The 56949-nt window shown below is 55.8% G+C and carries 55 protein-coding genes (1 of these 55 running past the window's edge); 33 read left to right on the top strand and 22 right to left on the bottom strand.

Features of this window, described 5'->3' with window-relative positions; genetic code table 11:
- Both URZ40_RS02140 and URZ40_RS02135 read left to right on the top strand, forming a co-directional pair.
- Positions 1-2050, top strand: partial view of a DUF2339 domain-containing protein gene (locus tag URZ40_RS02140; RefSeq protein WP_320719687.1) — the 3' portion only. The gene continues 572 nt to the left of window position 1, outside the view; only the last 2050 of its 2622 coding nucleotides appear in the window; its start codon lies off the left edge, out of view; it ends in the stop codon at positions 2048-2050.
- Positions 2047-3432: a DUF3999 domain-containing protein gene (locus URZ40_RS02135; protein ID WP_320719686.1), complete on the top strand. Its 1386-nt coding sequence runs from the start codon at positions 2047-2049 to the stop codon at positions 3430-3432. Before URZ40_RS02140 ends, URZ40_RS02135 begins: the two co-directional genes overlap by 4 nt.
- Before the next feature lie 43 nt (positions 3433-3475).
- On the opposite strand, the gene URZ40_RS02130 is transcribed toward URZ40_RS02135, so the two are convergent.
- Both URZ40_RS02130 and acpH read right to left on the bottom strand, forming a co-directional pair.
- On the bottom strand, positions 3476-4078 hold the full coding sequence (locus URZ40_RS02130) for a peroxiredoxin C (RefSeq protein ID WP_003859113.1): 603 nt from the start codon (positions 4076-4078) through the stop codon (positions 3476-3478).
- A 127-nt stretch (positions 4079-4205) separates the two neighbouring features.
- A complete protein-coding gene (gene acpH, locus URZ40_RS02125; RefSeq protein ID WP_116341640.1) occupies positions 4206-4787 on the bottom strand; it encodes an ACP phosphodiesterase in 582 nt (193 codons plus the stop codon).
- Positions 4788-4879: 92 nt separating this feature from the next.
- Between acpH and queA the strand changes: the two genes are divergently transcribed.
- From queA to URZ40_RS02090, 7 genes are all read left to right on the top strand, one after another.
- The gene (gene queA, locus URZ40_RS02120; protein WP_163330415.1) at positions 4880-5950 is read left to right on the top strand and encodes a tRNA preQ1(34) S-adenosylmethionine ribosyltransferase-isomerase QueA; all 1071 of its coding nucleotides are present in this window, start codon (positions 4880-4882) and stop codon (positions 5948-5950) included.
- Positions 5951-6003: 53 nt separating this feature from the next.
- A complete protein-coding gene (gene tgt, locus URZ40_RS02115; protein ID WP_045259930.1) occupies positions 6004-7131 on the top strand; it encodes a tRNA guanosine(34) transglycosylase Tgt in 1128 nt (375 codons plus the stop codon).
- Positions 7132-7153: 22 nt separating this feature from the next.
- Positions 7154-7486: a preprotein translocase subunit YajC gene (yajC, locus tag URZ40_RS02110; protein ID WP_000007630.1), complete on the top strand. Its 333-nt coding sequence runs from the start codon at positions 7154-7156 to the stop codon at positions 7484-7486.
- A 27-nt stretch (positions 7487-7513) separates the two neighbouring features.
- Complete coding sequence (secD, locus tag URZ40_RS02105; RefSeq protein ID WP_071888278.1) at positions 7514-9361, top strand: protein translocase subunit SecD; 1848 nt, start codon at positions 7514-7516, stop codon at positions 9359-9361.
- 10 nt (positions 9362-9371) lie between these two features.
- A complete protein-coding gene (gene secF, locus URZ40_RS02100; RefSeq protein WP_028012143.1) occupies positions 9372-10343 on the top strand; it encodes a protein translocase subunit SecF in 972 nt (323 codons plus the stop codon).
- Between the two features lie 142 nt (positions 10344-10485).
- A complete protein-coding gene (locus URZ40_RS02095) occupies positions 10486-10851 on the top strand; it encodes a VOC family protein (RefSeq protein ID WP_008503341.1) in 366 nt (121 codons plus the stop codon).
- Between the two features lie 14 nt (positions 10852-10865).
- Positions 10866-11546, top strand: a complete 681-nt coding sequence (locus URZ40_RS02090) for a YafY family protein (RefSeq protein WP_320719685.1) — start codon at positions 10866-10868, stop codon at positions 11544-11546.
- Positions 11547-11666: 120 nt separating this feature from the next.
- On the opposite strand, the gene URZ40_RS02085 is transcribed toward URZ40_RS02090, so the two are convergent.
- Together URZ40_RS02085 and URZ40_RS02080 are read right to left on the bottom strand one after the other, a co-directional pair.
- Positions 11667-12545, bottom strand: coding sequence for a nucleoside-specific channel-forming protein Tsx (locus URZ40_RS02085; protein ID WP_116341805.1), 879 nt, complete (start codon positions 12543-12545; stop codon positions 11667-11669).
- A 270-nt stretch (positions 12546-12815) separates the two neighbouring features.
- Positions 12816-13355 carry a DUF3251 domain-containing protein gene (locus tag URZ40_RS02080; RefSeq protein ID WP_116341803.1) on the bottom strand — a complete coding sequence of 180 codons (540 nt, stop codon included), beginning with the start codon at positions 13353-13355 and terminating at the stop codon, positions 12816-12818.
- A gap of 153 nt (positions 13356-13508) precedes the next feature.
- Between URZ40_RS02080 and nrdR the strand changes: the two genes are divergently transcribed.
- The 5 genes from nrdR (at position 13509) to thiL (ending at position 17114) form a co-directional block, all read left to right on the top strand.
- A complete protein-coding gene (nrdR, locus tag URZ40_RS02075; protein ID WP_008503337.1) occupies positions 13509-13958 on the top strand; it encodes a transcriptional regulator NrdR in 450 nt (149 codons plus the stop codon).
- Between the two features lie 4 nt (positions 13959-13962).
- Positions 13963-15066 carry a bifunctional diaminohydroxyphosphoribosylaminopyrimidine deaminase/5-amino-6-(5-phosphoribosylamino)uracil reductase RibD gene (gene ribD / locus URZ40_RS02070; protein ID WP_320719684.1) on the top strand — a complete coding sequence of 368 codons (1104 nt, stop codon included), beginning with the start codon at positions 13963-13965 and terminating at the stop codon, positions 15064-15066.
- 87 nt (positions 15067-15153) lie between these two features.
- Positions 15154-15624: a 6,7-dimethyl-8-ribityllumazine synthase gene (gene ribE / locus URZ40_RS02065; protein WP_006176874.1), complete on the top strand. Its 471-nt coding sequence runs from the start codon at positions 15154-15156 to the stop codon at positions 15622-15624.
- 21 nt (positions 15625-15645) lie between these two features.
- Positions 15646-16065 (top strand): transcription antitermination factor NusB, encoded by a 420-nt coding sequence (gene nusB / locus URZ40_RS02060; RefSeq protein ID WP_006809908.1) that lies wholly within the window; start codon positions 15646-15648, stop codon positions 16063-16065.
- A gap of 77 nt (positions 16066-16142) precedes the next feature.
- A complete protein-coding gene (thiL, locus tag URZ40_RS02055) occupies positions 16143-17114 on the top strand; it encodes a thiamine-phosphate kinase (RefSeq protein WP_316380335.1) in 972 nt (323 codons plus the stop codon).
- Positions 17115-17187: 73 nt separating this feature from the next.
- Here the strand turns inward: thiL and URZ40_RS02050 are convergent, their stop codons facing one another.
- The 4 genes from URZ40_RS02050 to xseB all read right to left on the bottom strand — a co-directional run bounded on the left by URZ40_RS02050 (position 17188) and on the right by xseB (position 21256).
- Positions 17188-18162, bottom strand: coding sequence for an aldo/keto reductase (locus URZ40_RS02050; protein WP_192983445.1), 975 nt, complete (start codon positions 18160-18162; stop codon positions 17188-17190).
- Between the two features lie 64 nt (positions 18163-18226).
- Entirely contained in the window at positions 18227-20089 is a 1863-nt protein-coding gene (gene dxs, locus URZ40_RS02045) for a 1-deoxy-D-xylulose-5-phosphate synthase (RefSeq protein WP_116341627.1), read from the bottom strand.
- A 24-nt stretch (positions 20090-20113) separates the two neighbouring features.
- Positions 20114-21013 (bottom strand): (2E,6E)-farnesyl diphosphate synthase, encoded by a 900-nt coding sequence (ispA, locus tag URZ40_RS02040; protein WP_116341625.1) that lies wholly within the window; start codon positions 21011-21013, stop codon positions 20114-20116.
- Positions 21014-21256, bottom strand: coding sequence for an exodeoxyribonuclease VII small subunit (xseB, locus tag URZ40_RS02035; protein WP_045909783.1), 243 nt, complete (start codon positions 21254-21256; stop codon positions 21014-21016).
- A gap of 191 nt (positions 21257-21447) precedes the next feature.
- On the opposite strand from xseB, the gene thiI reads away from it, so the two are divergent.
- Positions 21448-22896, top strand: coding sequence for a tRNA uracil 4-sulfurtransferase ThiI (gene thiI, locus URZ40_RS02030; RefSeq protein WP_116341623.1), 1449 nt, complete (start codon positions 21448-21450; stop codon positions 22894-22896).
- 67 nt (positions 22897-22963) lie between these two features.
- On the opposite strand, the gene yajL is transcribed toward thiI, so the two are convergent.
- Both yajL and panE read right to left on the bottom strand, forming a co-directional pair.
- Positions 22964-23554 (bottom strand): protein deglycase YajL, encoded by a 591-nt coding sequence (gene yajL, locus URZ40_RS02025; RefSeq protein WP_116341621.1) that lies wholly within the window; start codon positions 23552-23554, stop codon positions 22964-22966.
- Entirely contained in the window at positions 23517-24428 is a 912-nt protein-coding gene (panE, locus tag URZ40_RS02020; protein WP_316380337.1) for a 2-dehydropantoate 2-reductase, read from the bottom strand. The genes yajL and panE overlap by 38 nt, the downstream gene beginning before the upstream one ends.
- Positions 24429-24549: 121 nt before the next feature.
- Here panE and URZ40_RS02015 point away from each other — a divergent pair, with 121 nt between their 5' ends.
- Positions 24550-25041 carry a YajQ family cyclic di-GMP-binding protein gene (locus URZ40_RS02015; RefSeq protein ID WP_023334701.1) on the top strand — a complete coding sequence of 164 codons (492 nt, stop codon included), beginning with the start codon at positions 24550-24552 and terminating at the stop codon, positions 25039-25041.
- Between the two features lie 31 nt (positions 25042-25072).
- Here the strand turns inward: URZ40_RS02015 and URZ40_RS02010 are convergent, their stop codons facing one another.
- From URZ40_RS02010 to URZ40_RS01975, 8 genes are all read right to left on the bottom strand, one after another.
- On the bottom strand, positions 25073-26434 hold the full coding sequence (locus tag URZ40_RS02010; RefSeq protein WP_116341617.1) for an MFS transporter: 1362 nt from the start codon (positions 26432-26434) through the stop codon (positions 25073-25075).
- A gap of 148 nt (positions 26435-26582) precedes the next feature.
- The gene (gene cyoE / locus URZ40_RS02005; RefSeq protein WP_061099044.1) at positions 26583-27470 is read right to left on the bottom strand and encodes a heme o synthase; all 888 of its coding nucleotides are present in this window, start codon (positions 27468-27470) and stop codon (positions 26583-26585) included.
- Between the two features lie 11 nt (positions 27471-27481).
- Positions 27482-27808: a cytochrome o ubiquinol oxidase subunit IV gene (locus URZ40_RS02000; protein ID WP_006176899.1), complete on the bottom strand. Its 327-nt coding sequence runs from the start codon at positions 27806-27808 to the stop codon at positions 27482-27484.
- The gene (locus URZ40_RS01995; RefSeq protein ID WP_003859057.1) at positions 27808-28422 is read right to left on the bottom strand and encodes a cytochrome o ubiquinol oxidase subunit III; all 615 of its coding nucleotides are present in this window, start codon (positions 28420-28422) and stop codon (positions 27808-27810) included. The genes URZ40_RS02000 and URZ40_RS01995 overlap by 1 nt, the downstream gene beginning before the upstream one ends.
- The gene (cyoB, locus tag URZ40_RS01990) at positions 28412-30403 is read right to left on the bottom strand and encodes a cytochrome o ubiquinol oxidase subunit I (protein ID WP_116341615.1); all 1992 of its coding nucleotides are present in this window, start codon (positions 30401-30403) and stop codon (positions 28412-28414) included. The genes URZ40_RS01995 and cyoB overlap by 11 nt, the downstream gene beginning before the upstream one ends.
- 16 nt (positions 30404-30419) lie before the next feature.
- Entirely contained in the window at positions 30420-31367 is a 948-nt protein-coding gene (gene cyoA / locus URZ40_RS01985; protein WP_008503322.1) for a cytochrome o ubiquinol oxidase subunit II, read from the bottom strand.
- A gap of 477 nt (positions 31368-31844) precedes the next feature.
- Complete coding sequence (gene ampG / locus URZ40_RS01980) at positions 31845-33320, bottom strand: muropeptide MFS transporter AmpG (protein WP_116341613.1); 1476 nt, start codon at positions 33318-33320, stop codon at positions 31845-31847.
- A gap of 45 nt (positions 33321-33365) precedes the next feature.
- Complete coding sequence (locus tag URZ40_RS01975; protein ID WP_023310568.1) at positions 33366-33944, bottom strand: lipoprotein; 579 nt, start codon at positions 33942-33944, stop codon at positions 33366-33368.
- Positions 33945-34249: 305 nt separating this feature from the next.
- Here URZ40_RS01975 and bolA point away from each other — a divergent pair, with 305 nt between their 5' ends.
- The 11 genes from bolA (at position 34250) to URZ40_RS01920 (ending at position 45329) form a co-directional block, all read left to right on the top strand.
- On the top strand, positions 34250-34567 hold the full coding sequence (gene bolA, locus URZ40_RS01970) for a transcriptional regulator BolA (RefSeq protein WP_003859051.1): 318 nt from the start codon (positions 34250-34252) through the stop codon (positions 34565-34567).
- 330 nt (positions 34568-34897) lie between these two features.
- Positions 34898-36196 carry a trigger factor gene (gene tig, locus URZ40_RS01965; RefSeq protein ID WP_014882773.1) on the top strand — a complete coding sequence of 433 codons (1299 nt, stop codon included), beginning with the start codon at positions 34898-34900 and terminating at the stop codon, positions 36194-36196.
- Positions 36197-36456: 260 nt separating this feature from the next.
- The gene (clpP, locus tag URZ40_RS01960) at positions 36457-37080 is read left to right on the top strand and encodes an ATP-dependent Clp endopeptidase proteolytic subunit ClpP (RefSeq protein ID WP_014069126.1); all 624 of its coding nucleotides are present in this window, start codon (positions 36457-36459) and stop codon (positions 37078-37080) included.
- Positions 37081-37206: 126 nt separating this feature from the next.
- Positions 37207-38481 carry an ATP-dependent protease ATP-binding subunit ClpX gene (clpX, locus tag URZ40_RS01955; RefSeq protein ID WP_061099041.1) on the top strand — a complete coding sequence of 425 codons (1275 nt, stop codon included), beginning with the start codon at positions 37207-37209 and terminating at the stop codon, positions 38479-38481.
- Between the two features lie 183 nt (positions 38482-38664).
- A complete protein-coding gene (gene lon, locus URZ40_RS01950) occupies positions 38665-41019 on the top strand; it encodes an endopeptidase La (RefSeq protein WP_061099040.1) in 2355 nt (784 codons plus the stop codon).
- 210 nt (positions 41020-41229) lie between these two features.
- Positions 41230-41502, top strand: coding sequence for a nucleoid-associated protein HU-beta (gene hupB / locus URZ40_RS01945; protein ID WP_002444653.1), 273 nt, complete (start codon positions 41230-41232; stop codon positions 41500-41502).
- A 212-nt stretch (positions 41503-41714) separates the two neighbouring features.
- Positions 41715-43586: a peptidylprolyl isomerase gene (gene ppiD, locus URZ40_RS01940; RefSeq protein ID WP_116341609.1), complete on the top strand. Its 1872-nt coding sequence runs from the start codon at positions 41715-41717 to the stop codon at positions 43584-43586.
- A 148-nt stretch (positions 43587-43734) separates the two neighbouring features.
- Complete coding sequence (locus URZ40_RS01935) at positions 43735-44115, top strand: helix-hairpin-helix domain-containing protein (RefSeq protein WP_163330427.1); 381 nt, start codon at positions 43735-43737, stop codon at positions 44113-44115.
- A gap of 97 nt (positions 44116-44212) precedes the next feature.
- Positions 44213-44611 (top strand): YbgC/FadM family acyl-CoA thioesterase, encoded by a 399-nt coding sequence (locus tag URZ40_RS01930; RefSeq protein ID WP_025756175.1) that lies wholly within the window; start codon positions 44213-44215, stop codon positions 44609-44611.
- 48 nt (positions 44612-44659) lie between these two features.
- The gene (locus URZ40_RS01925) at positions 44660-45013 is read left to right on the top strand and encodes a type II toxin-antitoxin system RelE/ParE family toxin (RefSeq protein ID WP_233003137.1); all 354 of its coding nucleotides are present in this window, start codon (positions 44660-44662) and stop codon (positions 45011-45013) included.
- Complete coding sequence (locus tag URZ40_RS01920) at positions 45000-45329, top strand: addiction module antidote protein (RefSeq protein WP_233003138.1); 330 nt, start codon at positions 45000-45002, stop codon at positions 45327-45329. Before URZ40_RS01925 ends, URZ40_RS01920 begins: the two co-directional genes overlap by 14 nt.
- A gap of 2 nt (positions 45330-45331) precedes the next feature.
- On the opposite strand, the gene queC is transcribed toward URZ40_RS01920, so the two are convergent.
- Positions 45332-46027, bottom strand: coding sequence for a 7-cyano-7-deazaguanine synthase QueC (gene queC / locus URZ40_RS01915; protein WP_023332238.1), 696 nt, complete (start codon positions 46025-46027; stop codon positions 45332-45334).
- A gap of 66 nt (positions 46028-46093) precedes the next feature.
- Positions 46094-47794 (bottom strand): SgrR family transcriptional regulator, encoded by a 1701-nt coding sequence (locus URZ40_RS01910; RefSeq protein ID WP_320719683.1) that lies wholly within the window; start codon positions 47792-47794, stop codon positions 46094-46096.
- 101 nt (positions 47795-47895) lie between these two features.
- Between URZ40_RS01910 and cof the strand changes: the two genes are divergently transcribed.
- Positions 47896-48714 carry an HMP-PP phosphatase gene (cof, locus tag URZ40_RS01905; RefSeq protein ID WP_163330430.1) on the top strand — a complete coding sequence of 273 codons (819 nt, stop codon included), beginning with the start codon at positions 47896-47898 and terminating at the stop codon, positions 48712-48714.
- Positions 48715-48755: 41 nt separating this feature from the next.
- On the opposite strand, the gene URZ40_RS01900 is transcribed toward cof, so the two are convergent.
- On the bottom strand, positions 48756-49802 hold the full coding sequence (locus tag URZ40_RS01900) for a PLP-dependent cysteine synthase family protein (RefSeq protein ID WP_166710273.1): 1047 nt from the start codon (positions 49800-49802) through the stop codon (positions 48756-48758).
- Positions 49803-49917: 115 nt separating this feature from the next.
- Here URZ40_RS01900 and URZ40_RS01895 point away from each other — a divergent pair, with 115 nt between their 5' ends.
- The 5 genes from URZ40_RS01895 to amtB all read left to right on the top strand — a co-directional run bounded on the left by URZ40_RS01895 (position 49918) and on the right by amtB (position 55834).
- The gene (locus URZ40_RS01895) at positions 49918-50376 is read left to right on the top strand and encodes an Lrp/AsnC family transcriptional regulator (protein WP_008503307.1); all 459 of its coding nucleotides are present in this window, start codon (positions 49918-49920) and stop codon (positions 50374-50376) included.
- 30 nt (positions 50377-50406) lie between these two features.
- On the top strand, positions 50407-52179 hold the full coding sequence (locus URZ40_RS01890) for a SmdA family multidrug ABC transporter permease/ATP-binding protein (protein WP_316380340.1): 1773 nt from the start codon (positions 50407-50409) through the stop codon (positions 52177-52179).
- Positions 52172-53953 carry a SmdB family multidrug efflux ABC transporter permease/ATP-binding protein gene (locus URZ40_RS01885; protein ID WP_316380341.1) on the top strand — a complete coding sequence of 594 codons (1782 nt, stop codon included), beginning with the start codon at positions 52172-52174 and terminating at the stop codon, positions 53951-53953. The genes URZ40_RS01890 and URZ40_RS01885 overlap by 8 nt, the downstream gene beginning before the upstream one ends.
- Before the next feature lie 220 nt (positions 53954-54173).
- A complete protein-coding gene (gene glnK, locus URZ40_RS01880) occupies positions 54174-54512 on the top strand; it encodes a P-II family nitrogen regulator (RefSeq protein ID WP_008503304.1) in 339 nt (112 codons plus the stop codon).
- A 35-nt stretch (positions 54513-54547) separates the two neighbouring features.
- Complete coding sequence (amtB, locus tag URZ40_RS01875) at positions 54548-55834, top strand: ammonium transporter AmtB (RefSeq protein WP_014882787.1); 1287 nt, start codon at positions 54548-54550, stop codon at positions 55832-55834.
- 96 nt (positions 55835-55930) lie between these two features.
- Here the strand turns inward: amtB and tesB are convergent, their stop codons facing one another.
- Positions 55931-56791, bottom strand: a complete 861-nt coding sequence (gene tesB / locus URZ40_RS01870; RefSeq protein WP_116341587.1) for an acyl-CoA thioesterase II — start codon at positions 56789-56791, stop codon at positions 55931-55933.
- Positions 56792-56949: the final 158 nt, after the last annotated feature.

Genomic DNA, 56949 nt, shown 5'->3' with positions numbered 1-56949 from the left:
GGGCATTCTCTACCTGACGGTCTTCGGCGCCTTCCGGCTCTGGCAGATGCTGCCGATGACGCTGGCCTTCGCGCTACTGGTGGTGATTTGCGCCGCGAGCGTTGGGCTGGCCGTGCTGCAGAAAGCGCTGAGCCTTGCCATGCTGGCGAGCCTCGGCGGGTATCTTGCGCCGCTGCTGCTATCTACCGGGGGCGGCAACTTTGTGGCGCTGTTTTCCTTCTATCTCCTGCTTTCCATCGGCATTCTCGCCATCAGCATCTGGCAGCACTGGCGCGAGCTTAACCTGCTCGGGCTGCTCTTTACCTTTGGCGTGGGCGGCCTGTGGGGGCTGAGTGATTACCAGCCTGAAGACTATTGGATCTGCCAGCTGTTCCTGATTGCCAATACGCTGATATTCGGCGTGCTGAGCGTGGCGCTGTCGCTGCGGGCGCAGGAGAAAGGAAAGCAGATTATTGACGGCGTGCTGCTGTTTGCCCCGCCGCTGATAGGCTTTGGGATGCAGTACGGTATGACCCGGCACTGGGAATATGGCCCGGCCCTGAGCGCGCTGGGATACGGGGCGTTTTATCTTACCCTCGCGTTCCTTGCGCTGCGGCGCTATCCCTCCATCGGACGACCGCTGGTGATGGCAGCGCTGGCCATCGGCGGCGGATTTGCCACGCTCGCCATTCCGCTGGCGCTCTCCGCGCGGTGGACGGCGATGGCCTGGGCGCTTGAGGGGCTGGGTATCCTCTGGCTGGGCGTGCAGCAGCACCAGCGGCGCATGAGCTATAGCGGGACGGCGCTGCTGGTGCTGGCGCTCGGCAGCGCGCTGTGGGCGCAGATGAACGGCGTTACGCCGCTGAGCCTGCTGCTGATCTTCACCATCCTCAGCCTTTGCTGGCTGGCTGCGGCCTGGCTGTGGCGGAACCTCTTTCTGCCGGTTAGCTGGGCGCTGCTGGCAGGCGGGCTGCTGTTCTGGCTCGTGGCGCTATTTGGCGCGTCGCGGCTGGTGTTGAAGCAGGAACTGCCTGTTCTGGCGGGCGTGCTGGCACTGACGGCGGCGTCGGTCTGGGGCTGGCGGCAGGCTGCGGCTCGTCTGGCGTGGCGGGAACTGGATGCCAGCAAATGGCTGCTGTGGCCGCTGATGCTGGTGATGGTGGGCTATCAGCTCTCGCACCAGCAGATATTTGCCGCCGGCTGGTCAAATCTGGCATGGGGAATCGCGCTTCCTGCCGCGCTGATGCTGCTGCGGCGCGACGGCGCCCGTTTAGCGCCGCGCATCTCTGGGGGGCTGCACCTGTCTCTGTTCTGGATGATTTTACTGGCGCTGGCGGCGGAGCTTTACTGGTTTGCCCGGTCGCTGCCGTGGGGCATGGCGGCCTGGGGCAGCGGGCTGGCAATGGCCGCAGGCGGCGGGGTAATTATGGCGCTCTCTGCGGCGGTACGCCGTCGCGGGTGGCCTTTCCGGGAGTGGCCCGCACTCTACGCGTGTATAGCACCGATCCCCGTGGTCGTGGCGCTGCTGATATTGCTGGTGGTGACCAATTTCCAGGACGGCGTGGTTTACCGTCAGACCTGGCTGCCGCTGGTGAATCCGCTTGAGGAAGGCGCGGCGTTCGCGCTGCTGGGGCTGGTGGTCTTTTATCAGATGGTGGAACGCTACTACCCGGCACTGCTTTCGCAGGCACGTCCGTGGCCTGCCGTCGCGATTATGGCGTTTGGCTTCTGGTGGCTTAACGGTGCGCTGATGCGCGCCCTGGCCTGGTACGGCGACGTGGCCTGGAATATGGCATCGCTGTGGGATTCGCGGCTTATCCAGACCTCGTTTGCCCTGTTCTGGATGCTGATCGCGCTGGTGATCATGGTCCACGCCACCCGCCGGGCTTCCCGTCAGGAGTGGCTTGGCGGTGCCGCGCTGCTGGGGGTGGTGATGGTTAAACTGATGCTGGTGGACAGCGCGGGCGGAGGCGGTCTGTCACGCGCGGTGGCGTTTATCGGCGTGGCAATACTGGTGCTGATCGTGGGGTATTTCTCGCCGCTGCCGCCCAAAACAGGAGATGAAAAATGAAATGGATGAAAGCGGTAGCCTGTACCGCGCTGCTGGCGCTTGCCGTCCCGGGGTTCTGCGAAGAGGTACAAACGGAATCGCCCCGGGACTATGTCTTTGGCCGCTCGCTGGATACGTCTGCTCCTTCCCAGTGGTATCGGGTGACGCTGCCGCTCGCCGTCTATGCGCAGAGCACGTCGCCGGATCTGCATGACGTTCGCGTCTTTAATCAGTCGGGCGAGCCGGTTCCCTTCAGCCTGGTTACCGCGACGCGCCCGCAGGCGGCAGCGCAATCCACGGCGCTGCGCCTCTTTCCGCTGGACGCGTCGCCCCTTGCGCCTGCGCGAGGGGGTGAGGAGAGCGATAAGATCCTGCTCCGTTCCGCAAACGGCGTTGAGATTGTGCTTGAAGGACAAAAAGCCGCCGCAACCGGGCAGCATTATCTGCTGACCCTGCCGGAGCAGGATACGGGGGAAATAAGGCTGTCCCAATTACAGCTGCTCTGGAATACCCCTCAGACGCCGTGGCAGGGAACGGCGTCGGTCTATTACAGCGAGGATCTTAAGCGCTGGTATACCCTGCGTGAGGATATGCCGCTGCTGGACGTGGTGAGCGGGCAGGATCGTCTTAAGCTGGATCGGATCGATACCGATATTGTTTTGTCTCCCGATACGAACCGCTATCTCCTGGTGGTGCTGAACGCGCAGAGCCAGGGAATAACCTTGACCGGCGTAAACGCAATCAGCGCACCTGCCCAGGCGGCCCCGGAAGCGATCGACCTTGAGGGGGAAGGGGAGCAACTTTCGACAAGCGAAGCGCAGTGGCGCTGGGCGCGTCCGCAGCCGCTGAGTGCTGTCAGCATCTCACTGAACGGCGATGGCGTCCTTCCCGTGGAGATAGCGTGGCGGAGTTTGGATAAAGATGCATGGCACCCCCTGAAAAAAGAGGTTCTTTACCGTCTGGAGGGAAAAACGTCTCCACCTGTTTCGCTTAACGGGGGCCTGGTGCAGGCGGTGAAAGTCACGACGCTGAATGCGCGCCTGCCGGAGTACCTGCCGAGCGTCACCGGGCATCGCGATCGCTATGACCTGGTGTTCAACGCGCAGGGAAAAGCACCGTACGTGCTCGCCTGGGGTAACGGGGCGGCAAAACCAGCCAGCGTGGAGCCTGACATGCTGATCCCAGCCGATCTGCGCAAGACCTATGATATGGCGAACCTGCCGCAGGCCGACATTCTGGGGGATGTCGCATTAGGCGGCGAGGGGCGTCTGACCGCGACCTCTGCGTCCGAGCGGGAGAGCAGGATGAACGCGCTGCTGGTGTGGGGCGTGCTGATTGCGGGCGTGATTCTGCTGGTGGGTATGGCCTGGCGCATCTGGCGAGAGACGCAGCGTAAGGCATAAAAAAAGGCCCGCATAAGCGGGCCTCTTCCGTAAACCGTGCCGATTACAGGCTGGATACGTTCTCAGACAGGTATTTAGCTACGCCGTCTGGGGAAGCTGCCATACCTTCTTTACCTTTTTCCCACTGAGCCGGGCACACTTCGCCGTGCTCTTCGTGGAACTGCAGCGCGTCAACCATGCGCAGCATTTCGTCGATGTTACGACCCAGCGGCAGATCGTTCACAACCTGGTGACGAACGATGCCGTTTGCGTCGATCAGGAAGGAGCCGCGCAGTGCAACGCCAGCGTCCGGATGTTCGATACCGTAAGCCTGCTGGATTTCGCGTTTGATGTCCGCAACCATTGCGTATTTCACCGCACCGATGCCGCCATTTTCGACAGGGGTGTTACGCCATGCGTTGTGTACAAATTCAGAGTCGAAGGAGACGCCAACCACTTCCACGCCACGCTTCTGGAATTCTTCATAACGTTTGTCGAACGCGATCAGCTCAGACGGGCAAACGAAAGTGAAGTCCATTGGCCAGAAGAACAGAACGGTCGCTTTACCGTTGGTGTGCTGTTTGAAGTTGAAGTTTTCAACGATTTCACCGTTGCCCAGAACTGCTGCAGCTGTAAAATCCGGAGCCGGACGAGTTACCAGAACCATATGATTCTCCTGTAGATACTAAGGTTATTTGGAACGCAACGCGAGCCAGTATAGAGAGTGTTCCTGGATAAGACAAAGAGGTGGTGACAATCGTTCCACCAGCTTTTACCTATCAATGTGAATTCTGTTACAGCTGTTTGTTTTTCGCCTGCGCCATCATGCGTGGATAGAACTGCCAGAATTGGCTCTCCAGCGCATCGTAATGTTCATCCAGGTCATACCAGGAGTCGCGCAGCGCATCCAGCCGCGGGCGGCGGCTTGCCATCCCATTCAGCACATTCTGGATGAAATCCATCTCGCGATAGCGCTCCAGCCAGCGTTCTGACCACAGGTAGTTATTCAGATTCACAAAGCGCGGCGGCGAGTCGGGCAGAATAATCGACACCTGCTGGTGGGCGTAGCGCACAAACGCCGGCAACGGCATCTCCGGCGACAGCTGTTCCCAGTGGCGCGACAGGAAGTGGTCCCACATCACGTCGAGCGTGATCGGCGCAACGCGGCGCGTTTCAGGGCGAAACCACGCTTTGGCTTCCGTCACTTCCGGCAGCTTATCCGTCAGCACGTCGATGCGGCGGTGCATAAAAATCCCGTCGACAACCTCAGGGGAATAGTCCTCAGCGGGGTTGCCGCGCACAAAATCGGCCAGCAAATTGCCGGAAAGGGAGCTGTCAGCGAGATGAGCGAGATGCAGGTGAGCGAGAAAATTCATGCGTTTTATTTGTCCATTGGCGGCTAGTTGTTGCAGCAAAAGGGTGTGAGCACTAGACTATGCCGCCTGTTTTTAAGTCACGAGTATACGTCATGCGCGTCGCCGATTTCTCCTTTGAACTACCTGAATCCCTGATTGCTCACTATCCCATGCCTGAGCGCAGCAGCTGTCGCTTACTGTCACTGGATGGGCCAACGGGCGAGCTGACGCACGGTACTTTCACCGATTTGCTCGACAAGCTCAACCCTGGCGATCTGCTGGTCTTTAACAATACCCGCGTGATCCCGGCGCGCCTGTTTGGCCGTAAGGCCAGCGGCGGCAAGATTGAAGTGCTGGTCGAACGTATGCTCGATGATAAACGCATTCTGGCACATATTCGCGCCTCTAAGGCACCGAAGCCGGGCGCGGAGCTGCTGCTCGGCGATGACGAGAGCATTAAAGCGACCATGACCGCGCGCCACGATGCGCTGTTTGAGGTGGAATTCAACGACGAGCGAACGGTGCTCGATATCCTGAATGCCATCGGCCATATGCCGCTGCCGCCGTACATTGAGCGCCCGGACGAAGAGGCTGACCGCGAGCTGTACCAGACCGTTTACAGCCAGAAGCCTGGCGCGGTGGCTGCACCCACGGCGGGTCTGCACTTTGATGAGCCGCTGCTGGAAAAGCTGCGTGCCAAAGGCATTGAGATGGCGTTTGTGACGCTGCACGTTGGCGCGGGCACCTTCCAGCCGGTGCGCGTGGACAGCATTGAAGACCACATCATGCACTCCGAGTATGCCGAAGTGCCGCAGGATGTGGTGGACGCGGTGCTGGCGGCGAAAGCGCGGGGTAGCCGCGTCGTGGCCGTCGGTACGACGTCCGTGCGTTCACTGGAGAGCGCCGCGCAGGCTGCAAAGCGCGATCTTATCGAGCCGTTCTTTGGCGATACGCAGATTTTTATCTACCCGGGCTATCAGTACAAAGTGATTGACGCGCTGGTGACCAACTTCCATCTGCCTGAATCGACGCTGATTATGCTGGTCTCCGCGTTTGCGGGTTATCAGCATACGATGAATGCCTACAAGTCTGCGGTAGAACAAAAATATCGCTTTTTTAGCTACGGGGACGCGATGTTTATCACGTACAATCCGCTGGCTTTGAATGAGCGTGTCGGGGAATAAGTCCGCGGCACCGTATTACAACGTTGGACTGTTTTTCTGACGTCGGAGAAAAAATGAAATTTGAACTTGATACCACCGATGGCCGCGCGCGTCGCGGTCGCCTGGTGTTTGATCGCGGCGTGGTGGAAACCCCCGCGTTTATGCCTGTGGGCACATACGGCACCGTAAAAGGGATGACGCCGGAAGAAGTTGAAGCCACTGGCGCACAGATTATCCTCGGCAATACCTTCCACCTGTGGCTGCGTCCGGGTCAGGAGATCATGAAGCTCCACGGCGATCTGCACGATTTTATGCAGTGGAAAGGCCCGATCCTCACCGACTCCGGCGGCTTCCAGGTCTTCAGCCTGGGCGATATCCGCAAGATCACCGAGCAGGGCGTACACTTCCGTAACCCGATCAACGGCGATCCGATTTTCCTCGATCCAGAAAAGTCGATGGAGATTCAGTACGATCTCGGTTCTGACATCGTGATGATCTTCGACGAATGTACGCCATACCCGGCAGACTGGGACTACGCGAAACGCTCTATGGAGATGTCTCTGCGCTGGGCGAAGCGCAGCCGCGACCGTTTTGACTCCCTGCAGAACAAAAATGCGCTGTTTGGCATTATTCAGGGCAGCGTTTACGAAGATTTACGCGATATCTCTGTTAAAGGTCTGGTAGAGATAGGTTTTGATGGCTACGCTGTCGGCGGTTTGGCTGTGGGTGAGCCGAAGGAGGACATGCACCGCATTCTGGAGCACGTCTGCCCGCAAATCCCGGCGGATAAACCACGATACCTGATGGGTGTGGGTAAACCCGAAGATCTGGTGGAAGGCGTACGTCGCGGCATTGATATGTTCGACTGCGTGATGCCAACCCGCAACGCGCGTAACGGTCATCTGTTCGTTACCGATGGCGTGGTGAAAATCCGTAACGCGAAGCATAAGAGTGACACCAGCCCGCTCGATTCCGAGTGCGATTGCTATACCTGTCGCAATTATTCTCGCGCGTATCTGCATCATCTCGATCGTTGTAACGAGATTTTGGGCGCGCGTCTCAATACGATTCATAATCTTCGCTACTATCAGCGCTTAATGTCTGGTTTACGCAAGGCTATCGAAGAGGGTAAATTAGAGAGCTTCGTGACCGATTTTTACCAACGTCAGGGGCGGGATGTTCCACCGTTGAACGTTGATTAATATTAATAATGAGGGAATTTGAATGAGCTTTTTTATTTCTGATGCGGTAGCGGCAACAGGTGCTCCGGCGCAGGGCAGCCCGATGTCTCTGATCCTGATGCTGGTTGTGTTCGGTCTGATCTTCTACTTCATGATCCTGCGCCCACAGCAGAAGCGTACCAAAGAGCACAAAAAGCTGATGGACTCCATCGCGAAAGGCGATGAAGTGCTGACCAACGGTGGTCTGGTCGGCCGCGTAACCAAAGTGGCTGAAAGCGGCTACATTGCTATCGCCCTGAACGACACCACTGAAGTGGTTATCAAACGTGACTTCGTAGCTGCCGTTCTGCCGAAAGGCACTATGAAGGCGCTGTAATCCCAACTTTTCCCAAAGGGAACTGCCGTGTTAAACCGTTATCCTTTGTGGAAGTACATCATGCTGGTCGTCGTGATTATCGTCGGCCTGCTGTACGCGCTTCCCAACCTGTATGGTGAGGATCCGGCTGTTCAAATCACTGGCGCGCGCGGTGTCGCCGCCAGTGAGCAAACGCTGATCCAGGTCCAGAAAACGTTACAAGAAGAAAAAATTACCGCTAAGTCTGTGGCTCTGGAAGAGGGTGCAATTCTTGCTCGCTTCGACACCACCGACACGCAGCTCCGCGCTCGCGAAGCGCTGATGGGCGTGCTGGGTGACAAATATGTCGTGGCGCTTAACCTTGCTCCTGCAACCCCTCGCTGGCTGGCTGCGCTGAACGCAGAGCCAATGAAACTCGGTCTTGACCTGCGTGGCGGCGTTCACTTCCTGATGGAAGTGGATATGGATACCGCGCTCGGCAAGCTGCAGGAACAGAATATCGACAGCCTGCGCAGCGATCTGCGTGACAAAGGCATCCCATACACTACCGTGCGTAAAGAAGATAACTACGGCATGAGCATCACGTTCCGCGACAGCGCGGCGCGCGATCAGGCTGTAGATTACCTGACCCAACGTCACCGTGACCTGGTGATCACCTCTCAGGGCAGCAACCAGCTGCGTGCGGTGATGACCGATGCGCGTCTGAAAGAAGCGCGTGAATATGCCGTTCAGCAGAACATCAACATTCTGCGTAACCGTGTGAACCAGCTGGGTGTGGCTGAGCCGCTGGTACAGCGTCAGGGTGCTGACCGTATCGTGGTTGAACTGCCGGGTATCCAGGATACCGCGCGTGCGAAAGAGATTCTCGGTGCGACCGCGACGCTGGAATTCCGTCTGGTGAACTCCAATGTCGACCAGTCCGCCGCGGCGTCTGGCCGTATTCCGGGTGACTCCGAAGTGAAACAGACCCGCGAAGGTCAGCCGGTTGTGCTGTACAAGCGCGTGATCCTGACCGGTGACCACATCACTGACTCCACGTCGAGCCAGGATGAGTACAACCAGCCGCAGGTTAACATCTCGCTGGATAGCGCGGGTGGTAACATCATGTCTAACTTCACTAAGGACAACATCGGTAAACCGATGGCGACCCTGTTCGTGGAGTACAAAGACAGCGGTAAGAAAGATGCAAACGGTCGTGCGGTGCTGGTGAAAGAGGAAGAGGTGATTAACATCGCCAACATCCAGTCTCGTCTGGGTAACAGCTTCCGTATTACCGGTATTAACAACCCGAACGAAGCGCGTCAGCTCTCTCTGCTGCTGCGTGCCGGTGCGCTGATTGCGCCAATTCAGATTGTTGAAGAACGTACCATTGGTCCAACGCTGGGTATGCAAAACATCCAGCAGGGTCTGGAAGCGTGTCTGGCCGGTCTGGCGGTCTCTATCCTCTTCATGATCTTCTTCTATAAGAAGTTTGGTCTGATTGCGACGTCCGCGCTGATCGCGAACCTGGTGCTGATCATCGGCATTATGTCCCTGCTGCCGGGGGCGACGCTGACCATGCCGGGGATTGCGGGTATCGTTCTGACCCTTGCGGTGGCGGTCGACGCCAACGTACTGATTAACGAACGTATCAAAGAAGAGTTGAGCAACGGTCGCTCTGTTCAGCAGGCGATTGACGAAGGCTATAAAGGCGCGTTCAGCTCCATTTTCGATGCGAACGTAACAACACTGATTAAGGTTCTTATCCTGTATGCAGTGGGTACTGGCGCGATCAAAGGCTTTGCGATTACAACCGGTATCGGTGTCGCAACGTCAATGTTTACCGCTATTGTCGGCACCCGTGCCATCGTGAACCTGCTGTACGGCGGCAAGCGCGTCAAAAAGCTGTCTATCTGAGGAGTGCGTTGTGGCACAGGAATATACTGTTGAACAATTGAACCATGGCCGTAAAGTCTGGGACTTTATGCGCTGGGACTACTGGGCCTTCGGCATTTCAGGTTTACTGCTGATTCTGTCCATCATCGTTATGGGCGTGAAAGGCTTTAACTGGGGTCTGGATTTCACCGGTGGTACGGTCATCGAGATCTCCCTGGAAAAACCGGTCGATATGGACCAGATGCGTTTGTCTTTGCAGAAAGCGGGCTTTGAAGAGCCGCTGCTGCAGAACTTCGGCAGCAGCCGCGACATCATGGTGCGTATGCCGCCGGTGCACGATGCCAACGGTAGCCAGGAGCTGGGCAGTAAGGTCGTACAGGTCATTAACGAGACCACCAGCCAGAGCGCGGCGGTCAAGCGTATTGAGTTCGTCGGCCCGAGCGTGGGTGCAGACCTGGCGCAGACCGGCGCCATGGCGCTGCTGGTGGCGCTGATCTCCATCCTGGTGTACGTCGGTTTCCGCTTCGAGTGGCGACTGGCGGCCGGTGTGGTTATCGCTCTGGCGCACGACGTGGTGATCACCATGGGCATACTGTCTCTGTTCCACATTGAGATTGACCTGACTATCGTGGCATCCCTGATGTCCGTTATCGGTTACTCACTGAACGACAGTATCGTGGTATCTGACCGTATCCGTGAAAACTTCCGTAAGATCCGTCGCGGCACGCCGTACGAAATCTTTAACGTGTCGTTGACCCAGACGCTGCACCGTACCTTGATCACATCCGGTACCACCCTGATGGTAATCCTGATGCTGTTCCTCTTCGGTGGCCCGGTGCTGGAAGGCTTCTCGCTGACCATGCTGATCGGTGTCTCCATCGGTACGGCGTCGTCCATCTACGTCGCGTCCGCTCTGGCCCTGAAACTCGGTATGAAGCGCGAGCACCTGCTCCAGCAGAAAGTCGAAAAAGAAGGGGCGGATCAGCCGTCCATTCTGCCGTAAGGCGACGTTTAGCGCGTTATCGGAATCCCGGTCTGTTGACCGGGATTTTTTTTATCTGCTCCTGACAAACACTCCTGACAGTATGCTGTCAGGAGCTCTGCCGTAGACTCCTTCTGAACCCAAACAACAGGCAGGAGGATGTATGAAAAGCGTAATTAACTGGTTTGAAATTCCGGTCTCGGATATGGATCGCGCCATCAAATTTTATGAGCCGGTCATGCAGCTCGCGCTGCGTCGCGAGAAAATGGATTGCGCAGAGCTGGCGGTTTTTCCGCATGAGGATCCCGCCACCGGTGGGGCGCTGGCAAAATTTGACGGCGTTACACCGTCTTTGCAGGGCGCTATTATTTACCTGCATACTGACAATCTGGCGGCGACGCTCGATCGCATTGCCTCCGCGGGCGGCGAGTGCGTGTTTGGCCCGCTGGAACTGCCGCATGGTATCGGCACTATCGCACTGTTTACCGACAGCGAGGGTAACCGCGTCGGCCTCCATCAACCTGCCTGAGAGCGGAATAAGATATGACCCGACGCGCTGACCGTTTGTTTCAGATTGTGCAGATCCTGCGGGGCAGGCGTCTGACTACGGCAGCGCATCTGGCGGACCGGCTTGGCGTGTCCGAGCGCACGGTCTACCGCGATATCCGCGACCTGTCGCTTTCCGGCGTGCCGGTGGAAGGCGAGGCGGGAAGTGGATATCGGCTGATGTCGGGTTTTGATCTGCCGCCGCTGATGCTGACAAATAAGGAGTCCGAGGCGCTGATCGTCGCGATTCGCCTGCTTAAAACCTGGGGAGGTGAATCGCTGTCGCGCGAGCTGGAGTCGGCCCAGGAGAAGGTGCTGGCTATCCTGCCCGAGGAGAGCCGTCGAAAGGCGGAGCAGACGCGGATCTACGCCCCGGATTTTTGCATGCATAGCCACTCCCGCAGCGATTTTGACATGATCCATCAGGCGATTTCCGCCCAGCGCGTATTGGCGCTGCATTATCGTGATGAAGCCGGGCAGCTCTCAAAACGAGAGGTTCAGCCGCTGGGCTTGTTCTTCTGGGGGGAGCGCTGGCTGCTGGCAGCGTGGTGTGAACGGCGCGATGACTACCGCTGTTTTCGGCTCGACCGGTGTCTCAATATTGTGCAGACGGAGAGGCGGTTCAGCGAGAGTGCGGACAGGTCTTTGGCGGATTTTTTGCGGAAGGTGAGGCAGTAAAAAGCCGGGTGGCGAGGTAAAAGCAAAACGGCAATGTGTGTTGCCGTTTTTAGTATTTGTTCCCTCTCCCACCGGGAGAGGGTCAGGGTGAGGGCATCAGCCCGCACGGTCCCGCACTGATTAGAAGTTATAACCTACGACCAGGTAACCACCCCAGCCGGTAGAACGGACGTGTTCGTTCATCCATACCAGTTTAGCGTCGTCGTTCCACTGGCCGCCGTTGTGCCAGTAACGTGCCACAACAGAGTAGTGCCAGTGATCGTAGTTCAGCGCCAGGATGTGACTGGAGGCGATGGAGTCATTGGTACGCTGCTTAATACCGTTCTCTGCGTAACCGCTCTTATCGCCCAGATCTGAACCCCAGTCGAAGTTGGTGAAGCCGATGTAGCTCAGGTTACCGCCCCAGAGTTGGGTAATTGGAACAAAGTATTTCACTTTGAAACGGTAGCCATCCCACTCGTTCTGGTTTTCAGCACCGTAGTTCTGCCACTGATATTTCGCGTATACGTTCAGGGACAGGCTCATTGGCAGGCCCGTGTCGATGTCGGTACCCAGACCCATATACCAGGTGCTCTGACGACCGGACTCGTTGCGGCCCATGTCGTAGATATAGTTGTTCGCGAAGTACCACTCTTTAAACGGACCGAAGCTTAGATTGGTGCCGGTCAGCTTGTCGATGGAGAAGCGCGGTTCGATCTCCATGAACAGTGGGGAACCGTGGTTCCAGATACCTTTAGCCTGAGAGTTACCACCGAAGAAGACCGGTGCATCCATATAGCCATAGAAATCAAACCAGTCTTTCTTGGCGAATGCTTCGTACTCCAGGTAGGTATCGTTGCGGATCTGTGGTCCGAAACGGGTGTGGTAGCTGCCTACCACGTTAACGCTCTGGTGCCACCAGTCGGAGAGGTATTGTGGTTTCTCGTTTTCCGCTGCGTTAACAGTGAAAGAGGAGGAAAGTGCCAGAACTGCACCGGCTGCGAGTAATGTTTTTTTCATAATCATGCCACTGATTGAAATTCCCTTCCGGGAGTGAAAAATGCGCGAATTGCGTTTCTAAATATTTCGTGTTTCTGCGGTGCCTATTATAGGAATCCCTGCTCACAAAAATATGTGTTGTTTCACATATCTCTCACACACGTAATCGATTGCGTTCACGTTTGCGTACTTTAAACGGCCGGGATTGTAGCGGCAATCATTTCTGTTGCCAATCCATACGAAATGTAAATGTTAGCGGAGTGACATTTCACTCCGCTCAAAAGGAGGGGATTACTGCGCGGCGGGTTGGATATCGTGAATGCGGATAAAGCCTAACTGCTCAGGCGTAAGGCCGCTTAACTGAAGCGGAATATCCACATCGCTGGGCGCTAACACGCTGGCCGGAGCGGTGAACAGCTGATTCTTCACATTCACCTCCTGGTAATTCTCCGTGGTGCCCTGGATCTGTCCCCATTCGACGGTACCGCTAAAGGCTGGCAGCGGATCGTTAGATTCGCCATGAATACGCAATGTTGCGCGCGTACCATCCGCATTCGCCGCCACGTTCACCAGCGACATTTTCAGCGTGCCAATCTGGCTGTTGAGCAGAGCAGGCGTGTTTGCCCCCGGCAGCAGGTACACCCCGCTGCTGGATTTGGCGTTCAGCGCGTTTTGCTGGGTGATCTTCACCGTTTCTTTGTTCAGTTTGTCCATCGCCGTGTTGAGCGTATTCACGCTTTGTTTCATCTGACGAACTTCGGTTTGCTGTGCACAGGCACTGAGGGTGAAGAGGCTCCCCACCAGTAAAATTCTCAGGTAACGTCTTGTCATAGCGTTTATTTCCTTGAAATAACGGATCCCCATAATGGTAGCCAGCAACGCGTCGCCAGACATAGATCCTTTGTCTCAAAAAAGCTCTTCCTTTGTTGTCAGGCCAGATCAGGGTAAAATGAAAATCAGTTAACCAGATAACAGGGATACCGTATGCATTGCCCATTCTGCTCCGCTGTGGATACCAAAGTCATCGACTCTCGTCTTGTGGGCGAAGGGTCTTCAGTGCGCCGTCGTCGGCAGTGTCTGGTGTGCAACGAGCGTTTCACGACCTTTGAGGTTGCAGAGCTGGTAATGCCGCGCGTGGTAAAAAGTAACGACGTGCGCGAGCCGTTTAACGAAGAGAAACTGCGCAGCGGGATGCTGAAGGCCCTCGAAAAACGGCCCGTCAGCGCGGATGACGTCGAAATGGCGCTAAACCACATTAAATCTTACCTGCGTGGCCTTGGCGAGCGTGAAGTGCCGAGCAAAATGATCGGCAACCTGGTGATGGAGCAGCTGAAAAAGCTCGATAAGGTCGCCTATATCCGCTTCGCCTCGGTCTACCGCAGCTTCGAAGACATCAAAGAGTTCGGCGAAGAGATCGCCCGCTTACAGGATTAAGCTCATGCAGGATGAGATGTACATGGCGCGCGCCATGAAGCTGGCGCAGCGCGGTCGTTTTACCACCCATCCCAACCCGAACGTCGGGTGCGTTATCGTGAAAGATGGCGAGATCGTGGGGGAGGGGTTTCACTATCGCGCAGGCGAGCCGCATGCGGAGGTTCATGCGCTGCGCATGGCCGGCGAGAAGGCGCGCGGCGCCACCGCCTATGTGACGCTGGAGCCCTGCAGCCATCACGGGCGTACGCCGCCGTGCTGTGAAGCGCTGATTGCTGCGGGCGTTTCACGCGTGGTCGCATCGATGCAGGACCCGAATCCGCAGGTGGCCGGACGCGGCCTGTATCGCCTGCAGCAGGAAGGGATTGACGTCAGCCATGGGCTGATGATGCAGGACGCCGAAGCCCTCAACAAAGGCTTCCTGAAGCGCATGCGCACAGGGTTCCCGTATATTCAGCTCAAGCTGGGCGCCTCGCTGGACGGCCGTACGGCGATGGCAAACGGCGAAAGCCAGTGGGTAACTTCGCCACAGGCAAGGCGCGATGTGCAACGTCTGCGCGCGCAAAGCCATGCTATCCTCACCAGCAGTGAAACGGTCCTGGCTGACGATCCGGCCATGACCGTGCGCTGGGATGAACTGAATGCCGATACCCAGGCGCTTTATCCGCAGGAGAACCTGCGTCAGCCGCTGCGTATTGTTATTGATAGCCAGAACCGCGTAACGCCGCAGCACCGCATCGTCCAGCAGCCGGGTGAAACCTGGATTGCGCGCACGAGGGAAGATACGCGCGACTGGCCGGAAGGCGTGCGCAGCGTTATGGTGCCGGAGCATAACGGGCATCTGGATCTGGTGGTGCTGATGATGCTGCTCGGCAAGCAGCAGGTGAACAGCATCTGGGTCGAAGCTGGCCCGACGCTTGCCGGCGCGCTGCTTCAGGCGGGGCTGGTGGATGAACTGCTCGTCTACGTTGCACCTAAACTGTTAGGTCACGACGCGCGCGGCTTGTTTGTGCTGCCCGGCCTTGAAAAACTGGCCGACGCACCGCAACTTACATTCAGCGAGATTCGTCCGGTGGGTCCGGATGTCTGCCTCCATTTAACGACAGCGTAATTGCTCCCGAAATAGGGAAGCAGTGCGCAAAGTATTATGATAAAATCCGCCCCCCTGCGGGGCCAAATGAACCCGTAAAGGAAGAGTATGAACATTATTGAAGCTGCTGTAGCTACCCCGGACGCTCGCGTCGCCATCACCATTGCGCGTTTCAACAACTTCATCAACGACAGCCTGCTGGAAGGTGCGATTGACGCCCTGAAACGTATCGGCCAGGTTAAAGATGACAACATTACCGTTGTTTGGGTTCCAGGCGCTTATGAACTGCCACTGGCGGCGGGCGCGCTGGCGAAAACCGGTAAATACGACGCGGTGATTGCGCTGGGTACTGTTATTCGTGGCGGCACTGCGCACTTCGAATACGTTGCGGGCGGTGCAAGCAACGGTCTGGCACACGTTGCGCAGGATGCTGAAATTCCTGTCGCGTTCGGCGTGCTGACCACCGAAAGTATTGAACAAGCCATCGAACGTGCTGGCACCAAAGCCGGTAACAAAGGTGCAGAAGCTGCACTGACCGCGCTTGAAATGATCAATGTATTGAAAGCCATCAAGGCCTGATTTTTTTGTAAGGGGAATTCCGTGAAACCTGCTGCTCGTCGCCGCGCCCGTGAATGTGCCGTCCAGGCACTTTACTCCTGGCAGTTGTCCCAGAACGACATCGCTGATGTTGAATACCAGTTCCTGTCAGAACAGGACGTGAAAGACGTTGACGTTCTGTACTTCCGTGAACTGCTGTCGGGAGTGGCGACTAATAGCGCGTATCTCGATGGCCTGATGAAGCCATACCTATCCCGTCTGCTCGAAGAGCTGGGCCAGGTGGAAAAAGCAGTGTTGCGTATCGCGCTGTTTGAGCTGTCTAAACGTGATGATGTCCCGTACAAAGTGGCCATCAACGAAGCGATCGAACTGGCGAAAACCTTCGGCGCTGAAGACAGCCACAAGTTTGTTAACGGCGTACTTGATAAAGCAGCACCTGCGATCCGTCCCCACAAAAAGTGATCCGCAAACCGGAGTCCTGCATTGCCTGACGGGCAGTGCGGCTCCGGTTTTTTCTTTTATTTGCTGAGGCATAACGTATGGCATGCGGCGAATTCTCCCTGATTGCCCGTTATTTCGACCGTGTCAGAACCTCTCGTCTTGATGTTGAAACCGGCATTGGCGATGACTGTGCACTTCTCAATATTCCTGAAAAGCAGACGCTGGCAATCAGCACCGACACCCTGGTGTGCGGACGTCATTTCCTGCCCGATATCGATCCTGCCGATCTGGCGTATAAAGCCCTGGCGGTGAACGTCAGCGATCTGGCGGCGATGGGGGCCGATCCTGCCTGGCTGACGCTGGCTCTGACGCTACCAGAGGTGGATGAAGTCTGGCTGGAAGCCTTTAGCGATGCGCTGTTTGAGCAGTTGAACTACTACGATATGCAGCTGATTGGCGGCGATACCACTGCCGGGCCGCTGTCTATGACGCTGGCGATCCACGGCTATGTGCCGCTCGGTCGCGCGCTGAAGCGCTCGGGCGCTAAACCGGGCGACTGGATCTATGTGACCGGTACGCCGGGAGATAGCGCGGCAGGGCTGGCGATCCTTCAGGATCGCTTAACCGTGAAGGACGCTGACGATGCGGCATATCTGGTGAAACGCCACCTGCGCCCAACGCCGCGCATTCTGCACGGTCAGGCACTGCGAGAGCGGGCCAGCTCGGCTATCGATCTCTCTGACGGGCTGATCTCAGACCTCGGGCATATCCTGAAGGCCAGCGGCGTAGGCGCGCGCGTTGACCTGGATCTCTTCCCGCTGTCTGAGCAACTGCTTCGCCATGTAGAGCCTGAGCAGGCGCTGCGCTGGGCGCTGTCCGGTGGCGAAGATTATGAGCTGTGCTTTACCGTTCCGGAGCTGAACCGCGGAACGCTCGACGTGGCATTAGCGCACCTCGGCGCGAAATTTACCTGTATCGGTCAGATCATGCCGGAGAGTGAAGGGCTGAAGTTTGTGAAAGACGGTGCGCCCGTTACGCTGGACTGGAAAGGGTACGATCACTTCGCGTGAGTTTGTGCCTCTGTATTGCCGGGTGGCGGCTACGCCTTACCCGGCCTACGGATTAGAGGGTTAGGGTGAGGGCTTATTTAAACCCCACCACCGGATGCTGCTGATACGGCGTTTCCAGCTCGGCAACCTGCTCCGGCGTAAGCGTGATATCAACCGCATTCAGCAGCTCATCCAGCTGTTCTTCCCGCGATGTGCCGATAATCGGTGCCGCAACCCCGCGCTTGCCCAACAGCCAAGCCAGCGCCACCTGCGCGCGGGTGGCGCCGGTATCATCGGCAATTCCGGCTAACCGTTCGGCAATTAACGCATCGCTGGCTTCGGTACCGGAATAAAGATTTTTTCCCACTTCATCCGATACCAGACGAGCCGTGGTTTCTCCCCACGGGCGGGTTAATCGACCGCGCGCCAGCGGGCTCCACGGGATCACCGCCACGCCTTCCTGATGGCACAGCGGCAGCATCTCGCGTTCTTCTTCCCGGTAGATCAGGTTGTAGTGATCCTGCATGGTGACAAAGCGCGCCCATCCATGCTTCGCCTGGAGATCCAGCGCCTGAGCAAACTGCGACGCGTGCATAGACGACGCGCCGATATAGCGTGCCTTACCAGCTTTCACCACGTCGTTGAGCGCCTCAAGCGTCTCCTCGATCGGCGTGTTGTAATCCCAGCGGTGAATTTGCAGCAGGTCGACGTAATCCATGTTCAGGCGTCTGAGGCTGTCATCAATGGAGCGCAGGATCTGCGCGCGAGACAGGCCCTCAGCCAGGTCGCCCACTGGATAGTAGACCTTGGTGGCAACGACGATGTCATCCCGGCGGGCAAAATCGCGCAGGGCGCGGCCGACAATCTCCTCGCTGCTGCCGTCGGAGTAGCTGTTGGCGGTGTCAAAGAAGTTAATGCCGCCCTCGATGGCGCGTTTGATTATCGGGCGGCTGCTCTCTTCCGGCAGCGTCCAGGCGTGATTTCCCCGATCCGGCTCGCCAAAGGTCATGCAGCCCAGGCAAAGCCGGGAAACGCTAAGGTCGGTTTTTCCTAATGTTGTGTATTGCACGGTTCCGCTCCTGCTGTTTTAAACATGAGGTTTAAGCATAGCAGGAGCGGAAAAGGGGGAGGGGTTATGCCAGCCAGCTGCGGATTTTGGCTTCGATACCGGCAGCGTCCAGGCCAATCGCCGCGCGCGCTTCGTCCTGGGTGCCTTGCGGAATGAAGTAGTCCGGCAGGCCGAGGTTCAGCACAGGAACGGCCTTACGGTTTGCCATCAGCACCTCATTCACGCCGCTGCCCGCGCCGCCCATAATGGCGTTTTCTTCCAGCGTGACCAGCACGTCGTGCGTCTCAGCCATATTCAGGATCAGGGACTCATCCAGCGGCTTCACAAAGCGCATGTCCACCAGGGTAGCGTTCAGCGTTTCAGCCGCTTTCGCCGCCTCCGGCATCAGCGTGCCGAAGTTCAGGATCGCCACTTTCTCACCGCGACGCTTCACCAGACCTTTACCGATCGGCAGTTTTTCCAGCGGCAGCAGCTCGACGCCCACTGCATTGCCGCGCGGGTAGCGAACCGCGCTTGGGCCATCCTGATAGTGGTAGCCGGTAAACAGCATCTGACGACATTCGTTCTCGTCGCTTGGCGTCATGACAACCATATCCGGGATACAGCGCAGGAAGGAGAGATCGAACGCGCCCTGGTGCGTCTGGCCGTCGGCACCGACGATGCCCGCGCGGTCGATAGCAAACAGCACCGGCAGCTTCTGGATGGCCACGTCGTGGATAACCTGATCGTAGGCGCGCTGCAGGAAGGTGGAATAGATAGCGACAACCGGCTTGTAGCCGCCAATCGCCAGGCCAGCTGCAAACGTCACCGCATGCTGCTCGGCAATAGCAACGTCGAAATACTGGTCAGGGTATTTTCTGGAGAACTCCACCATGCCGGAGCCTTCACGCATGGCCGGAGTGATCGCCATCAGCTTGTTGTCTTTCGCTGCGGTTTCGCACAGCCAGTCGCCGAAAATTTTGGAATAGCTCGGCATGCCGCCGCTGCTTTTTGGCAGACAGCCGCTGGACGGATCGAATTTCGGCACCGCGTGGAAGGTGATCGGATCTTTTTCCGCCGGCTCGTAGCCACGCCCTTTTTTGGTCATGATGTGCAGGAACTGCGGGCCTTTCAGGTCGCGCATGTTCTTGAGCGTGGTCACCAGACCCAGCACGTCATGGCCGTCAACCGGGCCAATATAGTTAAAGCCCAGCTCTTCAAACAGGGTGCCCGGTACGACCATACCTTTGATGTGTTCTTCGGTGCGTTTGAGCAACTCTTTAATCGGCGGTACGCCGGAGAAAACTTTTTTGCCGCCTTCGCGCAGCGAGGAGTAGAGCTTGCCTGAAAGCAGCTGCGCAAGATGGTTGTTCAGCGCGCCGACGTTTTCGGAGATCGACATTTCGTTATCGTTAAGGATAACCAGCATGTCCGGCTTGATGTCGCCCGCGTGGTTCATGGCCTCGAAGGCCATACCGGCGGTAATGGCACCGTCGCCAATCACGCAGACGGTGCGGCGCTGCTTGTTCTCTTTTTCGGCGGCAACGGCAATACCGATGCCCGCAGAAATGGAGGTCGAGGAGTGGCCGACGCTCAGTACGTCATACTCGCTCTCTCCGCGCCACGGGAAGGGGTGCAGGCCGCCTTTCTGGCGAATAGTGCCAATTTTATCGCGACGTCCGGTCAGAATTTTGTGCGGATAGGCCTGGTGGCCCACGTCCCAGATAAGCTGATCGAACGGCGTGTTATAGACGTAGTGCAGCGCCACGGTCAGCTCTACCGTGCCAAGCCCGGAGGCGAAATGGCCGCTGGAGCGGCTTACGCTGTCGAGCAGGTAGCGACGCAGCTCGTCGCACAGCTTCGGCAGGCTCTCTTTCGGCAACAGACGTAACTCCTGGGTGGAGTCAACTAACGCCAGTGTCGGGTATTTGGCAATATCAAAACTCATCAAAGGCTCATCGAGATATATTGTTTATTTATTACGCTGGATTATATAGTCCGCTAGCGCTTCCAGTGCCGAGGTATCCAGCGATTGCGCGGCCAGCTCATTCAGCGACCGGCGGGCATCGTCAATCAGATCCCGGGCTTTACGTTGGGCTTGCTCAAGTCCCAGCAGGGCGGGGTAGGTACTTTTGCCAAGCTGCTGGTCGGCACCCTGACGTTTACCCAATGTTGCAGTATCGCCCACCACATCCAGAATGTCATCCTGAACCTGGAATGCCAGACCGATACTTTCTGCGTATCTGTCCAGAATCGGCAGGGCTTTGCGCCCTTGCTCACCCGCGCTCAGCGCGCCCAGGCGAACGGCGGAACGAATAAGCGCGCCCGTCTTATGGCGGTGAATACGCTCCAGCTGTTCCAGATTAACCTGACGTCCTTCCGCTTCAAGATCCAGCGCCTGACCGCCGCACATGCCGGCCACACCGCTGGCCATCGCCAGTTCGGAGATCATCGCCAGGCGGTCGCGGTCGCTTACTTCCGCCATCGGCGCGTCGCTCAGAATGGAGAACGCCAGCGTTTGCAGGGCATCACCCGCCAGAATGGCATTCGCCTCGCCAAACTTAATGTGGCAGGTTGGCTGACCCCGACGCAGATCGTCGTCGTCCATCGCCGGAAGATCGTCGTGAATCAGCGAGTAGGCGTGAATGCACTCAACGGCGGCTGCCGGGGCGTCCAGCGTGTTATCGCTGATACCAAACATATTGCCGGTGGCGTACACCAGAAACGGGCGCAGGCGCTTTCCACCCAAGAGTGCGCCATAGTGCATGGCTTCAACCAGTGGAGTGTTCTGAAAAGGCTGTGGCGCAATAAATCGGCGCAGGGCGTCGTTGGCGCGCACGACGCGCGCCTGAAGCTCGTTGGCAAAATCCATTTACTCGGCGTCCGGTGTGAAAGGCGTGGTTTTCGCCTCTTCGCTGTCGGAGAGCAGGATCTGCACGCGCTGCTCGGCCTGCTGCAGTTTGACCTGCCCCTGGCGCGCCAGCTGCACGCCGCGCTCGAATTCGTTGAGCGCTTCTTCCAGCGGGAGATCGCCGCTCTCAAGACGGGTAACGATTTGCTCCAGTTCACTCAGCGCAGTTTCGAAACTGGCCGGTGCGTCGTTCTTCTTCGGCATAGTGAATTGACTCTTATATTCTCAGCCCCGACATGGTAACGGACTCAGGGCAATTATCAAATAACGCGCAATGTGCACAGGAGCGGCGCGATGGTGGTATACTTGCGCGCCTGGATGCAGCCACGGGTGTGGGCTGCTGTACTCTTTTCCATTACAAGCCTTAATACGCTTGCCTAAGAAACATTGCCGCCATGAAGTTTATCATTAAATTGTTCCCTGAAATCACCATCAAAAGCCAATCTGTGCGTTTGCGCTTTATTAAAATTCTCACCGGGAACATTCGTAACGTATTAAAGCACTACGACGAAACCCTCGCCGTGGTGCGCCACTGGGACCACGTTGAAGTGCGCGCCAAAGACGAAAACAAACGTCAGGATATTCGCGACGCGCTGACCCGTATTCCGGGGATCCACCATATCCTGGAAGTGGAAGATGTTCCGTTCAGCGATATGCACGACATCTTCGAGAAAGCGCTGGTCCAGTACCGCGATCAGATCGAAGGCAAAACCTTCTGCGTGCGCGTGAAGCGTCGCGGCAAGCACGAATTCAGCTCCATTGAAGTGGAACGTTACGTTGGCGGCGGTCTGAACCAGCACGTTGAAACGGCGCGCGTACGTCTGACCAACCCGGACGTGACCGTGAACCTGGAGATCGAAAACGATCGCCTGCTACTGGTGAAAGGGCGCTATGAAGGCATCGGCGGCTTCCCGATTGGCACCCAGGAAGACGTATTGTCCCTGATCTCCGGCGGCTTCGACTCCGGCGTCTCCAGCTATATGCTGATGCGTCGCGGCTGCCGCGTGCACTATTGCTTCTTCAACCTGGGCGGCGCGGCGCACGAAATCGGCGTACGTCAGGTGGCGCATTACCTGTGGAACCGCTTCGGCAGCTCCCACCGCGTGCGTTTTGTGGCGATCAACTTCGAACCTGTGGTCGGTGAAATCCTTGAGAAAGTGGACGACGGCCAGATGGGCGTGGTGCTGAAGCGCATGATGGTGCGTGCGGCGTCCAAAGTGGCGGAACGCTACGGTGTGCAGGCGCTGGTCACCGGCGAAGCGCTGGGCCAGGTCTCCAGCCAGACGCTGACCAACCTGCGTCTGATCGACAACGTCTCTGATACGCTGATCCTGCGTCCGCTGATCTCCCACGATAAAGAGCACATCATCGACCTGGCGCGCGAAATCGGCACCGAAGATTTTGCCCGTACCATGCCGGAATACTGCGGCGTGATCTCAAAAAGCCCGACGGTGAAAGCGGTGAAGGCGAAGATCGAAGCGGAAGAAGAGAATTTCGACTTCAGCATTCTGGAAAAAGTGGTGGCGGAAGCGTCCAACATTGATATCCGCGAGATTGCCCAGCAGACCGAGCAGGAAGTGGTTGAAGTTGAAACCGTGAGCGGTTTCGGCGCTAACGATGCGATTTTGGATATCCGCTCCATTGACGAGCAGGATGACAAGCCGCTGCAGGTGGAAGGCGTGGAGGTGGTTTCGCTGCCGTTCTACAAGCTGAGCACTAAATTTGGCGACCTCGATCAGAGCAAAACGTATCTGCTGTGGTGTGAGCGTGGGGTGATGAGCCGCCTGCAGGCGCTTTATCTGCGCGAGCAGGGCTTTGCGAATGTGAAGGTGTATCGCCCGTAGTGTTTTGTCGGGGAGTGCGGCCTGTTGCCCTCACCCCGACCCTCTCCCACGGGGAGAGGGAGAACACCTATTCGTAATAATTATAAATTCCCGCCGGCATCACCAGCGATGACGCCACTTCGTAGGCCTTCTCGCGTCCGACCAGCAGGTCAATAATCTTTAAGCCAAAATCAATCGCGGTGCCGGGCCCCTGGCTGGTCAGCAGGTTGACGCGCGGGTCCCAGACGACGCGTTTATCCACCCAATGCTCTTCCGGGATGGTGTCCTTCAGCCCCGGGAAGCCGGTCATGTTGCCGATGGGGAAAATGTCGTGCGGAATAAGCACCGTTCCTGCGGCAGCGCAGATTGCCGCGACAATGCGGCCGGATAGATGAAACTGACGCACGGTCTCGACCAGCAGCGGGCTGTCGCGAAAACATTCCGCGCCTTTTAAGCCGCCGGGCAGCACGATGATGTCGTAATCGCCATCAGCAACCTGAACAAGCGGTGCATCTGCCAGAATTTTCACCCCTCGGGAACAGGTGATCGCCAGGCTGCCGTCGCTGGCAACGCTGGCGGTGGTGACCTTAATGCCGCCACGTACCATTAAATCAATGGTGGTGACCGCTTCCATCTCTTCGCTACCAGGGGCGAGGCAGATCAGTGCTGACGCGCTCATATTCACTCTCCTTACGTTTAACCAGGTCATACAGACGGGCGTTTTCCGGCACGGCGATGCCGTGCGCGCGGGCGCGCTTTAGCAGATATCCCGTGATGTAGTCGATTTCCGTGTGGCGTAAGGCCCGAACGTCCTGCAGCATTGAGGAGATGTTCTCAGCCGTACTCTCAATCACTTGCTCGACGTAACAGCGCAAATCCTCTGCTGAGGTGTGCAGGCCTTCTCGCTCAATTACCGACGCGACTTCCGCACACAGGGACGCCACCTCCTGCGGATGGTTTTTCAGCTCACCGTTCGGGCAGTTCCACAGCGCCGTCAGCGGGTTGATCACGCAGTTTACCGCAAGCTTACGCCACAGCTGAGGGTGAATGTTGTTATGCCATGCCACGTCCGGCAAAACCTTCTGCAGCACGTCTGCGAGATAGCTGTAGTCGCCATCCTGTGTCCTGGCCGGGCCGATGTGCGTCACGCCGCTGGCGACATGCACGATAATGTTGCCGTCGCGACGCGCGGCGTGGGTGGTGGTCGCCATCAGCAGAGGCTGCGGGACGCTTTTCAGCTCATCAAGGGTTCCCATACCATTGTGCAGGAGCAGAATGGGGGACGTGGGGGGGAGCTGCGCGGCCAGCGTCTTTACCGCGTCTGAAACCTGCCACGCCTTGAGCGTCACCAGCAGGAGGTCGCTTTGCGCCAGGAAATCAGGATCGTTTGCCGTGAGGGACTCGTTAAAAATGCTTCCGTCTTCACCAATCAGGTTGACACTGCAATAGGGCTGGGGCACGCGCAGCCAGCCCTGAACCTCATGTCCGTGCTTGCGCAGCGCGGTCAGCCACAGCTGACCAAGCGCTCCGCATCCGAGCACCGTAATTTTCATTGTTCCTCCTCACCTGCAACTGCGCCAGGTGTTACAGCTTAATTATACAGCTAAGCTTCTGTTGAGTTATGCCTCGTAGCGGGTATTATGCAACGCAACAAAAGTGAAGGGAGAAGAAAAGATGCCATCTTTCGATATTGTTTCCGAGGTTGATATCCAGGAAGTTCGCAACGGCGTTGAGAACGCAACACGCGAAGTTGAGTCACGTTTCGATTTTCGTGGCGTTGAGGCGTCATTTGAGCTGAACGACGCAAATAAGACCATTAAGGTGCTGAGCGAGTCTGATTTCCAGGTGAATCAGCTGCTCGATATTCTGCGTGCCAAGCTGTTAAAACGCGGCATTGAAGGGACATCTCTGGACGTGCCGGAAGAGTTTGTCCACAGCGGTAAGAACTGGTTTGTGGAAGCCAAACTCAAGCAGGGCATCGAGAGCGCGGTGCAGAAGAAGATCGTTAAGCTCATCAAAGACAGCAAGCTGAAGGTGCAGGCGCAGATCCAGGGCGAAGAAATTCGCGTGACCGGTAAATCCCGCGACGATCTGCAGTCCGTGATGGCGCTGGTGCGCGGCGGCGATCTGGGGCAGCCGTTCCAGTTTAAAAACTTCCGCGATTAAGACTGAAAAGCCCGGTTTAACCGGGCTTTTTTTAGGCTTTAAGCGCCTGCTCGACCTCAAAGCGGTTGGTCACCTTGCTGTCTATTTTGACGTAAGCGCTCCGCTCTTCCGGGACAATGAACACCTCTGTCACGCCTTCTTTTGCTTCCAGACGCTGCTTCAGCGCATCGCTGATTTCTACATCATCCGGGATTTCTACCCGCAGGCTGCTCACATAGCGCGGCTCTTTCATGGTGCTGGCGACCAGCAGCCAGACTGTCGCCAGCAGCGCGCCCGCGAGAAACACGGTTTGTGAATCAAACAGGCCGTCGACCCAGCCACCGAGCGAGCCGCCGATCGCCACGCCGAGAAACTGGCTGGTGGAGTAGATACCCATCGCCGTGCCTTTGTAACCTGCAGGAGACTCCTTGCTGATAAGCGACGGCAGCAGCGCTTCCATCAGGTTAAACGCCAGGAAGAACAGCTGTACGCCAGCAACCAGCTCCCAGAAGTGCGGGCCGGATCCCCAGAGCACGATCTCGGCTATCAGCAGCAGCGCCACGCAGCCCACGAAGACGCGCTTCATTTTGCGCTTCACTTCGGCATAGATGATGAATGGCACGACGGAGACAAAAGATATCAGCATCGTGACCAGATAGATTTTCCAGTGCTCTGCGGCCGGGAAACCCGCTGCGGCAAGCTGGCCGGGCAGGGCGACAAAGGTCGACATCAGCAGAATGTGCAGGCACATAATGCCGAAATTCAGCTTGAGCAGGCGTGGCTCAACGAGCACTTTGCTGAAGCAGCCTTTGACCATGCCTGACTCACGGTTCAGAACGTGGTTTTTACTGTCCGGCACGACCCACAGAGTTAAGGCAATGCCGATGGTCGCCAGCACGGCAATCATCCAGAACAGAGCGTGCAGGCCGAGCGTATGAGTGATAATCGGACCGAGCACCATCGCAATCGCGAAAGTGACGCCAAAGCTCACGCCGATAAACGCCATCGCCTTCGTGCGGTTCTGTTCGCGTGTAAGGTCTGACAGCAGCGCCATAACGGCGGCGGCAATCGCGCCGGAGCCCTGGAGGGCGCGACCAAGAATAATCCCCCAGATGGAGTGGGAGAGGGCGGCAATGACGCTACCGAGAACAAAAATAAGCAGACCGCCGACAATCAGCGGCTTTCGACCCACCCGATCGGAGAGCAGACCAAACGGGATTTGAAATATCGCCTGCGCAAGACCGTAAATACCAATTGCCAGGCCAATCAGCGCCTCGCTGGCCCCCTGCAGCGCCATGCCGTACGTGGTCAGAACAGGCAGGACCATAAACATGCCGAGCATCCGTAGCGAGAAGACAGTCCCTAAGCCCCAGGTCGCGCGTAGCTCGCCTGGCGTCATTTTATAATCGTTCATTACCACCTCAGTTCAAAAGCAGGCCATAGTGTAGTGCGGGGAAGGGGCGGGGTAAATAAAGGGTTATTTAACAAATATTACATGCGTTATTAATGGATTTGATGAATAAAAAAGGGTGCCGAAGCACCCTTTTATTCACCTGCGAATCTTACCAGACGTAAGTCAGCAGGTTATGTGAATCCGGCACCATAAAGTCTACGGACATCATCACGGACAGTGAAGTGATAGCAACGATAGAGAACACAAACAGCTTGCGCGCCCAGACTTTGTCATCTTCCACTTTGTATCCGCGCAGGGCCATACCGAGCCACCAGACGCTCACCGCAGCCGCTACCGCCAGATATTTATACCCGGCGTAGCCACCCAGAGAGAGCATCAGCGTTGCCACGGCAAAAGCGATGATGTAGAGCGTGATGTGGTTCTTGGCAACCGAAATGCCCTTCACGACCGGCAGAACCGGGATGTTCGCTGCCTGATAATCCTTAAAGCGGAAAATCGCGATGGCATAGGAGTGCGGCATCTGCCACAGGCTAAAGATAGCCAGCAGGATCAGCGCACCGCTGTCGAACTCGTTCGTGACCGCGCAGTAGCCAATTACCGGCGGCGCAGCGCCGGAGAGAGAACCAATCAGCGTGCCGTAGACGGAGTGACGTTTCATATACAGGCTGTAGACGCCTACATACACCACGAACCCCATCACCCCCAGCCAGCAGGCCAGCGGGTTAGCACCAAACCACAGCAGCATAAAGCCAGCAATACCCAGCAAGGTGGCGTACACCAGCGAGACGGAAGGGGCGATCAGGCCTTTAACCAGCACCCGATTTTTGGTCCTTTCCATCTTCTTGTCGATATCCATGTCGATGTAGTTGTTAAATACACAACCGGACGCAACAACCAGTGACACACCGACCAGCGTAGAGATAAAGAGGGCGTAATCAATGCTGCCTTTAGAGGCCAGCAGGAACCCTCCGATCACGGAGATCAGGTTGCCAAAGATGATGCCTGGTTTCGTTACTTGCAGGTATTGCTTAAACATACTCGCCGCTCTTAGTGAACCATCATGTTGTAGTTGAGGTTCCACATAATCCAGATGGAACCGACTACCAGGATAGCGATGATAATCACGGTAAAGATAAAGGCGGTCATATTCCAGCCTTCATCGGACTTGGTGTTCATGTGCAGGAAGCAAACCAGATGCACCAGAATCTGAATCACCGCGGTTACCAGGATTGCTCCCAGGATAACCGGCTTGGACGCAGAACCGCTCATCACCATCCAGAACGGGATCACCGTCAGGATGATCGACAGGATGAAACCTGTCATGTAGGTTTTTACGCTGCCGTGGGAAGCGCCATGATCGTTAGAATGACTCATTACATCGCCCCCATCAGATAGACAACAGAGAACACACAGATCCATACCACGTCCAGGAAGTGCCAGAACAGGCTCAGGCACATGATACGGGTACGGTTAGTGCTGGTCAGGCCGCGGCGGGAGATCTGGAACATCAGTACTGCCATCCAGATCAGACCCGAGGTCACGTGCAGACCGTGGGTACCCACCAGCGCGAAGAACGCGGACAGGAAGCCACTGCGATCCGGGCCGAAGCCTTCCATAATCAGGTGATGGAATTCATAGATTTCCATCCCGATAAAGCCAGCACCAAACAGCCAGGTCAACGCCAGCCAGGAGACAACCTGGCTCTTGTTGTTTTTGTACATGGCGATAGCCGCCATGCCGTAGGTGATGGAGCTGAATAACAGCAGTGCGGTTTCAACCAGAACGAACGGCAGTTCAAAGATGTCCTTGCCGGTCGGGCCGCCCGCTGTGCCGTTCACCAGAACGGCATAGGTCGCGAACAGACAGCAGAACAGAATGCAGTCGCTCATCAGGTAGATCCAGAAACCGAAGACTTTCGTCGGTCCTGTATCGTGGTGCGCATGTTCATGCGCGTGGGCAGTTGAGTGCGCCAGAGTATCAGTTGCCATTTTTCAGCCCCGCTTTAGAAATCTCGTCGAAATGCTGATTTTCCAGCTTTTCAACTTCACGGACTGGTACGTAGTAGTCCACGTCCTCGTCAAAGCTCTTCACAATCCAGCTGATTACGATGCCGGCGAAGCCAACAATCGCCATCCACCAGATGTGCCAGATCATTGCGAAACCAAATACCGTTGCGAAAGCGGCAATCACGATGCCCGCAGCGCTGTTTTTCGGCATATGGATCTCTTCGTAATGCTCAGGTTGCTTGTACGCTTCACCTTTTTCTTTCATTTCCCAGAAGGCATCACGCTCGTGAATGTGCGGCACTACGGCAAAGTTATAGAACGGCGGTGGAGAAGAGGTTGCCCACTCCAGCGTACGGCCACCCCATGGGTCACCGGTCAGGTCGCGGTTCAGGTTACGGTCACGGATGGACACGTAGTACTGAATCAGCTGGCACAGAATACCGCATGCAATCAGCGCTGCACCGCCCGCTGCAACCATCAGCATTGGGTGGAACTGCGGATCGATCTGCTGGCTCAGACGACGGGTCATACCCATGAAGCCCAGCACGTACAGCGGCATAAACGCCACGAAGAAGCCAATGATCCAGAACCAGAACGCGCGTTTACCCCATTTTTCGTTCAGCGTGAAGCCGAACGCTTTTGGCCACCAGTAGGTTACGCCAGCGAAGCAGCCGAAGACCACGCCGCCGATGATAACGTTATGGAAGTGCGCAATCAGGAACAGACTGTTGTGCAGAACGAAGTCAGCGCCCGGTACCGCCAGCAGTACGCCGGTCATCCCACCTACGGAGAAGGTAACGATGAAGCCGATGGTCCACAGCATTGCTGAGTGGAACACGATACGGCCCTGGTACATGGTGAACAGCCAGTTGAAGATCTTCACCCCGGTAGGGATGGCGATAATCATGGTGGTGATACCGAAGAAGGCGTTTACGTTCGCGCCCGCACCCATGGTGAAGAAGTGGTGCAGCCAAACGATGAACGACAGAACGGTAATACACACGGTTGCCCACACCAGAGAGGTGTAACCAAACAGGCGTTTACGCGAGAAGGTTGCCGCGATTTCGGAGAACACACCGAAGACAGGCAGAACCAGGATGTACACTTCCGGGTGACCCCAGGCCCAAATCAGGTTGATGTACATCATCATGTTGCCACCCATATCATTTGTGAAGAAATGGGTGCCCAGATAGCGGTCCAGGGTCAGCAGCGCGATGGTGACGGTCAGAATTGGGAACGATGCGATAATCAGTACGTTGGCGCACAGAGATGCCCAGGTAAATACCGGCATCTTGAACATCGTCATACCAGGAGCACGCATCTTCAGGATGGTCACGAAGAAGTTGATACCGGTCAGGGTCGTACCGACACCGGAGAGCTGAAGCGCCCAAATCCAGTAGTCAACACCGACACCCGGACTGTACTCAATTCCCGACAGCGGCGGGTACGCCAGCCAGCCGGTCTGCGCGAATTCGCCCACACCCAGTGACAGGTTAACCAGGATAACGCCGACAACGGTGAACCAGAAGCTCAGGTTGTTCAGGAACGGGAACGCCACGTCGCGCGCACCAATTTGCAGCGGAACGACGACGTTCATCAGACCGATTACCAGCGGCATCGCCACGAAGAAGATCATGATAACGCCGTGAGCGGTAAAGATCTGATCGTAGTGGTGCGGCGGCAGGAAGCCGGCTTCGCCCGCAGATGCGAGTGCCTGCTGGCTACGCATCATGATCGCATCCGCAAAGCCACGAATTAACATGACGATACCGACGATGCAGTACATGATACCGAGTTTTTTGTGGTCAACCGAAGTCAGCCACTCATTCCACAGGTAGCTCCACTTACCGAAGTAAGTGATCAGGCCAACTAAGGCCGCGCCACCAATGATAATTGCAGCCACCGTAACCATGATAATCGGTTCATGGTAGGGCACTGCATCCAGTGTCAATTTTCCGAACATTTTCTTCCTCGGCCCCTTAGTGAGCGGTTTCCGCGTGGCTCATGTCCATGCCTTCCATACCTTCATGCGCGCTGTGCTCGCCTTCTGGCTGGGTCATGTCCATGCTCTTGCCGTGATCCATAAATTTGCCAATAACGTCTTTGAACAAATCAGGTTTCACGTTAGAGAAGTACTCCACCTTGTTGTATTCGCTAGGTGCAGCCACTTTTTCGAACGCCGCCATGTCAGACATGGTGTTTGGAGACTGCTTCGCTTTTTCAACCCACTGGTCGAAAGCGGCACGGTCCGGCGTCGCAATAGCTTTGAACTTCATACCTGAGAAGCCCGGGCCGCTATAGCTGGCGGAGATACCATCGTAGGTGCCTGCTTCATTCGCGATCAGATGCAGGTTCGTCTGCATACCGGCCATCGCGTAAATCTGGCTACCCAGACGCGGGATGAAGAAGGAGTTCATTACGGAGTTGGAGGTCACTTTGAACTGAACCGGAGTGTTCGCCGGGAAGGCGATTTCATTCACGGTAGCAATGCCCTGCTCTGGATAGATGAAGAACCATTTCCAGTCCATGGAGACCACTTCAATGGTAATAGGTTTTTCATCGTGAACCAGCGGCTTGCTTGGCTCAAGTGCGTGAGTGGTTTTCCAGGTCAGTACGGCAAGGAACAGGATGATCAGAATAGGCACCGTCCAGACCACAGCTTCCACTTTATTGGAGTGTGACCAGTTCGGGCTATACTTCGCATCTTTATTGCTCGCACGATACTTCCAGGCGAAACCAACAGCCATCAAAATGGCAGGAATAACCACAATCAACATCAGGCCAAAAGCCGTCAATATCAGTGAACGTTGTTCCAGTCCAATCTGTCCTTTGGGGTCTAGTAGTGCAGAATCGCAGCCACTGAGTAATACAGTACCTGCGAATAATGACAACCATCCCAAACTTTTATTGTATTTCCTGAGTCTCATTTAACGACCTCAATTCCACGGGAGTCTGGTGGCGTTTAAAGTGTGCGGGCATTTTACGGGAAGGTTACATTACTGTAAACATCATTAGGCCTGTGTCAGGAAGGTGTTACCGGGTTCTGCCGCACGTGTCACAAGTGTTGCAGATTATGTCGGTTTTTATGACCGAAGCCGCATGAGATGGGCTTTATAACGAAAGGACCCCCAAGCATAACCTAAAAGGGGCAATTGGTATAACCATTGTTAAAAATAAACAAAAAATTAACAATTAATTATCAATAAAAAGACATCTAAAAAACGAAAAATCAAACTTTCCAATGCTGAATCGTTTAATGAAAAATAGCAATTTGGAACCGGCTCCAATAATTTCCAAATCCTATCCCGCACAAAACAACAAATATTTTTTTAGCGGCTGATGGCTATTTCGCCGTTATAATTTCGGTTAGTGATTACAACGGGAAATAACCTTTCGCTTTTTCTTCAGGTCATCTGCGTTTTACGCAATGCCATAAAATCGAGCAGACCGCCCGTCAGGATCCCGGCGATGGCCAGCAGGGCTCCGGCGTCCAGCAGAAGGGCTTCGAGGGGGAGCGCCAGAGACGTACTGGCGTTAACAATAAGTACCACAAGCCAGAGCGCCAGCGCGGCGCAGCCCGTCATTAACAGACGTAACGCAAAACGGTAGGCGCGATGATATTCAGTGCGCGGCATAAAGTGTTCTGTCCGCTGGGTATATTCCAGCGTCTGGCGACACACCAGCAATAATAAAATCCCCGGCACGGCAGCCGCGACCGAGAAGAGATAAAACGTTGGCCAGCCGTGGGCTTCCACAAACCAGCCGGCAATTGGGCCTACGTACACGCGGCCAACGGCCGAGAGCGCCGAGAGCAGAGCGAACTGCGTGGCGGAAAATGACTTATTGCACAGGGTCATCAGCAGGGCAACAAACGCCGCCGTCCCCATGCCGCCGCAGAGGTTTTCGAAGAACACCGCTGCGGCCATGCTGATCGTATGTTTGTCGGTAATCGACAGCAGCCAGTAACCGGCGTTAGAGGCGCCCTGAAGAATGCCGAAGATCAGCAGCGCGCGGAAAAGCGTCAGGCGCTGCATCAGTACGCCGCCATAAAGTGCGCCGACGATGGTCGCAAACAGCCCCAGCGTTTTATTCACCACACCCACTTCCCCGGCATCAAAACCGACGCCGCGGATCAGGAAGGTGGTGGTCAGGCTCATGGCAAAGGCATCACCCAGCTTATAAAGGACGATGAGCAGCAGGATCAGCCAGGCATTGTTACGGCCAAAGAAGTCGCGCAGCGGTTCGGCCACGGCCTGTTCCAGTGAGCGGGGGACCGGAATGACGTCACTCGGTTCGGGAGCAAAGAGCGTTGCGATAATGCAGGGGATCAGCAGGGCGGCCATCAGCCAGTACATGCCCTGCCAGCCGAGGTAACGGTCGGCCAGCCACAGCGCCAGGCCGCCGGAGACCAGCATCCCGAGGCGATAGCCCAGCACGCTGATGGCCGCACCGGCCCCGCGCTCCTCGGCGGGTAAGACGTCCGTCTTCCAGGCGTCAAACACAATATCCTGGGAGGCGGAACAGAAGGCTATCACCACCGCAAGCGCGGCCATCCAGCGAAGCTGTGTGGTCGGTTCAAGGAAGCCCATCGCCGCAATCGCCAGCAGCAGCAGGACCTGCGTCATCACTAACCAGCCGCGACGACGTCCCAGGAACGGCGGCGTATAGCGATCCATCACCGGCGACCACAGGAACTTAAAGACATAAGCCTGACCGACCAGCGAGAAGAAACCAATGGTTTTGAGATCGATGTTCTCGACCGTCATCCACGCCTGAAGCGTGCCGGAGGTGAGCGCGAGGGGTAAACCGGAGGCAAAGCCGAGGATCAGCAGAATCGCTGATTTCGGTTGCTGGAAAATGCGTAAGTAGTGACTGGACATGGTTTTATGAACTGACCCGGTGAAGCACCGGGTCAGTAAGCAGGATTAACGTGCGTTCTGCTTGATAAAATCGTGAATGCTGGTGTCCTGCGCCATATCGGCGATGGTATCCGTCAGCACGCTGTTAACGGCGTTAGCAATGTTCTGGTTGGATGCCTGGAACGCGCCTTCAACGGAGTAGCTGGCGCGGTAGTTTTTCGTCATCTTGTTACCGTTTTTCGCGGTGGCAATGATGGCGATATCCGCTTTGGTCGCGATGTTGTAGCGCACGTTGCCCTGAGACACGTCTGCATAAAGGTTGTTGACGATGATCTGCAGATCAACCGCGCCGCTTGGGCCAATCATGTAGCCGCGAGCGGTCATTTGCTTCTCAAGCACTTCCTGCAGCAGGAAGCGCAGGTCGCGGGACGCGGTGAGGGTAACCTGCTGGTTATCGCGGGTCACTTTTGCCAGAGCCTGGTCCTGACGCTGATCGGCACCGTTAATGCTCACGGTGACGCCCATCAGGCTAGGGTCCTGCTGAGGCAGAGTGATTTTTGGTGAGACATCAATAGTGGTAGGCGGAGTCGCACAGCCTGCCAGCATAAAAAGGGCTACCAACGGAAAGAAGAGTTTTTTTAACATTTTCAGGTTCTCAACGAATCGTAAGCATAAAGAAAGAGAAATTGCCGCCATCATAACATCGACAACGGTCAGGGGAAGTGGTCAACGCATGTAAATTCATCGTCTTGTCTGAAAACTGACCAGCTCACCCTTTTTCTCCTCCCGCGAATGATGAAAGGTATGAGTCTCACAGTGAACTTCATTCGTTTGAATGAGAAAATTAGACGAAAGCTAAATATTTGTTGTCAAGGTGTAATGGAAACGGTAAAAGCGGCTAATATTTAAAGGGATGGGTGACATCTCAGCGTTGTCGGAGGAGTAATTTCATGATGATACGTGAACAGATAGAAGAAAAATTAAGGGCAGCGTTCAACCCTGTGTTCCTCGAAGTCGTCGACGAAAGCTATCGTCATAACGTGCCGGCAGGTTCTGAAAGCCACTTTAAAGTGGTTCTGGTTAGCGATCGCTTCACGGGAGAACGTTTCCTGAACCGACATCGCCTGATCTACAGCACCTTGACGGAAGAACTCTCCACAACCGTGCATGCGCTGGCACTGCATACCTACACCATTAAGGAATGGGAAGGCTTGCAGGATACGGTTTTCGCGTCGCCGCCCTGTCGAGGTGCCGGCACTATCGCCTGATAAATCGGATTTGCAACGGCCGGAGCTTTTCCAGTATGTTGCTTACAGATTTCCTCAAAACGGCCTTCGGGCCGTTTTGTTTTGTCTGAGTTTTGAGCGGATGGTGCGATTTTAAGGCTAAAAATAGCCTTAAAGTGTGAAAAAAGCCGCAGCAACATGCCCCAACCGTTCTCGACTCACCTAAGTGATGCCGCTATAATGCCGCGTCTTAATGAATGTCTTCGGGATGATTCTGGCGACAGGGAATGTGAATCTGCACTAAGAGAGCATCCCGGTATAACAGACAGATTCAGAGTTGACCGAGCACTGTGATTTTTTTGAGGTAACAAGATGCAAGTTTCAGTTGAAACCACTCAAGGCCTTGGCCGCCGTGTAACGATTACTATCGCTGCTGACAGCATCGAAACTGCTGTGAAAAGCGAGCTGGTCAACGTAGCAAAAAAAGTACGTATTGACGGCTTCCGTAAGGGCAAAGTACCAATGAATGTTGTTGCTCAGCGTTATGGCGCTTCCGTGCGTCAGGATGTGCTGGGTGAACTGATGAGCCGCAACTTTATCGACGCGATCATCAAAGAAAAAATCAATCCGGCTGGCGCACCAAACTACGTGCCAGGCGAATACAAACTGGGCGAAGACTTCACCTACTCCGTAGAGTTCGAAGTGTATCCGGAAGTTGAGCTGAAAGGTCTGGAATCTATCGAAGTTGAAAAACCGATTGTTTCCGTAACTGACGAAGACGTTGACGGCATGCTGGACACCCTGCGCAAGCAGCAGGCGAACTGGAAAGAGAAAGAAGGCGCTGTTGACGCGGAAGACCGCGTAACCATCGACTTCACCGGTTCTGTTGATGGCGAAGAGTTCGAAGGCGGCAAAGCGTCTGACTTCGTACTGGCAATGGGCCAGGGTCGTATGATCCCAGGCTTCGAAGACGGTATCAAAGGCCACAAGGCTGGCGAAGAGTTCACCATCGACGTGACCTTCCCGGAAGAATACCACGCTGAAAACCTGAAAGGTAAAGCAGCGAAGTTCGTCATCAACCTGAAAAAAGTGGAAGAGCGCGAACTGCCAGAACTGACTGAAGAGTTCATCAAGCGTTTCGGCGTTGAAGATGGTTCTGTTGCTGGCCTGCGTACCGAAGTGCGTAAAAACATGGAGCGCGAGCTGAACGGCGCTGTGCGTAACCGTGTGAAATCTCAGGCGATTGAAGGTCTGGTAAAAGCGAACGACATCGACGTTCCTGCTGCTCTGATCGACAGCGAAATCGACGTACTGCGCCGTCAGGCTGCACAGCGTTTCGGTGGCAACCAGCAGCAAGCGATGGAACTGCCGCGCGAGCTGTTTGAAGAGCAAGCGAAACGCCGTGTGGTTGTTGGCCTGCTGCTGGGCGAAGTGATTCGTACCCACGAGCTGAAAGCTGACGAAGAGCGTGTAAAAGGCCTGATCGAAGAGATGGCGTCTGCATACGAAGATCCATCAGAAGTGATCGAGTTCTACGGCAAGAACAAAGAGCTGATGGACAACATGCGCAACGTCGCCCTGGAAGAGCAGGCTGTTGAAGCGGTACTGGCGAAAGCGAAAGTGACCGAAAAAGCGACCTCTTTCAACGAACTGATGAACCAGCAGGCGTAATTTCGCCCTAACGGTTTAAAGTTTGAACAAAAAACCCGTTGCCCTCCGGCGACGGGTTTTTTTTATCGCAGCTTGGGTTCTTGAAGGGTGCTAAAACGCCCTTTCAGTGTTAGCGTTACAACAAAAGGTTGTTATGCTTGAAATAGGGCGTGGCGAACCCCATAAGTGTGTAATCACGATGATTGAGACTGGCTGATAATCCGTCCATAAGGTTACAATCAGTACAGCAGGTGTTTTCAATTTTGAACCAGGAGACGGAAATGTCATACAGTGGCGAACGAGATAACTTTGCACCCCATATGGCGCTGGTGCCAATGGTTATTGAACAGACCTCACGTGGTGAGCGTTCTTTCGATATCTATTCCCGTCTGCTCAAGGAACGCGTTATCTTTCTGACCGGCCAGGTAGAAGACCATATGGCTAACCTGATCGTGGCGCAGATGCTGTTCCTGGAAGCGGAAAACCCGGAAAAAGACATTTACCTGTACATCAACTCGCCTGGCGGTGTGATTACGGCGGGCATGTCCATTTATGACACCATGCAGTTCATCAAGCCAGATGTCAGCACTATCTGTATGGGTCAGGCTGCATCCATGGGGGCCTTCCTGTTAACCGCAGGGGCGAAAGGTAAGCGTTTCTGCCTGCCTAACTCCCGCGTGATGATTCACCAGCCGCTGGGTGGTTACCAGGGGCAGGCGACGGATATCGAAATCCACGCCCGCGAAATTCTGAAAGTAAAAGCGCGCATGAATGAACTTATGGCGCAGCATACAGGTCAATCTCTTGAGCAGATCGAGCGCGATACCGAGCGCGATCGCTTCCTCTCTGCTCCAGAGGCAGTTGAGTACGGCTTAGTCGACTCCGTATTGACCCATCGTAATTGATGCCCGCGACGCGAGTGTGCCGCTATACTAAAGTAGGGCGGCACGCTGCTTAATGCAGCTTGCGTCTTAGAATGGCATTTGCGTCGTCATGTGCGGCACAAAGAACTTAAAAAGAGGTTTGGACTCATGACAGATAAACGCAAAGATGGTTCGGGCAAACTGCTGTACTGCTCTTTTTGCGGCAAAAGCCAGCATGAAGTGCGTAAACTGATTGCCGGGCCGTCCGTGTATATCTGCGACGAATGTGTCGATTTATGTAACGACATCATTCGCGAAGAGATTAAAGAAGTTGCGCCGCACCGTGAGCGTAGCGCATTGCCAACGCCGCATGAGATTCGTCATCACCTTGACGACTATGTCATCGGTCAGGAGCAGGCCAAGAAAGTGCTGGCGGTGGCGGTATATAACCACTACAAACGTCTGCGTAACGGCGACACCAGCAATGGCGTGGAACTGGGCAAAAGCAACATTCTGCTGATCGGGCCAACCGGCTCCGGTAAAACGCTGCTGGCGGAAACGCTGGCGCGCCTGCTTGATGTTCCGTTTACCATGGCGGATGCCACCACACTGACCGAAGCCGGTTATGTGGGTGAAGACGTTGAGAACATCATTCAGAAGCTGCTGCAGAAGTGCGATTACGACGTACAAAAAGCCCAGCGCGGGATTGTTTACATTGATGAGATCGACAAGATCTCCCGTAAATCAGACAACCCGTCCATTACCCGTGACGTATCGGGTGAAGGCGTGCAGCAGGCGTTGCTGAAGCTGATCGAAGGTACGGTTGCCGCCGTTCCGCCGCAGGGTGGACGCAAACATCCGCAGCAGGAGTTCCTGCAGGTTGATACTTCCAAGATCCTGTTCATCTGCGGCGGTGCGTTTGCAGGCCTGGATAAAGTGATCTCCCACCGTGTTGAAACCGGCTCCGGCATTGGTTTTGGCGCAACGGTGAAGGCGAAGTCCGAGAAAGCCAACGAAGGCGAATTGCTTTCGCAGGTTGAGCCTGAAGATCTGATCAAATTTGGTCTGATCCCTGAGTTCATTGGCCGTCTGCCGGTTGTGGCAACGCTGAATGAGCTGAGTGAAGAGGCGCTGATTCAGATCCTGAAAGAGCCGAAAAATGCGCTGACCAAGCAGTATCAGGCGCTGTTCAATCTGGAAGGCGTTGACCTGGAATTCCGTGACGAAGCGCTGGACGCAATTGCGAAGAAAGCGATGATCCGTAAAACCGGTGCGCGCGGCCTGCGTTCTATCGTTGAAGCGGCACTGCTCGACACTATGTACGATCTGCCGTCGATGGAAGATGTTGAAAAAGTGGTTATCGACGAGTCCGTGATTGGTGGCCAATCCAAGCCGCTGCTGATTTACGGTAAACCGGAAGCCCAGCAGGCATCTGGCGAATAATTCACCAAATCATACAAGCAGTTAATCAAAAAGGGGGGATTTTATCTCCCCTTTACTTTTTCCGTGTTCATAGCGTTGAATGTGTGGGAAACATCCCCATATACTGGATACATGTTAATGGTTATGTGAAGCACTGTGACATGACCAGCTTACCTGGCGGACACTAAACTAAGAGAGAGCTCTATGAATCCTGAGCGTTCTGAACGCATTGAAATCCCCGTATTGCCGTTGCGCGATGTGGTGGTTTATCCGCACATGGTCATACCCTTATTTGTAGGGCGGGAAAAATCTATCCGTTGCCTCGAAGCCGCTATGGATCATGATAAAAAAATCATGCTGGTGGCGCAGAAAGAAGCATCAACGGATGAGCCGGGTGTAAACGATCTTTTCACCGTCGGGACCGTGGCCTCTATTTTGCAGATGCTGAAGCTGCCTGACGGCACCGTGAAGGTGCTGGTGGAAGGGCTGCAGCGTGCGCGTATTACCACCCTGTCTGACAATGGCGAACACTTCTCTGCTAAGGCAGAGTACCTTGATTCGCCTCAGCTTGATGAACGCGAACAGGAAGTGCTCGTGCGCACCGCAATCAGCCAGTTTGAAGGCTATATCAAGCTGAATAAGAAAATTCCACCAGAAGTGCTGACGTCGCTGAACAGCATCGATGATCCTGCACGTCTGGCGGATACCATCGCTGCGCACATGCCGCTGAAGCTGGCTGACAAACAGTCCGTGCTGGAAATGTCCGACGTTAACGAACGTCTGGAATACCTGATGGCGATGATGGAGTCTGAAATCGATCTGCTGCAGGTTGAGAAGCGCATTCGTAACCGCGTGAAAAAGCAGATGGAGAAGTCTCAGCGTGAGTACTATCTGAATGAGCAAATGAAGGCGATTCAGAAAGAGCTGGGCGAGATGGACGACGCGCCGGATGAAAACGAAGCGCTGAAGCGTAAGATCGACGCGGCGAAGATGCCGAAAGAGGCGAAAGAGAAAGCCGAAGCAGAACTGCAGAAGCTGAAAATGATGTCTCCAATGTCGGCTGAAGCGACCGTCGTGCGCGGCTACATCGAGTGGATGGTTCAGGTGCCGTGGAATGCCCGCAGCAAGGTCAAAAAAGACCTGCGTCAGGCTCAGGAAATCCTGGATACCGACCACTACGGCCTGGAACGCGTCAAAGACCGCATTCTTGAGTACCTCGCGGTACAAAGCCGTGTAAACAAAATTAAAGGCCCAATTCTGTGCCTGGTAGGCCCGCCAGGGGTGGGTAAAACCTCTCTGGGTCAGTCCATTGCCAAAGCGACCGGACGTAAATATATCCGTATGGCGCTGGGCGGCGTGCGCGATGAAGCGGAAATCCGCGGTCACCGCCGTACCTACATCGGTTCTATGCCGGGTAAACTGATCCAGAAGATGGCGAAAGTGGGCGTTAAAAACCCGCTGTTCCTGCTCGATGAGATCGACAAGATGTCTTCGGACATGCGTGGCGATCCGGCGTCTGCACTGCTGGAAGTACTTGATCCAGAACAGAACGTGGCGTTCAGCGATCATTATCTGGAAGTGGACTACGACCTGAGCGATGTGATGTTCGTGGCGACCTCCAACTCCATGAACATTCCGGCCCCGCTGCTGGACCGTATGGAAGTGATCCGTCTCTCCGGTTATACCGAAGATGAGAAGCTGAATATTGCTAAGCAGCACCTGCTGCCGAAACAGATTGAGCGTAACGCGCTGAAAGCCAACGAGCTGACCGTCGAGGACAGCGCGATTATCGGCATCATTCGCTACTACACCCGTGAAGCGGGCGTGCGTAGTCTTGAGCGTGAAATCTCTAAACTGTGTCGTAAAGCGGTGAAACAGCTGCTGCTGGATAAGAGCCTGAAGCACATTGTGATTAACGGCGACAATCTGCATGCCTACCTGGGCGTTCAGCGCTTCGACTACGGTCGCGCGGACAACGAAAACCGCGTTGGTCAGGTCACCGGTCTGGCATGGACGGAAGTGGGCGGCGATCTGCTGACCATCGAAACCGCCTGTGTGCCGGGCAAAGGCAAGCTGACCTACACTGGCTCGCTGGGTGAAGTGATGCAGGAATCCATTCAGGCGGCGCTGACCGTGGTGCGTGCGCGTGCGGAGAAACTGGGTATCAATCCGGATTTCTACGAAAAACGCGACATCCATGTGCACGTTCCGGAAGGGGCGACGCCGAAAGATGGCCCAAGCGCGGGTATTGCCATGTGTACGGCGCTGGTCTCCTGTCTGACAGGGAACCCGGTACGTGCCGATGTGGCAATGACCGGTGAAATCACCCTGCGTGGTCAGGTCCTGCCAATCGGTGGGTTAAAAGAAAAACTGCTGGCGGCACACCGCGGTGGGATCAAAACCGTATTGATTCCTTACGAGAATAAACGCGATCTGGAAGAGATTCCGGACAACGTGATTGCCGATCTGCAGATCCATCCTGTTAAGCGAATTGAGGAAGTTCTTACTCTCGCATTGCAGAATGAACCGTCCGGAATGCAGGTTGTAACCGCAAAATAGTGACCTCGCGCAAAGAGCGTCAATAAAAACAAGGCTGGTAAGTCATTTCGCACTTGCCAGCCTTTTTTTGTATAGCTAATTTAGATTGCTGATTAGGTCAGCCATCAACAACGGGTGTTGTAAGGTCATGGCAGGCCTGATATAACTGCTGCGCGGTCGCGTTGTGAAGGACTCAGGCGCGATATAAATTATAAAGAGAGGAAGAGAACAGTGAATAAATCTCAACTGATTGACAAAATTGCTGCTGGTGCTGATATTTCTAAAGCTGCAGCTGGACGTGCGTTAGATGCATTAATTGCTTCTGTTACTGAATCTCTGCAGGCTGGGGATGACGTTGCACTGGTAGGCTTCGGTACTTTTGCTGTTAAAGAGCGTGCTGCCCGTACTGGCCGCAACCCTCAGACCGGTAAAGAGATCACCATTGCTGCTGCTAAAGTGCCGGGTTTCCGTGCAGGTAAAGCGCTGAAAGACGCAGTAAACTGATTGCTTTCCCGTTTCAGGGAAGCCGGATAGTACAAGGGCGCATCGTTTGATGTGCCTTTTTTATTTGTCCAGACCTGATTTGTGCGAGTTTATGCGAGTTGTGGGCTGACAATCGCCCTGTTTTCTTGTCACAATACGCCTTTACGCGCGACGGGCAGGATTTTCCGTCAGCGTCAGGTAACCAGTCACCTACAGCGGAGTGTTGTTACACCATGATGGACAGCTTACGCACGGCTGCTAACAGTCTCGTGCTCAAGATTATTTTCGGTATCATTATCGTGTCGTTCATATTGACCGGCGTGAGCAGTTACCTTATTGGCGGTGGCGCGAACTATGCCGCAAAAGTGAATGGCCAGGAAATCAGCCGTGGTCAGTTCGAGAATGCTTTTGCCGGTGAACGTAACCGTATGCAGCAACAGCTGGGCGACCAATTCTCTGAACTGGCGGCGAATGAAGGGTACATGAAAACCCTGCGCCAACAGACGCTGAACCGTCTTATCGACGAAGCGCTGCTGGATCAGTATGCCAAAAAGCTGGGCCTTGGCATCAGCGACGAGCAGGTGAAAAAAGCGATCTTCGCCACTCAGGCATTCCAGTCTAACGGTAAATTCGACAACGCGCGTTACAACAGCATCGTCAACCAGATGGGCATGACGGCGGATCAGTACGCGCAGGCGCTGCGTAACCAGCTGACCACTCAGCAGCTTATCAATGCCGTAGTGGGCACCGATTTTATGCTCAAAGGTGAAACGGAAGAACTGGCTGCGCTGGTAGCACAGCAGCGCGTTGTCCGTGAAGCGACCATTGATGTGAACGCCCTGGCGGCGAAACAGCAGGTGAGCGACGCAGAGGTTAACGCCTGGTACGAGCAGAATAAGAACGCCTTTGTTTCTCCGGAGCAGTTCCGCGTCAGCTACATCAAACTGGATGCAGCTGCGCTGCAGGAAAGCGCGTCTGACGCGGAGATCCAGTCTTACTACGACCAGCATCAGGATCAGTTCACTCAGCCACAGCGTAACCGCTACAGCGTGATTCAGACCAAAACTGAAGCAGATGCTAAGGCGGTACTGGATGAACTGAACAAAGGCGCTGATTTCGCCACCATTGCGAAAGCGAAATCCACCGATATCATCTCTGCGAAAAACGGCGGTGATATGGGCTGGCTGGAAGACGCAACCACGCCGGACGAACTGAAAAATGCCGGCCTGAAAGAGAAAGGCCAGCTGTCTGGTGTGATTAAATCATCCGTTGGTTTCCTGGTCGTGCGTCTGGACGACATCATCGCTGCGAAAACCAAGCCGCTGGCTGAGGTTCGTGATGATATCGCTGCGAAAGTGAAACAGGAAAAAGCCCTGGATGCCTACTACGCGCTGCAGCAGAAAGTGAGCGATGCTGCCAGCAACGACAACGAATCTCTGGCAGGTGCAGAGCAGGCAGCGGGTGTGAAGGCGGTTGAGACGGGCTGGTTTGGTCGCGACAACCTGCCGGAAGAGCTGAACTTCAAGCCGGTTTCTGATGCCATCTTTAACGGTGGTCTGGTGGGCGAGAACGGTACGCCGGGCAGCAACTCTGACATCATTACCGTCGACGGCGATCGTGCGTTTGTTCTGCGCGTCAGCGAGCACAAGCCAGAAGCGGTCAAACCGCTGGCGGAAGTGAAGGATCAGGTCGTCGCTCAGGTTAAGCACAACAAAGCGGAACAGCAGGCGAAACTGGATGCTGAGAAGATTCTGTCTGACCTGAAAGCGGGTAAACAGGACGCGCTGAAAGCGGCTGGCCTGAGCTTCGGTGAGGCGAAAACGCTGAGCCGTACCGGTCAGGACCCAATCAGCCAGGCTGCGTTTGGCCTGACACTGCCGTCAAAAGACAAGCCAAGCTTCGGCACCACCACCGATATGCAGGGTAACGTTGTTCTGTTGGCGCTGGACGAAGTGAAAGCCGGCACCCTGCCAGAAGCGCAGAAGAAGGCGATGGTTCAGGGCATTACTCAAAACAATGCTCAGATTGCTTTCGAAGCCATGATGAGCAACCTGCGTAAAGAAGCCAAAATTAAGCTGGGCGATGTCATGACTCAGCAGCAATAATTACGTGTCTGCTCGCAGATTTTCGTAACGCTCTGCAAAAACTAAAGGCCGCTTTCGCGGCCTTTTCCATTTCTGCAATCTGCTGTTTGTGCCTGTTTTCTCCGGGAGCTATCGTTGCGTGGCTGTCAACAAACAAGGAGATAACAGCATGAAATGTGGAATCAAAGCACTGTTAATTACGCTGGCTATTGCCACCACCGGGATGAGCGCGGGCGCGCTGGCGGCGACGCCCGCCGCCAAACCACAGACCACGCAGAGCAAATCTGATGCGGCCGCGCCGGTGCAGGGGCAAACCAAAGCGGCTGACGCCGTTAAAAATACGGATGATGACGGTACGCGGGTCAGCATTAACTCGGCCTCGGCAGAGGATCTTGCCCGCGCAATGAACGGTGTCGGCCTGAAAAAAGCGCAGGCCATCGTCAGCTACCGCGAAGAGTATGGCCCTTTCAAAACGGTCGATGATCTCAAGCAGGTCCCGGGCATGGGCAGCGCGCTGGTTGAGCGCAACCTCTCACACCTGACACTGTAATAACGCAATTTCTTGCACTGCGGCAAAAGTTTGCCAGGATAAAGAGGTCATACCAGTTATGACCTCTGATCCTATATCAACGTAAGGCTATTGCGCTATGCAGACAAAAATCAAAGTACGCGGTTTCCATCTTGATGTTTACCAGCACGTTAACAACGCCCGCTATCTCGAATTTCTTGAAGAAGCGCGCTGGGACGGGCTAGAGAACAGCGAAAGCTTTCAGTGGCTGACCGCGCACAACATCGCTTTCGTGGTCGTCAATATCAACATCAACTACCGCCGCCCGGCCGTGCTGGGCGATGTGCTCACCGTGACCAGCCAGGTACAACAGCTAAACGGCAAGAGCGGCGTGTTAAGCCAGGTGGTGACGCTCGATCCAGAAGGGCAGGTAGTGGCTGATGCGCTGATTACCTTTGTCTGTATCGATCTGAAAACTCAGAAAGCGCTGCCGCTGGAAGGGGAGCTGCGGGAAAAGCTGGAGCTGATGATCGCTTAGAAAATTTGTCTTTTATAAAAGACAAAAGGATTTTTCAGGGATAGAATAATGGACAGGGACTACGTTGTTGAACGTTACCGGACCCGTGACGGGAAAGTGCCGTTTGAGGAGTGGGTAGCCAAAATGAACCGAAAGGATCCGGATATAGTTTTCCGGATCCTTATGCGGATTAACCGCGCGATAAAACGTAATTTTGGTGATTACAGGTATCTCAGGGAAGGTGTTTGGGAGATGCGAGTCGACAGTGGCCCCGGCTACAGGATCTATTTTGCAGTAGAGAATCGGCAGGTTTTATTGTTACTGATCGGTGGTAACAAAAAGAGCCAAAAAGCGGATATCAAACTGGCAATAGATTACTGGAAAGATCACCAGACAAAAGGACATTTCAATGAGCGCCGCTGAACGAAAATATTCGAGCTCCGTTAGCCACCATGATGCTGTTGTAAAAATGCTGCGAGAAAATCCTTCCTACGCTCAGCGTTATCTGCAAACAGCCCTGGAAGAGATCTATGAAGACCAGGGCATCCCTGCCTATCTCATTGCACTCCGTCAGGTCATCGAAGCCCGTGGCGGCATAGGTGAAATCTCTGCCAAAGCCGGTCTTTCCCGCCAGCAGCTATATCGAACCTTATCAGACAACGGCAACCCAACGCTGACTACGCTAATGAAGGTGACCCGTGCTGCCGGGGTAAAACTGTTCGACAGCACGGTGAGGTAGCCTTATTTCAGCCCGGTTTTTTGCTTCATTGCCGCCATTACGCCGACTTTATCAGCCAGGTAGTGGTTCAGTCCGTTAGCGCGCAGATTACAGGCGGCGCACTGCCCGCAACCGTCGCCTTTGATACCGTTATAGCAGGTGAGGGTTTCGCTGCGAACTAAATCCAGCTTGCCCCAGTAGTCGGCAAGTGCCCAGGTTTCGGCTTTATCCAGCCACATGAGCGGGGTTTCAAAGCGCGTCTCTTTTGCCATCCCCAGATTGACGGCGTGGTTGAGCGCTTTTACAAACTCATCACGGCAGTCCGGATATCCTGAGAAGTCGGTCTCGCATACGCCCGTAATTACCGCTTCGGCTTTTACCTGATAGGCATAAATTGCCGTCAGGGTCAGGAACAGAATATTACGGCCCGGCACGAAGGTGTTCGGAATGCCGCTGGCATCGGGTTCGTAGTCCGGGACGGGAATACTGTCCCGGGTGAGGCTGCTGACTGCCAGTTCATTTAACAGCGTAACGTCCAGCACCTTGTGCGCGCGTGCCCCCAGTTTCAGGGCAAGTTCACGGGCAACGTCGATTTCAGCGCGGTGACGCTGGCCATAATCGAAAGTTACACAGTGAACTTCATCATACTGATGAAGGGCCTGAACCAGGCAGGTTGTAGAGTCTTGTCCTCCGCTGAACACGACGACGGCACGTTTCATAAATCATCTCGACTGTTACGGTAAAAACGTTATGTTACCGTCTGGCTACGGCGGCGACCAGCTTCTTCACGATTTGGGGGCGGGTAGCCAGGCTTCGGTAAAATCAAACCAGCCGCGGGTGTTGAGGCGTATGCCGTTGACCCCTGGCGGGGCGCTGATTTGATATTGATAGTTAAAAAGCGGCGTCAGCACCGCATTCTCCATCAGGCGGTTGAAAATGGCTTGCAGACCGGCGTGTCGGTCCCGAGCTTCGGCCTGCGACTGCACCGCATCCAGCGTGGCTTGCAAATGAGCGTAGGCCGGTGCGCTTAACACGTGCGGCCACAGTGCATCGCAGCGCAGCCATTGCTCAAGCGTATACGCTGGCGCTTCGCCAATCAGCCTGTCCCCCATCATGATATCTGCATCGGCAAGCTGCTGGCATCCGTCCCACGTCTTGGCGTCGTGGAAGACGACGGTCAGTTCACAACCCTGTCGCGCCAGGTACGTTTTTAACTGTCTGGCCATGGTATGAAGCTCAACGGGAAGATGGTAAACCAGCGTCAGCGACTCGGGCAGGGCAACGTCCGTTAAATCAGGCCATTCGGGAATTGTCCAGCCGGGAAGCAGTTCCTGAGTGGGCGTAATGAGCCCTTCATTGAGCGGAAGCGTGTGCAGAAGCCTGGAGAGATGGATGATATTGATAAGCCGCTTTGCCTGGAGCTCACTCAGACGCGCGCTCTGTTTCAGCGTGAGGTAACAGAAGCCCAGACTGGTACTGCTGCTGACCAGCCTCAGGGTTTCCAGCTCATCGGCCTCGCCAATCGCAATTTGCACCGGGTGTCGACAGCTGGTACCCAGCCTGTAATCAAACAGCTGGGGAGTGATCCAGTATTCGATGGCTTTAAGCAGCGGATGGCTCAGGTGGTACTGCTCATGGCTTTCCAGACGAACCAGGTCGGGCTCAAAGGCGGCCAGCCGGAAGGGACCGCAGCCAACCGCAGGATGGTCGGGATGCGCCAGACGACTGCAGTAGGTTGCCAGCCTGTGCGCCAGCCAATAGTCCGGTTGATGCAGCACAAACGTCAGACACTGTGGATGCGTTGTTTCGATACGTAAGACGCTCCGAAACAGGGTGCGCAGGGCGGGAAGCGTCAACAGCGCGGTCAGGCTTCGCTGGAGTTGCGCCGTTTCTATTTTATCGCCGTTATGCCAGTGCAGCGTGGAGCGAATATAGAAATGCCAGCGCAGCCCGTCAGCAGAGACCTCCCAGTGATGCGCCAGATCGCCCGTAGGTTCACTGCTGTTGCCGTTAAAACGCGTCAAACCTGAAAATACCTGTCCCGCCAGATGCTGCTCCGCCCGGCCAGGCAAGAAGCCCGGCTGAAGCGGCTCCAGCGAGCGATAGTAGGGGATGCGCAGCGTCGGCGTGTCGTTTTGCCATTGCCCGCCTAAAAACGGATGCAGCAACGATCTCAGCGCGTCCGGCGCAAGCTGCGCCAGCTCCAAAGCGTTATGCTGCTGCCCGCTCTTCAGTGCCTCTTCCATCATCGCATTGCGCAGTGACTCCGGGCTGGCATGGAACGTCAGCTCACCGCGCTTGCCGCGACCAGACCGCGCGCGCCAGCTGAGCCAGCCCGCCTCCTGAGCCTGGCGCAGCAGGGTGCGGACATGCCTCTCGCTACAAAAACAGCGGCTGGCAAGCTCGCTTACGGTTACGAGCTGCGGAGCGCCGGCGGAAGGTTGCCACAGGCGTTGATACTGGTTAAGGCGGTTAAGCTGGCGCATAAGAAACCCGGAACAATAATTTTCATCTATTCACTATTACTTCCGTATATCTCACACGATACTGATGCACAAGTTAATCGCATCACATTTCAGGAGTAAACATGGCCCGGCTCGCTGCATTTGATATGGACGGTACGTTGTTAATGCCGAATCACCGTCTGGGGGAGAAAACGCTGAGTACCCTCAAGCGCCTGCGCGAGCGTGATGTCACCCTGACGTTTGCTACGGGTCGCCACGTACTGGAGATGCGTCATTTGCTGGGCGCGTTTTCCCTGGATGCGTTTTTAATCACCGGCAACGGGACGCGCATTCACACCGTTGAAGGGGAGGTGCTGCACCGCCAGGATCTCAACCCGGAAGTGGCGGACATCGTGCTGCACAGTACCTGGGACACGCGGGCCAGTATCCACGTCTTTAACGATCAAGGCTGGTTTACCGGAAGCGAAATCCCCGAATTATTGCACGCGCATGTTTATAGCGGCTTCAAATACCAGCTTATCGATCTGCGTCGGATCCCCGCCCACGCGGTGACCAAGATCTGCTTCTGTGGCGATCACGACGATCTTTGTCGCTTACGGATTCAACTGAATGAGGCGCTGGGCGACCGGGCGCACCTGACCTTCTCGGCGGTAGATTGTCTGGAAGTGCTGCCGGTGGGCTGTAACAAAGGTTCCGCCCTGGCGGTACTGAGCGACCACCTGGGCTTAACGCTGCAGGATTGTATGGCGTTTGGCGACGCCATGAATGACCGCGAAATGCTGGGCAGCGTGGGGCGCGGTTTGATTATGGGGAACGCGATGCCGCAGCTGATCGCAGAGCTTCCTCATCTGCCGGTTATCGGACACTGCGGTAACGAAGCGGTGTCCCATTTTTTGACGCATTGGCTGGACAACAATAACCTCCCATATTCCCCCGAATAGTGAGACCCTTCCAGCAAGCCAGACTTCGGTCTGGCTTTTTTTTATTTCAGCAGCTGCGCAATCTGCGCTTTCCACGGGGTGATGTCGCCGATGTTGGCCTGTACCCACTCCGCATTGTAGTAGGTTTCAAGATAGCGCTCTCCGCTGTCGCAAAGCAGCGTGACGATGGAGCCGGTACGGCCTTCCTCGCGCATGCGTGCCGCAAGCTGCAGTGCGCCCCACATGTTGGTGCCCGTTGATGCACCAACCTTGCGGCCGAGCTGCGTCTCCAGCCAGTGCGCGGTGGCGATGCTGGCAGCGTCCGGCACGCGAAGCATTTCGTCCACCACATCCGGGATGAACGACGGTTCCACGCGCGGGCGCCCAATCCCTTCAATTTTACTGCCCACCGGGCTGCGCAGGCCGGCATCGCGGCTTTGCCAGTAGTCGAGGAAGACGGAGTTCTGCGGGTCAACCACCATCAGTTGGGTATCGTAGCCCTGGCAGCGGATGTAACGTCCGATAGTCGCTGACGTGCCGCCGGTACCGGCGCTCATCACAATGTACGATGGAACCGGATGCGGCTCGTGGGTCATCTGGCGGAAAATACTGTCGGCAATGTTGTTATTGCCGCGCCAGTCGGTTGCGCGCTCGGCGAAGGTGAACTGGTCCATATAGTGGCCGTTTAGCTCGCGGGCCAGCATTTCAGAGGCGGCGTAGATTTCGCAGGCGCTTTCCACAAAGTGGCAGCGTCCGCCGTAAAATTCGATCTGCTCGATTTTACGTTTTGCGGTGCAGGAGGGCATCACGGCGATAAACGGCAGGCCCAGCAGGCGGGCAAAATAGGCTTCGGACACCGCCGTTGAACCAGATGAGGATTCAATGATGGTGGTGCCTTCTTTAATCCAGCCGTTACATAAACCGTATAAAAACAGGGAGCGCGCCAGGCGATGCTTCAGGCTACCGGTAGGATGGGTACTTTCATCCTTCAGGTAGAGCTGAATACCGTCAAATCCCGGCAGGGAAAGGCGAATCAGGTGCGTATCCGCCGAGCGCTGATAATCGGCATTGATTTCACTGATGGCATGTTTAACCCAGGTGCTATTCATCGTAGTTATCCGTTTGTCATTTTGTGCCCAGCATAGCGAAAAGCACAGAAAAAATTGTTGCTATCTGGCCTTTAAAATAGAATGAAGGGAGAAAAATTTTCTCTGTGAGGTGGGTATGCTAGATAAAATTGACCGCAAGCTCCTTTCATTGCTGCAAAGTGACTGTACCCTCTCTTTGCAGGCGCTGGCAGATGCCGTTAATCTGACCACCACACCGTGCTGGAAGCGCCTAAAAAAGCTGGAAGATGACGGTATTCTGCTGGGCCGCGTCGCGTTACTCGATCCCGAAAAACTGGGGCTTGGGCTGACGGCATTTGTGCTGATAAAAACTCAACACCACAGCAGCGAGTGGTATTGCCGCTTCGTCACTCAGGTATCTGAGATGCCCGAGGTGCTTGGCTTCTGGCGTATGGCCGGCGAGTACGATTACCTGATGCGCGTCCAGGTGGCTGACATGAAGCGCTATGATGACTTCTACAAGCGGCTGGTGAACAGCGTCCCGGGCTTGTCGGACGTCACCTCAAGCTTCGCCATGGAACAGATAAAGTACACCACAGCATTACCCATTGAATAACTTCGTAAAATACCTTCAGGAACAAACCGCGTGCGATTATTTGCCCAATTAAGCTGGTACTTTCGTCGGGAGTGGCAACGCTACCTCGGTGCAGTCGCCCTGCTTATTATCATTGCCATTTTGCAGCTGATCCCGCCGAAGGTGGTGGGCTACGTCGTGGATGGCGTCACTGAACAGCATTACACCACCGCACGGGTGTTGATGTGGGTCGGCACGCTGGTGCTGACGGCGGTCATTGTTTATCTCCTGCGCTACGTCTGGCGCGTGCTGCTGTTTGGTGCGTCCTATCAGCTGGCCGTTGAGCTGCGCGAAGATTTTTACCGCCAGCTGAGCCGACAGCATCCTGAGTTTTATCTCCGCCACCGCACCGGGGATCTTATCGCTCGCGCGACTAACGACGTCGATCGCGTGGTCTTTGCCGCCGGGGAAGGGGTGCTGACGCTGGTGGACTCGCTGGTGATGGGCTGCGCGGTGCTGATCGTCATGTCCACGCAGATCAGCTGGCAGTTGACCCTGCTTGCCCTGCTGCCGATGCCGCTGATGGCGCTGGCGATCAATCGCTACGGCGAACAGCTGCACGAGCGCTTCAAGCTGGCGCAGGCGGCGTTTTCATCTCTGAACGATCGCACCCAGGAGAGCATGACCAGCATCCGCATGATCAAAGCGTTTGGCCTGGAGGACAGGCAGTCCGCGCTGTTTGCCGCCGATGCGGCAGACACGGGGGCGAAAAACATGCGCGTAGCTCGCATTGACGCCCGATTTGATCCAACGATTTATATCGCAATCGGCATGGCAAACCTGCTTGCCATTGGCGGCGGGAGCTGGATGGTGGTGCAGGGCACGCTGACCCTGGGGCAATTAACCAGCTTTGCGATGTATCTGGGGCTAATGATCTGGCCGATGCTGGCGCTTGCCTGGATGTTTAACATTGTTGAGCGCGGCAGCGCCGCCTACAGCCGCATTCGCGCCATGCTGGCCGAAGCCCCGGTGGTCAATGACGGCAGCGAAGCGGTGCCGGAAGGGCGCGGCGTCATGAATGTCGACGTTCGTAAATTTGTATATCCGCAAACGGAACATCCGGTGCTGGAAAACGTTAGCTTTACGCTGCAGCCGGGCCAGATGCTGGGCATCTGCGGCCCAACGGGGTCCGGTAAAAGTACCGTTCTCTCTCTGCTGCAGCGCCACTTTGACGTCACCGAGGGCGATATTCGTTTCCATGATATCCCCCTGACGAACCTGCTGCTGGACGAGTGGCGTGGACGCCTGGCGGTCGTCAGCCAGACGCCGTTTTTATTTTCGGACACCGTGGCGAATAACATTGCTCTTGGTCATCCGTCGGCGACGCAGGAAGAGATCGAACACGTGGCGCGCTTAGCCAGCGTACATGACGATATTTTGCGCCTGCCGCAGGGCTATGAAACGGAAGTCGGGGAACGTGGCGTCATGCTCTCCGGCGGGCAAAAGCAGCGTATCTCCATTGCCCGCGCGCTGCTGCTGAATGCTGAAATCTTGATCCTGGACGATGCGCTTTCCGCCGTGGACGGTCGTACCGAGCATCAGATTCTGCATAACCTGCGCCAGTGGGGCGACGGCCGCACGGTGATTATTTGCGCCCACCGTTTGTCAGCGCTCACTGAAGCCAGCGAAATTCTGGTCTTACAGCACGGGCACATTGCCCAGCGTGGGCAGCATGAAGCCCTTGTCGAACAGCCGGGCTGGTATCGCGATATGTATCGCTATCAACAGCTTGAGGCGGCGCTGGACGATGCGCCGGAACAGGATGAGGAGGCCGCCAATGCGTAAGCTCGGAACGATGTGGCCGACGCTCAAACGTCTGCTGGCTTACGGCTCGCCGTGGCGTAAACCGCTCTCCGTGGCCGTGCTTTTACTCTGGATTGCGGCGATTGCTGAGGTGAGCGGCCCGCTGCTCATCAGCTATTTTATCGACAACATGGTCGCCAAAAGCTATCTCCCGCTGGGTCTGGTAGCGGGCTTAGGCGTGGCCTACGTTGGCCTGCAGCTGGCGGCGGCAGGGCTGCACTATGCTCAGTCGCTGCTGTTCAACCGTGCCGCCGTGGGCGTCGTTCAGCAGCTGCGCACGGATGTGATGGACGCGGCGCTGCGCCAGCCGCTCAGTGAGTTTGATATCCAGCCGGTCGGGCAGGTGATTTCGCGCGTGACCAACGATACCGAGGTGATCCGCGATCTGTACGTCACCGTGGTCGCGACGGTGTTACGCAGCGCGGCGCTGATTGGCGCGATGCTGGTGGCGATGTTCAGCCTCGACTGGCGCATGGCGCTGGTGGCGATTACCATCTTCCCGGCGGTGCTGATCGTGATGGTGATCTACCAGCGATACAGCACGCCGATTGTGCGCCGGGTTCGCGCCTATCTGGCCGACATCAACGATGGTTTCAACGAAGTGATTAACGGCATGAGCGTCATCCAGCAGTTCCGCCAGCAGGCCCGCTTTGGCGAGAGGATGGGGGAAGCCAGCCGTTCGCACTACATGGCGCGTATGCAGACGCTGCGCCTGGACGGTTTCCTGCTCCGTCCGCTGCTCAGCCTTTTCTCTGCGCTGGTGCTTTGCGGGCTGCTGATGCTCTTTGGGCTGAGCTCAAGCGGTACGATCGAAGTCGGCGTGCTGTACGCCTTTATTAGCTATCTCGGACGTCTTAACGAGCCGCTGATCGAGCTCACTACCCAGCAATCGATGCTGCAGCAGGCGGTCGTCGCCGGTGAGCGCGTGTTTGAGCTGATGGACAGACCGCGCCAGGCCTACGGCAATGATGAGCGACCTCTGCAAAGCGGGGATATTGCCTTTGATAACGTCTCGTTTGCCTATCGCGAAGACCGGCTGGTGTTGCAGGACATTACGTTGGATGTTCCGTCGCGCGGTTTTGTTGCGCTGGTAGGTCATACGGGCAGCGGCAAGAGCACGCTTGCCAGCCTGTTGATGGGCTACTACCCGGTCATGCAAGGCGAAATTCGCCTCGACGGACGCCCGCTCGCGTCTCTCAGCCACAACGTGTTGCGTAAAGGCGTCGCGATGGTGCAGCAGGATCCGGTCGTTCTGGCCGATACCTTCTACGCTAACGTGACCCTGGGGCGGGACTATACCCAGGAGCAGGTCTGGGACGTGCTGGAAAAAGTGCAGCTGGCAGAACTGGCGCGTGGGTTTAGCGATGGGATCAATACGAAGCTGGGCGAGCAGGGGAACAACCTCTCCGTGGGGCAAAAGCAGCTTCTCGCGCTGGCGCGGGTGCTGATCGAAACCCCGCAGGTGCTGATTCTGGATGAAGCGACGGCCAGCATTGACTCCGGCACTGAGCAGGCCATCCAGCAGGCGCTGGCCGCCGTGCGCGATCATACGACTCTGGTGGTGATTGCCCACCGCCTTTCCACCATTGTCGATGCCGATACCATTCTGGTGCTGCACCGGGGACAAGCCGTGGAACGCGGCACGCACCGTGAACTGCTGGAAGCTAAAGGACGCTACTGGCAGATGTACCAGCTTCAGCTTGCGGGCGAAGAGCTGGCCGCCAGCGTGCGTGAGGAAGAGTCGCTCAGCGCCTGATGCACCAAAACAAAGCAACGCGCTAACAGTCATTCCTGTTGGTGCAATACTGAAACGCACCGTGCACCGACATGGTGCGTTTTTTTTCGCCGGTTCGTTAATGAAGACGGCGTAACGCTCGTCGCACCGCTTTTCCCCCTCGTTTTCATTTCTGGCACACCCCTTGCAATACCTTCTGCGTGAGCTGCGGCCATTACCGAATTCTGACTGGAGGGGATCTATGAAGCTGGTTACGGTGGTAATCAAACCATTCAAACTCGAAGACGTGCGTGAAGCGTTGTCTTCAATGGGTATTCAGGGACTGACTGTCACCGAAGTGAAAGGCTTTGGTCGTCAGAAGGGTCATGCCGAGCTTTACCGCGGGGCGGAATACAGCGTTAACTTTCTGCCAAAAGTAAAAATTGATGTCGCGATTGCTGACGATCAGCTTGATGAAGTGATTGATGTGATTAGCAAAGCGGCCTACACCGGCAAAATTGGCGACGGCAAAATTTTCGTTGCCGAACTGCAGCGCGTCATTCGCATTCGTACCGGCGAATCTGACGAAGCGGCACTGTAAATAACGCCTGGCACACAGTGATAGGGATCGAGAAAATGAAGATAGCAACACTTAAAACGGGTCTGGGTTCGCTGGCACTGCTGCCGGGCCTGGCGCTGGCTGCCCCTGCCGTGGCTGACAAGGCCGATAACGCCTTTATGATGATCAGCACCGCGCTGGTACTGTTCATGTCTATCCCGGGCATTGCGCTGTTCTACGGCGGCCTGATCCGCGGCAAAAACGTTCTCTCCATGCTGACGCAGGTTGCCGTGACGTTCGCGCTGGTCTGCGTGCTGTGGGTGGTTTACGGCTACTCGCTGGCCTTCGGCACCGGCAACGCCTTCTTTGGTAACTTCGACTGGGTGATGCTGAAAAATATTGAGTTGACCGCGCTGATGGGCAGTTTCTATCAGTATATTCACGTTGCGTTCCAGGGCTCGTTCGCCTGCATTACCGTCGGGCTGATCGTTGGCGCGCTGGCGGAGCGCATTCGTTTCTCTGCCGTCCTGATCTTTGTGGTGGTCTGGCTGACCCTCTCCTATGTGCCGATTGCGCACATGGTCTGGGGCGGTGGTCTGCTGGCAACGCACGGCGCGCTGGACTTCGCGGGCGGTACCGTTGTTCACATCAACGCCGCGGTAGCGGGTCTGGTGGGGGCGTACCTGATTGGCAAACGCGTGGGCTTCGGTAAAGAGGCGTTCAAACCGCACAATCTGCCGATGGTGTTTACCGGTACGGCTATCCTTTACTTTGGTTGGTTTGGCTTCAACGCCGGTTCCGCCAGTGCAGCAAACGAAATCGCCGCGCTGGCCTTCGTGAACACCGTTGTGGCCACGGCGGGTGCGATTCTCTCCTGGGTATTCGGCGAGTGGGCGGTACGCGGTAAACCTTCCCTGCTGGGTGCCTGTTCAGGTGCGATTGCCGGTCTGGTTGGTATCACCCCTGCGTGTGGTTATGTCGGCGTAGGCGGTGCGCTGCTGGTGGGTCTGGTCGCGGGCCTTGCGGGTCTGTGGGGCGTCACCGCACTGAAACGTGTGCTGCGCGTTGACGACCCATGCGATGTGTTTGGCGTGCACGGCGTGTGCGGCATCGTCGGCTGTATCATGACCGGTATCTTTGCCGCGAAATCGCTCGGTGGCGTGGGCTACGCTGAAGGCGTGACGATGGTTCATCAGGTGCTGGTGCAGCTGGAAAGTATTGCTATCACCGTGGTGTGGTCTGCCGTTGTCGCTTTCATCGGCTATAAGCTGGCGGATATGACGGTTGGTCTGCGCGTACCAGAAGAGCAGGAGCGCGAAGGTCTGGACGTCAACAGCCACGGCGAGAATGCGTATAACGCCTGATAAACAGAAAAACGGTAACCTTTGGTTACCGTTTTTAGTGTGTATTCCCTCTCCCTGTGGGAGAGGGGCAGGGTGAGGGCATCAGGCCGCACAACATCAACCGCGATTACGCATTACCCCTTCCTGCACCGTAGAAGCGACCAGCACGCCGTCCTGAGTATAAAACTCTCCACGCACAAACCCGCGAGCGCTCGATGCTGAGGTACTCTCCACGCTGTAAAGCAGCCACTCGTTCATATTGAACGGACGGTGGAACCACATGGAGTGATCGATGGTCGCGACCTGCATCCCTTTTTCAAGGAAGCCAACGCCGTGCGGCTGTAGCGCAACCGGCAGGAAGTTGAAGTCTGACGCGTAGCCCAGCAGATACTGATGCACGCGGAAATCTTCCGGCACGGTGCCGTTGGCGCGGATCCAGACCTGGCGTTTCGGCTCGGCGGTATGGCCTTTCATTGGGTTATGGAACTCAACCGGGCGGATCTCCAGCGGCTTATCGCAGAGAAACTTCTCTTTGACCTGCGGCGGAAGCAGATGCGCCAGCGCGCGGGCGATATCGGTCTCTGACTTAAGTTCGTCAGGCGACGGTGCTGGCGGCATCACTTTCTGATGCTCATACCCCGGCTCCGGTGCCTGGAAAGAGGCGGTCATATAAAAGATCGGCTTACCGTTCTGAACGGCCGCTACGCGGCGTGCGCTGAAGCTGTTGCCGTCTCGCAGAACTTCAACGTCATACACGATCGGTTTAGCGCTGTCGCCAGGGCGTAAGAAATAGCTGTGGAATGAGTGCACCAGACGGTCTGCCGGGACAGTCTCCTTTGCAGCGTACAATGCTTGTCCGACGACTTGCCCGCCGAACACTTGACGTAAGCCCAGGTCTTCGCTCTGTCCGCGAAAGAGTCCTTCCTCAATTTTTTCCAGATTCAGTAATGTCAGCAGATTGTTCAGTGCCTGACTCATAGTTGTCCTCAGTAAACGCCGTAGCGAAAGATAGGCAGAGTATAACGCAGAAATGAAAGTGGTCCGATGGGTAGAATAATCTGAATGTCGGTACGTTTTTAGGCATTAATCGGTGATCTGTGCCACACTTAAATACGTTATGTGATTGAAACGACATC

It is taken from the genome of Enterobacter sp. 296B2 (assembly GCF_034106185.1).
GTDB classification, from domain to species: Bacteria; Pseudomonadota; Gammaproteobacteria; order Enterobacterales; family Enterobacteriaceae; genus Enterobacter; species Enterobacter cloacae_N.
The sequence above is the reverse complement of the archived record's forward strand: the minus strand, read 5'-3'. Positions and strand labels throughout refer to the sequence as shown.

Excerpts from the sequence above, each read along its gene's own strand:
- URZ40_RS02135 (WP_320719686.1), top strand. The coding sequence starts at position 2,047 with ATGAAATGGATGAAAGCGGTAGCCTGTACCGCGCTGCTGGCGCTTGCC.
- URZ40_RS02130 (WP_003859113.1), bottom strand. The coding sequence starts at position 4,078 with ATGGTTCTGGTAACTCGTCCGGCTCCGGATTTTACAGCTGCAGCAGTT.
- acpH (WP_116341640.1), bottom strand. The coding sequence starts at position 4,787 with ATGAATTTTCTCGCTCACCTGCATCTCGCTCATCTCGCTGACAGCTCC.
- queA (WP_163330415.1), top strand. The coding sequence starts at position 4,880 with ATGCGCGTCGCCGATTTCTCCTTTGAACTACCTGAATCCCTGATTGCT.
- tgt (WP_045259930.1), top strand. The coding sequence starts at position 6,004 with ATGAAATTTGAACTTGATACCACCGATGGCCGCGCGCGTCGCGGTCGC.
- yajC (WP_000007630.1), top strand. The coding sequence starts at position 7,154 with ATGAGCTTTTTTATTTCTGATGCGGTAGCGGCAACAGGTGCTCCGGCG.
- URZ40_RS02095 (WP_008503341.1), top strand. The coding sequence starts at position 10,486 with ATGAAAAGCGTAATTAACTGGTTTGAAATTCCGGTCTCGGATATGGAT.
- URZ40_RS02090 (WP_320719685.1), top strand. The coding sequence starts at position 10,866 with ATGACCCGACGCGCTGACCGTTTGTTTCAGATTGTGCAGATCCTGCGG.
- URZ40_RS02085 (WP_116341805.1), bottom strand. The coding sequence starts at position 12,545 with ATGAAAAAAACATTACTCGCAGCCGGTGCAGTTCTGGCACTTTCCTCC.
- URZ40_RS02080 (WP_116341803.1), bottom strand. The coding sequence starts at position 13,355 with ATGACAAGACGTTACCTGAGAATTTTACTGGTGGGGAGCCTCTTCACC.
- nrdR (WP_008503337.1), top strand. The coding sequence starts at position 13,509 with ATGCATTGCCCATTCTGCTCCGCTGTGGATACCAAAGTCATCGACTCT.
- ribD (WP_320719684.1), top strand. The coding sequence starts at position 13,963 with ATGCAGGATGAGATGTACATGGCGCGCGCCATGAAGCTGGCGCAGCGC.
- ribE (WP_006176874.1), top strand. The coding sequence starts at position 15,154 with ATGAACATTATTGAAGCTGCTGTAGCTACCCCGGACGCTCGCGTCGCC.
- thiL (WP_316380335.1), top strand. The coding sequence starts at position 16,143 with ATGGCATGCGGCGAATTCTCCCTGATTGCCCGTTATTTCGACCGTGTC.
- dxs (WP_116341627.1), bottom strand. The coding sequence starts at position 20,089 with ATGAGTTTTGATATTGCCAAATACCCGACACTGGCGTTAGTTGACTCC.
- ispA (WP_116341625.1), bottom strand. The coding sequence starts at position 21,013 with ATGGATTTTGCCAACGAGCTTCAGGCGCGCGTCGTGCGCGCCAACGAC.
- xseB (WP_045909783.1), bottom strand. The coding sequence starts at position 21,256 with ATGCCGAAGAAGAACGACGCACCGGCCAGTTTCGAAACTGCGCTGAGT.
- thiI (WP_116341623.1), top strand. The coding sequence starts at position 21,448 with ATGAAGTTTATCATTAAATTGTTCCCTGAAATCACCATCAAAAGCCAA.
- yajL (WP_116341621.1), bottom strand. The coding sequence starts at position 23,554 with ATGAGCGCGTCAGCACTGATCTGCCTCGCCCCTGGTAGCGAAGAGATG.
- panE (WP_316380337.1), bottom strand. The coding sequence starts at position 24,428 with ATGAAAATTACGGTGCTCGGATGCGGAGCGCTTGGTCAGCTGTGGCTG.
- URZ40_RS02015 (WP_023334701.1), top strand. The coding sequence starts at position 24,550 with ATGCCATCTTTCGATATTGTTTCCGAGGTTGATATCCAGGAAGTTCGC.
- URZ40_RS02010 (WP_116341617.1), bottom strand. The coding sequence starts at position 26,434 with ATGAACGATTATAAAATGACGCCAGGCGAGCTACGCGCGACCTGGGGC.
- cyoE (WP_061099044.1), bottom strand. The coding sequence starts at position 27,470 with ATGTTTAAGCAATACCTGCAAGTAACGAAACCAGGCATCATCTTTGGC.
- URZ40_RS02000 (WP_006176899.1), bottom strand. The coding sequence starts at position 27,808 with ATGAGTCATTCTAACGATCATGGCGCTTCCCACGGCAGCGTAAAAACC.
- URZ40_RS01995 (WP_003859057.1), bottom strand. The coding sequence starts at position 28,422 with ATGGCAACTGATACTCTGGCGCACTCAACTGCCCACGCGCATGAACAT.
- cyoB (WP_116341615.1), bottom strand. The coding sequence starts at position 30,403 with ATGTTCGGAAAATTGACACTGGATGCAGTGCCCTACCATGAACCGATT.
- cyoA (WP_008503322.1), bottom strand. The coding sequence starts at position 31,367 with ATGAGACTCAGGAAATACAATAAAAGTTTGGGATGGTTGTCATTATTC.
- ampG (WP_116341613.1), bottom strand. The coding sequence starts at position 33,320 with ATGTCCAGTCACTACTTACGCATTTTCCAGCAACCGAAATCAGCGATT.
- URZ40_RS01975 (WP_023310568.1), bottom strand. The coding sequence starts at position 33,944 with ATGTTAAAAAAACTCTTCTTTCCGTTGGTAGCCCTTTTTATGCTGGCA.
- bolA (WP_003859051.1), top strand. The coding sequence starts at position 34,250 with ATGATGATACGTGAACAGATAGAAGAAAAATTAAGGGCAGCGTTCAAC.
- tig (WP_014882773.1), top strand. The coding sequence starts at position 34,898 with ATGCAAGTTTCAGTTGAAACCACTCAAGGCCTTGGCCGCCGTGTAACG.
- clpP (WP_014069126.1), top strand. The coding sequence starts at position 36,457 with ATGTCATACAGTGGCGAACGAGATAACTTTGCACCCCATATGGCGCTG.
- clpX (WP_061099041.1), top strand. The coding sequence starts at position 37,207 with ATGACAGATAAACGCAAAGATGGTTCGGGCAAACTGCTGTACTGCTCT.
- lon (WP_061099040.1), top strand. The coding sequence starts at position 38,665 with ATGAATCCTGAGCGTTCTGAACGCATTGAAATCCCCGTATTGCCGTTG.
- ppiD (WP_116341609.1), top strand. The coding sequence starts at position 41,715 with ATGATGGACAGCTTACGCACGGCTGCTAACAGTCTCGTGCTCAAGATT.
- URZ40_RS01935 (WP_163330427.1), top strand. The coding sequence starts at position 43,735 with ATGAAATGTGGAATCAAAGCACTGTTAATTACGCTGGCTATTGCCACC.
- URZ40_RS01930 (WP_025756175.1), top strand. The coding sequence starts at position 44,213 with ATGCAGACAAAAATCAAAGTACGCGGTTTCCATCTTGATGTTTACCAG.
- URZ40_RS01925 (WP_233003137.1), top strand. The coding sequence starts at position 44,660 with ATGGACAGGGACTACGTTGTTGAACGTTACCGGACCCGTGACGGGAAA.
- URZ40_RS01920 (WP_233003138.1), top strand. The coding sequence starts at position 45,000 with ATGAGCGCCGCTGAACGAAAATATTCGAGCTCCGTTAGCCACCATGAT.
- queC (WP_023332238.1), bottom strand. The coding sequence starts at position 46,027 with ATGAAACGTGCCGTCGTCGTGTTCAGCGGAGGACAAGACTCTACAACC.
- URZ40_RS01910 (WP_320719683.1), bottom strand. The coding sequence starts at position 47,794 with ATGCGCCAGCTTAACCGCCTTAACCAGTATCAACGCCTGTGGCAACCT.
- cof (WP_163330430.1), top strand. The coding sequence starts at position 47,896 with ATGGCCCGGCTCGCTGCATTTGATATGGACGGTACGTTGTTAATGCCG.
- URZ40_RS01900 (WP_166710273.1), bottom strand. The coding sequence starts at position 49,802 with ATGAATAGCACCTGGGTTAAACATGCCATCAGTGAAATCAATGCCGAT.
- URZ40_RS01895 (WP_008503307.1), top strand. The coding sequence starts at position 49,918 with ATGCTAGATAAAATTGACCGCAAGCTCCTTTCATTGCTGCAAAGTGAC.
- URZ40_RS01885 (WP_316380341.1), top strand. The coding sequence starts at position 52,172 with ATGCGTAAGCTCGGAACGATGTGGCCGACGCTCAAACGTCTGCTGGCT.
- glnK (WP_008503304.1), top strand. The coding sequence starts at position 54,174 with ATGAAGCTGGTTACGGTGGTAATCAAACCATTCAAACTCGAAGACGTG.
- amtB (WP_014882787.1), top strand. The coding sequence starts at position 54,548 with ATGAAGATAGCAACACTTAAAACGGGTCTGGGTTCGCTGGCACTGCTG.
- tesB (WP_116341587.1), bottom strand. The coding sequence starts at position 56,791 with ATGAGTCAGGCACTGAACAATCTGCTGACATTACTGAATCTGGAAAAA.